This window comes from Mycobacterium sp., assembly GCF_039583805.1.
Lineage (GTDB): Bacteria > Actinomycetota > Actinomycetes > Mycobacteriales > Mycobacteriaceae > Mycobacterium.
This window is the reverse complement of record NZ_JAVKSH010000011.1, coordinates 1-43,227: the sequence shown is the minus strand read 5'-3', so window position 1 is coordinate 43,227 and position 43,227 is coordinate 1. Positions and strand designations below refer to the sequence as shown.

43 protein-coding genes and 1 pseudogene are annotated in these 43,227 nt (G+C 67.8%); 16 read left to right on the top strand and 28 right to left on the bottom strand.

Features of this window, described 5'->3' with window-relative positions:
* A pseudogene (locus ABDW21_RS02680) lies at window positions 1-359 on the top strand (PPE family protein); the annotation flags it as partial.
* 60 nt (window positions 360-419) lie between these two features.
* Here the strand turns inward: ABDW21_RS02680 and ABDW21_RS02675 are convergent.
* Window positions 420-1,448, bottom strand: a complete 1,029-nt coding sequence (locus ABDW21_RS02675; RefSeq protein ID WP_343710028.1) for a hypothetical protein — start codon at window positions 1,446-1,448, stop codon at window positions 420-422.
* Between the two features lie 91 nt (window positions 1,449-1,539).
* Between ABDW21_RS02675 and ABDW21_RS02670 the strand changes: the two genes are divergently transcribed.
* Window positions 1,540-2,550: an Rv2578c family radical SAM protein gene (locus ABDW21_RS02670; RefSeq protein ID WP_343710027.1), complete on the top strand. Its 1,011-nt coding sequence runs from the start codon at window positions 1,540-1,542 to the stop codon at window positions 2,548-2,550.
* 18 nt (window positions 2,551-2,568) lie between these two features.
* Here ABDW21_RS02670 and ABDW21_RS02665 read toward each other — a convergent pair whose 3' ends face one another.
* The 8 genes from ABDW21_RS02665 to ABDW21_RS02630 form a co-directional block, all read right to left on the bottom strand.
* On the bottom strand, window positions 2,569-3,444 hold the full coding sequence (locus ABDW21_RS02665) for a neutral zinc metallopeptidase (protein WP_343710026.1): 876 nt from the start codon (window positions 3,442-3,444) through the stop codon (window positions 2,569-2,571).
* Window positions 3,445-3,523: 79 nt separating this feature from the next.
* Window positions 3,524-4,579, bottom strand: coding sequence for a HoxN/HupN/NixA family nickel/cobalt transporter (locus tag ABDW21_RS02660; protein WP_343602402.1), 1,056 nt, complete (start codon window positions 4,577-4,579; stop codon window positions 3,524-3,526).
* A 44-nt stretch (window positions 4,580-4,623) separates the two neighbouring features.
* Window positions 4,624-5,595, bottom strand: coding sequence for an NHL repeat-containing protein (locus ABDW21_RS02655; protein WP_343602400.1), 972 nt, complete (start codon window positions 5,593-5,595; stop codon window positions 4,624-4,626).
* The gene (locus ABDW21_RS02650; RefSeq protein WP_343602398.1) at window positions 5,592-6,770 is read right to left on the bottom strand and encodes a DUF1501 domain-containing protein; all 1,179 of its coding nucleotides are present in this window, start codon (window positions 6,768-6,770) and stop codon (window positions 5,592-5,594) included. The genes ABDW21_RS02655 and ABDW21_RS02650 overlap by 4 nt, the downstream gene beginning before the upstream one ends.
* Before the next feature lie 20 nt (window positions 6,771-6,790).
* A complete protein-coding gene (locus tag ABDW21_RS02645) occupies window positions 6,791-8,317 on the bottom strand; it encodes a DUF1800 domain-containing protein (RefSeq protein ID WP_343710025.1) in 1,527 nt (508 codons plus the stop codon).
* A complete protein-coding gene (locus ABDW21_RS02640) occupies window positions 8,290-9,141 on the bottom strand; it encodes an ABC transporter ATP-binding protein (RefSeq protein WP_343602395.1) in 852 nt (283 codons plus the stop codon). The genes ABDW21_RS02645 and ABDW21_RS02640 overlap by 28 nt, the downstream gene beginning before the upstream one ends.
* Complete coding sequence (locus ABDW21_RS02635; RefSeq protein ID WP_343602393.1) at window positions 9,138-10,214, bottom strand: iron ABC transporter permease; 1,077 nt, start codon at window positions 10,212-10,214, stop codon at window positions 9,138-9,140. Before ABDW21_RS02635 ends, ABDW21_RS02640 begins: the two co-directional genes overlap by 4 nt.
* A 17-nt stretch (window positions 10,215-10,231) precedes the next feature.
* Window positions 10,232-11,059: an ABC transporter substrate-binding protein gene (locus ABDW21_RS02630; protein WP_343602391.1), complete on the bottom strand. Its 828-nt coding sequence runs from the start codon at window positions 11,057-11,059 to the stop codon at window positions 10,232-10,234.
* 429 nt (window positions 11,060-11,488) lie between these two features.
* Between ABDW21_RS02630 and ABDW21_RS02625 the strand changes: the two genes are divergently transcribed.
* The 4 genes from ABDW21_RS02625 to ABDW21_RS02610 are packed head-to-tail and all read left to right on the top strand — an operon-like array spanning window position 11,489 to window position 14,126.
* Complete coding sequence (locus tag ABDW21_RS02625) at window positions 11,489-11,797, top strand: PE family protein (RefSeq protein ID WP_343602390.1); 309 nt, start codon at window positions 11,489-11,491, stop codon at window positions 11,795-11,797.
* Between the two features lie 2 nt (window positions 11,798-11,799).
* Window positions 11,800-13,500 (top strand): PPE family protein, encoded by a 1,701-nt coding sequence (locus ABDW21_RS02620; RefSeq protein WP_343710024.1) that lies wholly within the window; start codon window positions 11,800-11,802, stop codon window positions 13,498-13,500.
* Between the two features lie 23 nt (window positions 13,501-13,523).
* Complete coding sequence (locus tag ABDW21_RS02615; RefSeq protein WP_343599963.1) at window positions 13,524-13,817, top strand: type VII secretion protein EsxS; 294 nt, start codon at window positions 13,524-13,526, stop codon at window positions 13,815-13,817.
* 18 nt (window positions 13,818-13,835) lie between these two features.
* Window positions 13,836-14,126, top strand: coding sequence for a WXG100 family type VII secretion target (locus ABDW21_RS02610; protein WP_343599961.1), 291 nt, complete (start codon window positions 13,836-13,838; stop codon window positions 14,124-14,126).
* 45 nt (window positions 14,127-14,171) lie between these two features.
* On the opposite strand, the gene ABDW21_RS02605 is transcribed toward ABDW21_RS02610, so the two are convergent.
* The 17 genes from ABDW21_RS02605 to ABDW21_RS02525 form a co-directional block, all read right to left on the bottom strand.
* Window positions 14,172-14,924 (bottom strand): DUF6390 family protein, encoded by a 753-nt coding sequence (locus ABDW21_RS02605; RefSeq protein ID WP_343599969.1) that lies wholly within the window; start codon window positions 14,922-14,924, stop codon window positions 14,172-14,174.
* Complete coding sequence (gene hypD / locus ABDW21_RS02600; protein ID WP_343599960.1) at window positions 14,921-16,054, bottom strand: hydrogenase formation protein HypD; 1,134 nt, start codon at window positions 16,052-16,054, stop codon at window positions 14,921-14,923. Before hypD ends, ABDW21_RS02605 begins: the two co-directional genes overlap by 4 nt.
* 16 nt (window positions 16,055-16,070) lie before the next feature.
* Window positions 16,071-16,343, bottom strand: coding sequence for a HypC/HybG/HupF family hydrogenase formation chaperone (locus ABDW21_RS02595; protein ID WP_343599959.1), 273 nt, complete (start codon window positions 16,341-16,343; stop codon window positions 16,071-16,073).
* A 67-nt stretch (window positions 16,344-16,410) separates the two neighbouring features.
* Window positions 16,411-17,526 (bottom strand): hydrogenase expression/formation protein HypE, encoded by a 1,116-nt coding sequence (gene hypE, locus ABDW21_RS02590; protein WP_343599957.1) that lies wholly within the window; start codon window positions 17,524-17,526, stop codon window positions 16,411-16,413.
* Window positions 17,523-18,185 carry an SIS domain-containing protein gene (locus ABDW21_RS02585; protein WP_343599955.1) on the bottom strand — a complete coding sequence of 221 codons (663 nt, stop codon included), beginning with the start codon at window positions 18,183-18,185 and terminating at the stop codon, window positions 17,523-17,525. The genes hypE and ABDW21_RS02585 overlap by 4 nt, the downstream gene beginning before the upstream one ends.
* Window positions 18,182-18,904, bottom strand: coding sequence for a HypC/HybG/HupF family hydrogenase formation chaperone (locus tag ABDW21_RS02580; RefSeq protein WP_343599953.1), 723 nt, complete (start codon window positions 18,902-18,904; stop codon window positions 18,182-18,184). The genes ABDW21_RS02585 and ABDW21_RS02580 overlap by 4 nt, the downstream gene beginning before the upstream one ends.
* 53 nt (window positions 18,905-18,957) lie before the next feature.
* On the bottom strand, window positions 18,958-21,336 hold the full coding sequence (gene hypF / locus ABDW21_RS02575) for a carbamoyltransferase HypF (RefSeq protein WP_343599951.1): 2,379 nt from the start codon (window positions 21,334-21,336) through the stop codon (window positions 18,958-18,960).
* A gap of 9 nt (window positions 21,337-21,345) precedes the next feature.
* Window positions 21,346-21,642, bottom strand: coding sequence for a HypC/HybG/HupF family hydrogenase formation chaperone (locus ABDW21_RS02570; RefSeq protein WP_343599950.1), 297 nt, complete (start codon window positions 21,640-21,642; stop codon window positions 21,346-21,348).
* Between the two features lie 3 nt (window positions 21,643-21,645).
* Window positions 21,646-22,149: a hydrogenase maturation protease gene (locus ABDW21_RS02565; protein ID WP_343599949.1), complete on the bottom strand. Its 504-nt coding sequence runs from the start codon at window positions 22,147-22,149 to the stop codon at window positions 21,646-21,648.
* Window positions 22,150-22,278: 129 nt separating this feature from the next.
* Window positions 22,279-23,631: a hypothetical protein gene (locus ABDW21_RS02560; RefSeq protein ID WP_343599948.1), complete on the bottom strand. Its 1,353-nt coding sequence runs from the start codon at window positions 23,629-23,631 to the stop codon at window positions 22,279-22,281.
* On the bottom strand, window positions 23,628-24,269 hold the full coding sequence (locus ABDW21_RS02555) for a DUF6084 family protein (protein ID WP_343599947.1): 642 nt from the start codon (window positions 24,267-24,269) through the stop codon (window positions 23,628-23,630). Before ABDW21_RS02555 ends, ABDW21_RS02560 begins: the two co-directional genes overlap by 4 nt.
* Window positions 24,266-24,892: a DUF5947 family protein gene (locus ABDW21_RS02550; RefSeq protein WP_343599946.1), complete on the bottom strand. Its 627-nt coding sequence runs from the start codon at window positions 24,890-24,892 to the stop codon at window positions 24,266-24,268. Before ABDW21_RS02550 ends, ABDW21_RS02555 begins: the two co-directional genes overlap by 4 nt.
* On the bottom strand, window positions 24,889-25,782 hold the full coding sequence (locus ABDW21_RS02545; RefSeq protein WP_343599944.1) for a NifU family protein: 894 nt from the start codon (window positions 25,780-25,782) through the stop codon (window positions 24,889-24,891). Before ABDW21_RS02545 ends, ABDW21_RS02550 begins: the two co-directional genes overlap by 4 nt.
* A gap of 3 nt (window positions 25,783-25,785) precedes the next feature.
* Window positions 25,786-27,585, bottom strand: a complete 1,800-nt coding sequence (locus ABDW21_RS02540) for a nickel-dependent hydrogenase large subunit (protein WP_343599942.1) — start codon at window positions 27,583-27,585, stop codon at window positions 25,786-25,788.
* Window positions 27,586-27,664: 79 nt separating this feature from the next.
* Window positions 27,665-28,720, bottom strand: a complete 1,056-nt coding sequence (locus tag ABDW21_RS02535) for a hydrogenase expression protein HypE (RefSeq protein WP_343599941.1) — start codon at window positions 28,718-28,720, stop codon at window positions 27,665-27,667.
* A 334-nt stretch (window positions 28,721-29,054) separates the two neighbouring features.
* Window positions 29,055-29,804 (bottom strand): hydrogenase nickel incorporation protein HypB, encoded by a 750-nt coding sequence (gene hypB / locus ABDW21_RS02530; protein WP_343599940.1) that lies wholly within the window; start codon window positions 29,802-29,804, stop codon window positions 29,055-29,057.
* 12 nt (window positions 29,805-29,816) lie between these two features.
* Window positions 29,817-30,152 carry a hydrogenase maturation nickel metallochaperone HypA gene (locus tag ABDW21_RS02525; RefSeq protein WP_343599938.1) on the bottom strand — a complete coding sequence of 112 codons (336 nt, stop codon included), beginning with the start codon at window positions 30,150-30,152 and terminating at the stop codon, window positions 29,817-29,819.
* A 300-nt stretch (window positions 30,153-30,452) separates the two neighbouring features.
* Here ABDW21_RS02525 and ABDW21_RS02520 point away from each other — a divergent pair, with 300 nt between their 5' ends.
* The 4 genes from ABDW21_RS02520 to aspS all read left to right on the top strand — a co-directional run bounded on the left by ABDW21_RS02520 (window position 30,453) and on the right by aspS (window position 34,309).
* Window positions 30,453-30,659 (top strand): zinc transporter Slc39a7, encoded by a 207-nt coding sequence (locus tag ABDW21_RS02520; RefSeq protein ID WP_343599936.1) that lies wholly within the window; start codon window positions 30,453-30,455, stop codon window positions 30,657-30,659.
* 59 nt (window positions 30,660-30,718) lie between these two features.
* Entirely contained in the window at window positions 30,719-31,789 is a 1,071-nt protein-coding gene (locus ABDW21_RS02515) for a hypothetical protein (protein ID WP_343710023.1), read from the top strand.
* A gap of 115 nt (window positions 31,790-31,904) precedes the next feature.
* Window positions 31,905-32,411, top strand: coding sequence for a Fur family transcriptional regulator (locus tag ABDW21_RS02510; protein WP_343599932.1), 507 nt, complete (start codon window positions 31,905-31,907; stop codon window positions 32,409-32,411).
* A gap of 116 nt (window positions 32,412-32,527) precedes the next feature.
* The gene (aspS, locus tag ABDW21_RS02505; RefSeq protein ID WP_343599930.1) at window positions 32,528-34,309 is read left to right on the top strand and encodes an aspartate--tRNA ligase; all 1,782 of its coding nucleotides are present in this window, start codon (window positions 32,528-32,530) and stop codon (window positions 34,307-34,309) included.
* Window positions 34,310-34,339: 30 nt separating this feature from the next.
* Here the strand turns inward: aspS and ABDW21_RS02500 are convergent, their stop codons facing one another.
* The gene (locus ABDW21_RS02500; RefSeq protein WP_343599928.1) at window positions 34,340-34,780 is read right to left on the bottom strand and encodes a transglycosylase family protein; all 441 of its coding nucleotides are present in this window, start codon (window positions 34,778-34,780) and stop codon (window positions 34,340-34,342) included.
* A gap of 264 nt (window positions 34,781-35,044) precedes the next feature.
* Between ABDW21_RS02500 and ABDW21_RS02495 the strand changes: the two genes are divergently transcribed.
* Window positions 35,045-36,394: a replication-associated recombination protein A gene (locus tag ABDW21_RS02495; RefSeq protein ID WP_343599927.1), complete on the top strand. Its 1,350-nt coding sequence runs from the start codon at window positions 35,045-35,047 to the stop codon at window positions 36,392-36,394.
* Between the two features lie 189 nt (window positions 36,395-36,583).
* On the opposite strand, the gene ABDW21_RS02490 is transcribed toward ABDW21_RS02495, so the two are convergent.
* Window positions 36,584-37,204: an antibiotic biosynthesis monooxygenase gene (locus tag ABDW21_RS02490; RefSeq protein WP_343599926.1), complete on the bottom strand. Its 621-nt coding sequence runs from the start codon at window positions 37,202-37,204 to the stop codon at window positions 36,584-36,586.
* A 227-nt stretch (window positions 37,205-37,431) separates the two neighbouring features.
* Here ABDW21_RS02490 and alaS point away from each other — a divergent pair, with 227 nt between their 5' ends.
* From alaS to ABDW21_RS02465, 5 genes are read left to right on the top strand one after another with little or no spacing between them, the layout of a single operon-like run.
* Complete coding sequence (gene alaS / locus ABDW21_RS02485; RefSeq protein WP_343599925.1) at window positions 37,432-40,149, top strand: alanine--tRNA ligase; 2,718 nt, start codon at window positions 37,432-37,434, stop codon at window positions 40,147-40,149.
* Window positions 40,150-40,164: 15 nt separating this feature from the next.
* Window positions 40,165-40,719: a Holliday junction resolvase RuvX gene (gene ruvX, locus ABDW21_RS02480; protein ID WP_343599967.1), complete on the top strand. Its 555-nt coding sequence runs from the start codon at window positions 40,165-40,167 to the stop codon at window positions 40,717-40,719.
* Window positions 40,712-41,956, top strand: a complete 1,245-nt coding sequence (locus ABDW21_RS02475) for an endolytic transglycosylase MltG (RefSeq protein ID WP_343599924.1) — start codon at window positions 40,712-40,714, stop codon at window positions 41,954-41,956. Before ruvX ends, ABDW21_RS02475 begins: the two co-directional genes overlap by 8 nt.
* Window positions 41,934-42,752 carry a shikimate dehydrogenase gene (locus ABDW21_RS02470; RefSeq protein WP_343599922.1) on the top strand — a complete coding sequence of 273 codons (819 nt, stop codon included), beginning with the start codon at window positions 41,934-41,936 and terminating at the stop codon, window positions 42,750-42,752. The genes ABDW21_RS02475 and ABDW21_RS02470 overlap by 23 nt, the downstream gene beginning before the upstream one ends.
* Before the next feature lie 10 nt (window positions 42,753-42,762).
* Complete coding sequence (locus tag ABDW21_RS02465; RefSeq protein WP_343599920.1) at window positions 42,763-43,179, top strand: A24 family peptidase; 417 nt, start codon at window positions 42,763-42,765, stop codon at window positions 43,177-43,179.
* Window positions 43,180-43,227 lie beyond the last annotated feature (48 nt).

Sequence of the window (43,227 nt, the reverse complement as noted above, 5' to 3'; positions counted from 1 at the left end):
CGGCCGCTCCGGCGACGCTGCTGGACAGCGTCGGCCAATTCGTCGACAGCAAGGTGCAGTTGGTGTCCAGCGGGCTGACCAACCAGCTTCAGACGTGGGGGCAGGCGGTGACGGCCCAACTGGACCACGCGACCTCGGTGGGGGGGCTGTCGGTGCCGCACTCCTGGTCGGGGGCGGCCGGGATGGCCCGGGCCGCGCCGGTGCTGCCGGCGACCCCGGTGAGCGCTCCCACCATGTCGTCGGGGCTGCCGGGTGGCCCGTTCGCGCATGCGTTGTTGGGGGCGTTAAGTGCGCGTGGCATCACCGGGCTCGCTTCCAAGGTGCCCAAGGTGATCCCCCGGTCGCCGGCCGGCGGCTGACCGCAACGCCGCGACAGTACGGGCCGCGACACGGGCTCAGACACGGACCCAGCCGGGTGGTTAGCTGACGCCGATTGCCAAGCAGGCGCCCAGGACCGTGGTCGACGCGTAGTTGGCGGCGTTGGCCAGATGGTTGTCGGTGGGCGTGTAGGTGGGCAGCGCCACCACGAAGGCGCGCCGATACTGCGCGGACAGGGTGGCCAGGTCTCCCCAGATGAGGTTGTTGCTCTGCTGGCCGAGCTGTTGCAGCTTGCTGGCGTAGGCGTTCATCACCGACGCCACCGCGTAGTTGGTGGCCTTCTGCTCCTTGTTCCAGTAGATGGCGGGCAGGTTGGGGTCGATCGCCTGCCACGCCGCGGTGTTCTTGCCGAACTGGTCCAGCGCTGTCCGCCACTCCGGGCAGGTACGGTTCGGCGCGGTGAGGAACGGCTGCGGATTGACGGGGTTGCCCACCGGCGCGATCTGACCCGGCGGCGCCGGCAGTGGCACCAGCGGACCGCGCGCCGCTGCCGAACCGTCGACGATGGCGGCGCAGATCTCGCCCAGCGCCGAGGCCGCGCTGTTGGCCGCACCGGCCAGGCTGTTGTCGGCGGGGGTGTACTTGGGGATGCGTTCGGCGTAGGCGCGCGAGTAGGCGATGAACTGCTCGTAGAGTTCGCGCATCACCCGGTGCGGCGTCAGCTTTTCCAACCCGACGGTTTGCGCTGCGGCGCCGCGCATCGACTGCCCGGCGGCAATGAACTGCGCGCGCTGTTTCTCCGTCCACGCCGCCGCCGGCACCGACCGGTCCCGGTCGTTCCACAGCCCCTCGCCGCTGTTGGACAACTCGTTGTTGATTCCCGTCCATGCTGCGCAGGTGGGGTCGTCGGTGATCACGGTGACGGGGCCGTTGTCGTCGGCGCTGGCAACGCCCCCGGTCGCATCCTGGCCCGAACCCGCCTTGCCGTTTTTGCCGTTGCCATCTCCCGAGCCGCCGCCGAACAGCACGATGGCGACCAGCGCGATCGCCAGGACCGCGACGACGGTCACCGCGCCCACTGCCCACTTCAGGTTCTTGTTGCCGTTGGGCTCTTCGGTGTCCGACGTCACGGTGGCCAGCTTAATTCACGCCCCGGCCGGCACCGGCGTTCGGCGGGCACCGGGGTTGACATCGAATAGAACAAGGGTTCGAATAGAGAGCATGCGATGGGACAAGCAGCGCGTCGACATCGACGACGACGCGCTGCCGGGCCTGCAGCGGATCGGTCTGGTCCGCACGGTGCGCCGGCCGCAGTTCGACGGCGTCACCTTCCACGAGGTGCTGTGCAAGTCGGCGCTGAACAAGATCCCGCACGCGGCGATGCTGCCGTTTCGCTACACCGTCAACGGCTACCGCGGGTGCTCGCATGCCTGTCGCTACTGCTTCGCCCGGCCCACGCACGAATACCTGGAGTTGAACTGCGGCAACGACTTCGACAACCAGATCGTCGTCAAGGTCAACGTCGTCGACGTGCTGCGCACAGAGCTGCGCCGCAGCTCGTGGTGCCGGGACACGGTCGCGTTGGGCACCAACACCGATCCCTACCAACGTGCCGAGGGCCGCTACGCGTTGATGCCGGGCATCATCGGGGCGCTCGCGGAATCGGGCACACCGCTGTCGATCCTGACCAAGGGCACCCTTTTGCGGCGAGACCTGCCGCTCATCGCCGACGCCGCCACGCAGGTGCCGGTCGACGTGGCGGTCTCGCTCGCGGTGGGCGACCCGGCGCTGCACCGCGACGTCGAACCGGGCACGCCCGGCCCCCAGGCGCGCCTGGAGTTGATCGCGGCGGTGCGCGACGCCGGGCTGGACTGCCACGTTATGGTGGCGCCGGTGTTGCCGTACCTCACCGATTCCGTCGAGCACCTCGACGACCTGCTGAGCCGGATCGCGTCGGCCGGCGCCACCGGTGTCACGGTGTTCGCGCTGCACCTGCGCGGATCGACGCGGGGCTGGTTCCTGGCGTGGTTGGCACGCACCCACCCGGAGCTGGTCACGCGGTATCGCACCCTGTACGGGAGCGGGGCGTATGCGCCGTCGCAGTACCGCGACGAGCTGCGGGCGCGGGTGGCGCCGCTGGTTGTCAGGTACGCGTTGGGTGGCGGGCACCACCGGTTCGGCGGTGGTGCGCCGGCCCAGGTCGCCGACATGGTGCAGCCGACGCTGTTCTGAGGTCTACCCGAGTGAGGTCTACCCGAGGTCGCCGGCGCGGAAGGTGTCGCACTGGTTGGGGTCACCGGTCTGATAGCCGACGGTGAACCAGTGCTGGCGCTGCTCGGAGGAGCCGTGACTCCACGACTCGGGGTTGGTGCGCCCGGTGGCAGCCTTCTGGATGCGGTCGTCGCCGACCGACGCCGCCGCTGAGAGCGCGTCTTGAATGTCTTTGTCGCTCAACGGTTGTAGGTAGGGCGTTCCGGTGCTCTGCTGCCTGGTGGTGGACGCGTAGTGCGCCCACACTCCGGCGTAGCAGTCGGCCTGCAGTTCGGTGCGCACACCGTTGCCGCCGGCGCCCTGAGCGCCTTGTTGGGCCCGGCCGAGCACGCCGACCAGGTTTTGCACGTGATGTCCGAATTCGTGGGCGACCACGTACTCCTGCGCCAACGGTCCAGCGCTGGAACCGAACCGGTCGACCAGGACCGCAAAGAAGTCGGTGTCGAAGTAGGCGGTCCGGTCGACCGGGCAGTAGAACGGTCCCACCTGTGTGGTCGCCGGGCCGCAGCCGGTGCTGACCCGTCCGCTGAACAGCCGCACCCGGGGACGGGTGTACCTGCGCACCAGCTGGCTCCACACCGCGTCGACGGAGTTACCGGTGGCCACCACGCGGCACTGCACGTACTTGTTGGCGTCTGCGCCGGTGCGGCACGTGTTGAGGTCGAAACCCGATGCCATGTCCTCGCGGGTGTTCACCGGCTGCTGGCTGAGCACATCGCCGGGGTCGACGCCCAGGAACATGGCCACCACCACGATCAACAGCCCGGCCAGGCCGCCGCCGACTGCGATTCCCCGGCCTCCGCCGGAAGAGGTCGTCGTGCTGGTGTCGATCCGCACACCGTCGTTGAAGGTCATCGCGCGCTCCCTCGCATCGAAGCCGAACCCTGTTGAGCGTCCCACACCGCGACGCGCGGGCCGTCGCGGTTGACGCGATTCAGGCCTCGTGCCGCGCGGTCCACTTCTGCTCGATGCGGCCGTAGCGCCACACCAGCAGCGCGATGATCCAGGTTCCAACGAACATGGCGACGATCACGAAGCTGATCGCGCTGAGGTTGAGACCGCCGATCCAGTCCCAGAACCCGCCGCTCCAGCCGAGTTGGTGGGCCAGAAGTCCGAACAGTTCGACGCTCCCGACGAGCAACGCGACCGCCACCGACAGGCCGGTGATGGCGATGTTGTAGTAGACCTTGCGTACCGGGTTGGAAAACGCCCAGCCGTAGGCGAAGTTCATAAACGAGCCGTCGATGGTGTCGAGCAGGCACATACCCGCGGTGAACAGCACCGGCAGACACAGGATGGCATACCAGGGCAGGCCGGCTGCCGCGCTGGCGCCCGCTAGCACAAGCAGCGCGACCTCGGTCGCGGTGTCGAAGCCCAGCCCGAACAGCAGGCCGACCGGGTACATGTGCCAAGAGCTGGCTATCGATGTGGTCAAGCGCCCGAGGATTCGATTGAGTAGTCCGCGATTGTTCAACTGGTCTTCGAGCTCGGCCTCGTCGTAGACGCCGTGGCGCATCCGCGCGAAGACGCCCACGATGCCGGCCAGGATGACGATGTTGATGATGGCGATCAGGTAGAGAAACACACCTGACACGCTTGTACCGATCAGGTCGGCGTAGTAGTGCAGCCGCGACGAGCCATCCTTGACTGGCCCTGCAATGGCTTTCAACCCGGCCGACAGCAGCACCGCCAGCGCGAAGACAACCGTGGAATGGCCCAGCGAAAAGAAGAAGCCCACCGCCAGCGGGCGCTGACCGTCGTTCATCAGCGTGCGGGTGGTGTTGTCGATAGCGGCGATGTGATCGGCGTCGAATGCGTGCCGCAGCCCCAGGGTGTAGGCGGTGAGGCCGACGCCGACGCTGAATGCCTCATCGCCGACGCGCAAGTGTGCGGGCTCGACAATGCACAGCAGGGTGATCCATCCGGCCAGGTGCAGCGCGACGATCACCGCGATCATCGACCCGAGGCGCATCCACTCGGCTGGCGACATGGCTTCCCGCAACCTGGACCACGACGATGGCCGCCGGCCGTGGGTCAACCCCGGCCCATGAATTCCAGCGGGTGCTCGTATACCTGGACACGATGACGCCCGGTGTCGGTGACCAGCAGCTGGCCTTCGGGTCCAATCGTCATCCCGCCGGGTCGGTGGAAGCGCCGTTCCTCGGCGTAGCGGTTTGCTTCGGCGCGGAGCGTTCGGACCGCTTCGTATGCGTCCAAGTATTGCTGCGCCCACCGCGAGAGGACGGCGTCGCCGGCGAGGATCCCGAGGTGGCGACCGTCCTCGTCGAACACCCTGACGCAGTCGTGGCCCCAGTCCGACACATACACCGTCCCGGCATCATCGACGGCCACGCCGGACGGGCGGCTCAGCAGACCTTGCCCGTAGCTGCCCTGCAGATCCCCGGCGGGACCGAAGCGCTGCACGCGGTCGTTGCGCCAATCAGAAACCCAGATGTCGCCCTCTGGACCAACCGCGACACCCCACGGCATGTTGAGCTGGCCCGGCTCGGTGCCGAAGCAACCAAAGCAGGACAGCGCAGTTCCATCGGGGGTGAACCGCTGCAACCGGGCGTTCAAGGAGTCGCTAACCCACAGACAGCCATCGTTGTCGACCCGCAGCCCCGCTGGCCGGTCGAGCCGGCCGGGGCTGGAGCCGTGCCCGCCCCAACGCATCAGGTAGCTGCCGTCGGGCTCAAAGACCGAGACCCGGTGCAGGTCTTCGTCGGCTACGTAGACGCGACCAGCCTGATCCGTGGCCAGGGCGGTGGGCGCCAGGAAGCATCCGGGCTCGGCACCAAAACCCCCGATCTCGGCGAAGGTCTGCTCGTCGAAAGAGGTCACCGTTATCCGGGACGCCTTGTCCTTCCAAGCGCTCGACCTGTTGAGGACATAGACGACGTCTGGGCCGCCCAGCGCCACATCGACCGGATAGTTGAAGCCCTGCCCATTGATTCGACCCACACCGAGGGCGGCGCAGCGCGCCCCGACAAGCCCCGCGGTGCTCACTCCGCCGCCTTGAGGGGAAGCTGATCGAATCGTGCGCTGGGGCCCAGCACGTCTTTGGCGTCGACGTCGAGGAATTGCTCGAGGATAGACGCATACACAGCGCGAAAATCGGTGCTGGGCCGCACATCTCCCTCGTCTTGCGCCTCCGCGGCCAGATTCGGGTAGTCGCCGTAAAGCCCGCCGGCAACCTGGTCGCCGATAAGGAAGGCAACCCCACCCGCACCGTGGTCGGTCCCCGTGCTGTTCTCGGCTATGCGCCTACCGAACTCGGAGAACACCAGGACCACCGTGCTGCTGCGCAGCCCGAGGGCGTCCAAGTCGATGAAGAAGCGGTCGAGAGCGTGTGAGACCCTCTGCCACAGCCGCGCATGGACCACCACCTCGTCGGTGTGGGTGTCGAAGCTGCCGACGCTGGTGTAGAAAATGCGGGTTCCCAGGTTTCCCGCCATCACGGTGGCCACTCCCTGCAGGTCTTTGGCGAGCTGGTTGGTTCCGAACGGGTTGGGGTCGCGGTAGTCGACTCCGGAGCGGTACGCCGCGGCAGCGGCCTTGAGCATCTTGATCCCCTGCTGGGCACATCGGCCGGTTCCGAGCAGGCGAGCCGATCCCCACGCCCCGCTCGGGTGGGGCGCTACGGCGTAAGCCTGCTCGGCAACCCTCAGCAGCCGGTCGCGGGTGTCTCCTGGCCCGATGTCCGGGAACAGGCCGTACTTATCCAGGCTGCTCACCGATGCTGCCGGGACACCCGACAAGGCAAGTGCCCTGGGCAGGCCACGCCCGAAGTTGACGGCCAGCACCGGGTTGGTGTGTCGCGGGTCGAACAGCGCGGCAACCCTGGCCAGCCAACCCTCCAGCTTGACCTCGTTGGGCTCGGCTGTGTGCCAGATGTCCATGGATCGAAAATGGGAACGGCTGTGGTTCGGGTAGCCGATCCCCATGATCGCCGCTACCTTTCCCTGTTCGTAGAGGCGCGCGACCGATGCCATGGCCGAACTGAAGCCGACCCGCTCGTCGATGGGCAAGATCGCGTCGTCCTTCAGCGCGACGTGGGGCCGAAAGTCGTAGTAGCGGCCGTCGGCGTAGGGAACGATGGTGTTCAGATAGTCGTTACCGCCCGAAAGTTGCACGACCACCAGCCGCGTCGGCTCCGAAGTTGCCGTAACCGTCTGAGTCACCTCGCCACCTTCCTTCGCTCTCAGCAGTACTGGTAGTCCGGGGTTGACACGATTGCCCTCAGCAACTCCAGCGTGCGCTCCCGGACCGATTGAGCGTTCTCGCCGGTGCGTGGTGTTTCGGCTAGGCGCTCAGCCAAGATCTGGCGTGTCGCCGGTGCCAGCTTCAGCGACCCCATCGCCTCCAGGCAGGCGTCCACCCACCCGAGAGGCGTGGGGTCGGCACTTTCGGCGACCCGCTCCAGGATGCGGGAAACCCCGGGGGCGTCGGGTCGGGCGATCTCGGCTGCCGCGCAGTTGATCCGCTCGATCAACCCGGCGCTGTCGATCCACTCCTCACCCTCGTGCCACCCCTCCACCGACGGGGGGTTGAGTAGGGACTGGCCCATGAAGTGCGTGTTGTAGGCGAGCTCGGCGACGTCGTCGCTCGGTAGGAACCAGCGGCCGGTGAGCCGAGCCGTGCCCACCATGAGCTCCACGGGGCTCTTGACCTTGCGGTAGCGCACCTGCTGCGAGCGGAAGTGATCTGAGGTGAAGATGGCCCGTAGCAGGCTGCGCACATCGCCGTCCGTCTCCATGAAAACGGCTGCGAGCCTGGCGATCTCGGCTCTACCCGACTCGTCGGGTTCGTCGGCGACAAAGAAGCGGTACAGGCGCTCGGCGATGAAGCGAGCCGTCGCCGGCTGCTTGACGATGATGGCGATCACGTCGTCGCCGTTGAAGGCGCCGACCTGGCCGAGAAATCTTTTTTCCCCTGCATCGTGGTCGGCATCGTTGTAGACGAACCAGGCCGGAAAGACACCGAGGAAGAACTGCGGCATAAGGGGACCGACGCTCCAGCCGGTGAAGGCGCGTGCTGCCGCTTTGACGTCGTCCTCGGTGTAGTTGCCCACCCCCATCGTGAACAGCTCAAGGAGTTCGCGCCCGTAGTTCTCGTTGGGAGCGTCCTTGCGGTTAGACGGGTTGTCCAGCCAAAACAGCATGGCGGGATCGCGCGAGAGGCAGCGGAGCAGCTCTTCGAAGCTGCCCATGCCGCGCTGGCGAAACATCTCGATCTGGTCGAGCAGCGCCGAGCACGGGACCGGGTATTTGGCTGCGGTGGCGAACAGTCCGTGCCAGAACAAGGCCATCTTCTCCCGCAGCGGGCAAGTCGTCGTCAACAGCCGCCACATCCACTGCGGCCACGCAGACTCCGGGCTGCGCGCACCCACCGAGGCGGTGAAATACCGATCCACCAGGTCCTGGTCGGCGTAGCAGCCGTAGGTCGCCGTTTCCGCTGGCGGGTTCAACAGGGCTTCGACGGTCGATGCATAGCCCGCTGCCGCACAGTCGTCGAGCTCATCGGCCGATGCGCCGAAACCTGCCCGCCGAAGCAAATGCGCTATTTCCTCGCGGTCACCGCTCGCGTTTGGTCCCCTCGATGCCGGATCCGCCGGTGTCGGGGGCCTCATCGGTCTTCGCCTGTATTCGATGGTCGCGGATCGTTCATGGGTCCGAGCTTCCTGGGCGAGAGATTCACCACCTACGACTGTAATTCGCGCCGAGAACAATGCGAGTAGTTTGCAGGAATCTCCCGAGCCGACACTTCGCCGCTCTCGACGCCGCAGGGCGAATCCGGAGAAAACGCGAGCAGGACCCGTCCGGTGGCCGGGTGGATCAGGCGGTGGGTGTTCACACCGAACACCGCACGCACCCGCTCGGGGGTCAACACCTGCTGCGGGGTGCCGCCGGTGACAATCCGGCCGGTGTCCAGCACATAGATCCGGTCGAAGTAGGCGGCGGCGAGGTTGAGGTCGTGCAGCACACACAGCGTGGAAATCTCCAGGTGCCGCAGCAATTCCAGCAGCTCAAGCGCTGCGGACACGTCGAGGTGATTGGTCGGCTCATCCAGCAGCAGCAACGGGGTCCGCTGGGCCAGCGCACGTGCCACCAAGGTGCGTTGCTTCTCGCCGCCCGATAGGGTGGAGTAAATCCGCGTGCGGTGGTCCAGCATGCCCACTCGCTCCAACGCGTCGGCGACCACCTCGCGGTCGGTGTGCGATTCGCGGTCCAGCACACCCTGATGCGGCGCGCGCCCAAGCGACACGACGTCTTCGACGGTGAACTCGAAATCCCGGGGCGGTTCTTGGGCCACCACCGCGGCGCGTCGAGCCACCTCACGTTGCCGAAGGGTTGCCAGGTTATCCCCGCCCAACAAGACGACGCCCGCCACCGGACGAACCGAGCGATAGATCGCTTTAAGCAGGGTCGTCTTCCCGCTGCCGTTGGGTCCAACCAGGGCGACTTTTTCCCCCGAAGCGACCACCAGATCGCACCCGGTGACGACCGGCGTGGAATCCACTGTCACGCTGATCCCGTCCAGTGTCAGCCTCATCGGCTCAGCTCCGGTGCGTGATCACGATGCAGCAGCCACAAGAAATACGGAGCGCCCAGCACCGAGGTGACAATCCCGATCGGCAACTCGGCGGGGCTGGCGACCGTCCGGCAGACGATGTCAACGGCCACCAGATAGATCGCTCCGACGACGACCGCCACCGCCAGCACCCGGCGGTGGTCGGGCCCCACCAGCTCGCGCACGAGGTGCGGGATGATCAGCCCGACGAACCCGATCCCGCCGGCGACCGCGACCACCAGCCCGGTGACCAGTGCGGTCGCGATCAACAGCTGAACCTGCAGCCGGCGCACATCGAACCCCACCGACAGCGCGGTCTCCGCGCCGGCCACCAGAGCGTTCAGCGGGCGCGCCTGCACCAGCAGATACACCGTGAACAGCAGCACTGCGGCGGCGGGCGCACCCAGCGTCGACCACTGCGCGCCGGCCAGTGAGCCCAACGTCCAAAACAACACCGACGACGCCGCGCGGGGGTCATCGCTGGCAAAGATCAAAAAACTGGTCGCCCCGGCGAACAGGTAGGAAAACGTCACCCCGGCCAGCAGCACCCGGGTGGGTGCGAACGTGCCCCGCGAGACGACCAGTACCAATGCCGTGGTGATCAACGCCCCCAGAAACGCCCCCGCCGACGTCGACAACCCGACCAGCGCCGCCGAGCCCAGGGTGATCGTGGCCGCGGCCACAAAACCCGCCCCCGAGGACACCCCAAGCAAATACGGATCGGCCAGCGGGTTGCGCACCACTGCCTGCAATGTGGTACCCACCGCCGCCAATCCCGCACCCACGACCGCGCCCAACAGCACCCGCGGTATCCGCAGTTGCCAGACTATCTGGTCTTGCACCGCATCGAAATGCGCCGGCACCACGACCCCGGCCAGATGATGTCCGACAACCCGAGCCATGCTGAGCACCCCCACACCTCCGGCGCCCACCGAGGCGTCCACCGCTATCGCGAGGACGAGCGCCACCATCAGCACCGGCATCAATGCCGGCAACGGCAGCCGCCCCCTCGGCCGGCAGTCACCGGCGGGCCGGCCCGATCGTGCCGCGCGCATCGGTGCCGGAGTAGGGCTCATCGTGCGGCGAACGCGTCGGGGTGCAGCCACTTGGCCCTCGCTGCGATGCCATCGATGATCCGCGCCGTGCCCGGACTGGCCGCCGCCGCCATGTCGAGGAAATAGATCCGGCCGTTTTTGGCAGCGTCCGTGGTCGGGAAAGCCCGCTTCAGTGCCGCGGCCTCTTTCGCCGGATCAATCGGTTCCCCGGGTTTCACCAGTTCAATAAAAGCCTGAGGATCGGCCGCCGTGATTGCCTCTTTGCTGACCGGCTTCATACCCGTGGAATGCGGGAAAATGCTCGCACCACCGGATTCGCTGAGTGCATCTTGCTCAATGCCCACAGCGGTATCGGCGAGCTGCCCACCAAATTTGTAGAACTCGAACACTGTTATTTTCAGCGTGCCGGCGACGCGGGCTTCAATGCCATGCAACCGGGCGCGCAGTGCGGCCACCAATTGCTTCGCTTTATCACGCACGCCGAAAATCTCGCCGTAGTTTTCGACGTCGGTGAATACGTCGGTCACCTTCCCGTGCTGCCCGTCACCACATCCGCTCACCGCTGTGTACGTGTTGATCCCGGCCCGGGCAAGCTGGTCTGGCGACGCGCCACCCAACTTGGGATCCAGCCACATAGTTTCGTCGCTGATCACCAGATCCGGTGCGACGCCGAGCAGCGCCGCGGTGCTGGTCATGCCATTCGCGCTCAGCACCGGCACCCGATCCATTTGCGCCCTGTTCTGCGGCAGGGCCTTGGCCAGGCCGTTGGTCCCGCTTTGGGCGACGATCCGGTTGCCCACACCCAGATTGATCAATACGTCGGCAATTGCCGGATTCAAGATCACCGCGCGGCGTGGTGGGGCGTCGAACGTGGTGGTCCGACCGCAATCGGAGACCGCTGTCGGGAACCCCGAATTATCCGATCCAGCGGCCTCGCTGCGGCTAACCAAGGGCGCGCCGACACCCGAACCCGTGCATCCGCTGACCAGCGTGGCCGTCGCGGCCAGCGCAAGTGCGTGTCGCCGACCACCCCGGGTGCACTGTCTGACGGACCGCATGGCCTAGACGCCGGGTCGCGGCTCGCCGATCCGCCGGGCCGGGGTCGGATTCAAAGCCGATGGCTGTGCACACACCACCGATTCAGTATTGCGCACGAAGCCGACCGCACCTGCAAAAAACATGCAACAGTTTTTGCGAATCGTCCGCATTACCGGTGGCGGCGGGCTACCTTGCGCCCAGGGTCGGATTGATGCTCCTCGTCAGGGGTGATTGAGATGACGTTGCGGGTGATTCCTGAGGGTCTGGCCGGCGCCGCCGCCGCGGCGGCGGCGCTCACCGACCGGCTTGCGGCCGCCCAGGCGGACGCGGCGCCGTTGATTACCACGGTGGTGCCACCGGCCGCCGATCCGGTGTCACTGCACACCGCGGCGGGGTTCAGCGCGGCCGGCGGCCAACACGCTGCGGTCGCCGCACAGGGAGCGCAAGAGTTAGGTCGCGCCGGTGTCGGAGTGGGTGAGGCAGGTACCAGTTATGTGGCGGGCGATGCCGCCGCGGCGTCGTCGTATCCGAGCGCCGGCGGCTAACGATGACCACGCCGATCTGGATGGCGGCGCCACCAGAGGTGCATTCCGCGCTGTTGTCCGGCGGTCCGGGACCCGGTCCGTTGCTGGCATCGGCAGCTGCATGGAATTCGCTCAGTACCGAATATGCGGCGGTGGCCGACGAGCTCGCCGCCCTCCTGGCGGCGGTGCAGGCCGGGGTCTGGGACGGCCCGACGGCCGAGGCGTATATCGCCGCGAACGCGCCCTACCTGGCTTGGCTGATGCAGGCCAGTACAGACAGCGCCGCGATGGCCGGCCAACAGCAAATCGCTGCGACGGCCTACACCACGGCGCTGGCTGCCATGCCGACCCTGGCCGAGCTGGCCGCCAACCACGCCGCCAACGCGACGCTGGTGGCGACGAACTTCTTCGGCATCAACACCATCCCGATCGCCCTCAACGAAGCCGACTATGCGCGGATGTGGATTCAGGCCGCCACCACGATGAGCACCTATCAAGCCGTCGCCGGCTCGGCGGTGGCCGCCACACCGCACACCACGCCCGCGCCACAAATCGTGAAGTCGAATGCGAACGCCAAACCGGCAGCGACCTCCTCCGGTTCGCCGACCGTCTTCGACACGATATTTAACGACTTGGCGCAACTATTTAATTCGCAATCCTACACCGACTTCTACAACAACGTATTGACGCCGCTGGGAAATCTCATAGACCAAGCACTTCCTGCTGTGTTGGTCAACGAGCTCGGTAACCCATTTTTTTTCTTTAGCCCCGAGAATCTGGCGTTTGCTCTTACGGTGCCCCTTGATCCGGGTACATTTACTGCCTTTATTTCTGGCCTCTTCGCAGCCATACCCGGGACATTAGTGATAGCGGTGGCTACGGGCAATCCGGCAATCATCGCTTTAGCCGTGGTACTTCAAATTGACACGGCTCTTACTTTTATCATAACTAATGTTATCCAGTTGCTTCACTGGCTGCTCGACACGGCTGCTCCGCTGCTCCTCAACGTTGCGCTCCCCTTGCTGGCGGCCCCGCTCGCCCCCTTGGCCGCCTCCGCGAGTGCGCTGGGCGGCCTTGCAGGCTTGGCAGGGCTCGCCGGCTTGGCTCCACCGCTCGCGCCGGCGATGCCGCCGCCGTTGACGGCGGTTGTGCCGGCTAGCCCGACGCCGCCCTCGGTCCCGACTCCCGTCTCGGCTGCTGCGCCCACGCCCGCCCCGTCCCCGGCTCCGGTGCCCGGCGCTTCACCCCCACCGCCCGCGACGTCACCACCGCCGTTGACGGGCGCCGGAATGGAGGGTTTTGCTTACCTGGTCGGCGGCATTCCATCCCCTGCTCGCTCGCGCACCCGCGCCGAGGCTCAGGGGCCGGCCCCGGATAAGGCCACAGCACCGGCGGCCGCTGCCGCGGCGGCGGCCGAGGAGAGGGCGCGAGCGCGGCGGCGTCGGCGAACAAAAGTGGAAATGCTGGGCCGAGGTTATGAATACATGGACTTAGACCAAGATCTGCGTGACGACATTTCACCGGGTGGCGAGCGGACCGCGTCAGCGGTGGCCTCGGATCGGAGTGCGGGTCCCCTGGGGTTCGCCGGAACCACCCGCAGGGACACCACCGGCGAGGCAGCGGGGTTGGCCAGGTTGGGTGACGACGAGTTCGGCGGCGGCGCGCGGATGCCGCTGCTGCCGGGGACTTGGGGTGATGAGGGGCCTACGGATGGTGGGAAATGATCGCTCATGGAAGGGAGCAAGTGGTGAGTTTGTTGGATGCGGATATTGCGCAGTTGGTGGCCTCGCAGTCGGCGTTTGGCGCCAAGGCGGGGTTGCTGCGCTCGACGATCAGCCAGGCGGAGCTGGAGGCGGTGTCGGCGCAGGCGTTTCACGTGGGTGAGTCCGCGGCGGCGTTTCAGGCCGCCCATGCCCGGTTTGTGGAGGTGGCCAGCCGGATCAACGCGCTGCTCGATATCGCCCAGGCCAATCTGGGGGATGCGGCGGGTGCCTATGTGGCCGCCGATGCGGCCGGCGCGGCGGGCTACACCGGGTTCTGAGACGAAAGGGGACCAGTGATGTCGCAGATTGTGTACAACTACCCGGCGATGTTGGCCCATGCCGCCGATATGGCCGGCTATGCGGCGACCATGCAGGGGCTCGGCGCGGATATCGCCAGTGAGCAGGCCGCTTTGTCGGGGGCCTGGCAGGGTGATACCGGGATGATCTATCAGGCCTGGCAGACCCAGTGGAATCAGGCGATGAGCGATCTGGTGCGGGCCTATCACGCGATGGCGGGCACCCATGAGACCAACACGGTGTCCATGCTGGCCCGCGACCAAGCCGAAGCCGCCAAATGGGGCGGCTAGGAAATGGGGCGGCTAGGTCAGCGAGCGGGCTCGGCGCCGCGAAACTCAGGCCCGCGCCAGCCGATGATTGGTGACCCCAAGCTGCCATGCGGTGGCATCGGCCAACGCCCGGACCTGCTCGGGCCGCAGCCGCCCGCACAGCCGGCCCCAGTGGATCGCCACGTCGTCGCCGACGGCCACGTCGGGCACCGCGCTGTACCCGTCGCCCCAGATCTCGAGCCGGCGCGCCGACGGCTCCGACAAGGCCAGCACTCGGCCGTCCCAGACCAGCCTCCGGCACCACACCTCGACGTCGTCGCCGTCGCGGGAAAGCACGGTGCCCCAGGTGATTCGGCAGTTGTCCAGCACACCGAGCGGGTGCTCGTCGAGGCATCCCCCTTTTAGCCCCAGCAGTCGCGACCAGGGATACACCGCGAACACGTGGAAGCAGTGGTTGGCCGCCGCCTCACCCACCAGATCCGGGCCCAGGTGCGACCAGTACCGGCCGGCCTGCGGGCCGATGATGGCCAGCAGTTCGTCGACGAAGGCGCGCGGATCAAGCTCGGCGCCGTGGCCGCCGCCGAGCCAGTACGACTCGACCAGCCGGTAATCCAGCGGGTCGGGAATACCGGTCATCGTCGACAGCACCTGCAGGTACGGCCAGGCGCCGGAGAACTTCATCGCCGCGGCGCGGATCTCCTCCACCGACCCGTCGCGCAACGCGGCTCCCAGCGGCGGGCCGCAATAGCCGAGCGCGTTGGGTGCATGGGCGTAGCGGGCGAACATCTCCGCCCCGCGGACAGCCACCGGCACGCTCAGGATCGAGACCCCGCCAACTTGACGGCGTCGCGGTGCATCCGGCCGAAGTTGTAGTAGGCCGCGCACGCGCCTTCCGGGGACACCATGCAGGTCCCGATCGGGGTTTCAGGGGTGCACGCGGTGCCGAAAACCTTGCATTCCCAAGGCTTGAGCACACCTTTGAGCACCTCGCCGCATTGGCACGCCTTGGGGTCGGCAACCCGAACGCCAGGCATCGCGTACCGCAGCTCGGCGTCGAATTCCGCGAAGTCGTCGTGCAACCGCAGCGCGCTCTGCGAGATGAAGCCCAGGCCGCGCCATTCGAAGTGCGGGCGCAGCGCGAACACCGTGCCCATCAGCGCCAGTGCGGCCGGGTTGCCGTTTTCGGGCACCACCCTCGTGTACTGGTTCTCCACCTCGCAGCGGTCCTCCCGGATCTGGCGCAGCAGCATCGCCACCGACGCCAGGATGTCCAGCGGCTCGAATCCGGAGACCACCAAGGGTTTTCTGTACACCTCGGGCACGAATCGATATGGCCGGTTGCCGACGACGGTCGACACGTGCCCGGGTCCGATGAAGCCGGAGAGCCGCAAATCCGGAGATTCCAGGATGGCCTTGATCGGCGGCACGATCGTGACGTGGTTGCAGAACACGCTGAAATTGCGCAGGCCCAGCTCGCGTGCCCGTACCAGCGTCACCGCGGTCGACGGCGCGGTGGTTTCGAATCCGATGGCGAAGAACACCACCTGCTTGCCCGGGTCGTCGACGGCGATCTTCAGAGCGTCCAGAGGTGAGTAGACGAACCGCACGTCGGCGCCGCGTGCCTTGGCATCGAGCAGGCTGCCGTTGGAGCCGGGCACCCGCATCATGTCGCCGAAGCAGGTGAAGATCACGTCGGGCTGCCCAGCCAGCCACATGGCATCGTCGACGCGACCCATCGGGATCACGCACACCGGGCACCCGGGGCCGTGCACCAGTTCGACGTTGTCCGGCAGCATGTGTTCGATGCCGTGCCGATAAATGGTGTGGGTGTGCCCGCCGCACACCTCCATGAATTTGAAGTGCTCGCCGCCATGCCCGGCGAGGTGCTCGATCGCTGCCAGTAGTGTGCGGGCCGCCGCCGGGTCACGGAACTCGTCAACGAATCTCATAGCTGTCTCTTCCTGGTCAGACGATCGCGGATGAGTCGAAGGCTGCCATCTCGGTGGTGTAGGCGTCACCGAGCTTCTTGACCGCCGCGAGCGTGAGCAACGCCTCGGTCTCGTCGATCTTGGCCATCGCGAAGCCGACGTGGATCAGCACCCACTCATCGGGTTGCGGCAAATCGCTTTCCAGCAGCCGCAGGCTGATGGTACGTTGCACTCCACTGACGTCGACCTTCGCCAAATAATTTGCGGGGTCGGTGATTTCCACGATCCGCCCCGGAATCCCGAGACACATGCCTGATCACTCCTTCTTTTAGGTCGAGCCTTCTTTTAGGTCGAGCCTTCTTGTAAGTCGAGCCCTCTCAGCAGATCCTTGGCAGCGGGTCACCGACGAGCATGTCGACGATGCGGGAACCGCCGAACAGGGTGCGCACCACGACAGTTTCCGCCGGTTCGGTGACGATTTCCCCGACCTCGGCCGCCTCGGCACCCAACGGGTGCGACCGCAACGCGGCGAGCCCGGCCGGGGCTTCCTCGGGTGCGACGACGGCGACGAACTTGCCCTCGTTGGCGACGTACAGCGGGTCGATGCCGAGCAATTCGCAGGCGCCGCTGACCATGGGGCGCACCGGGAGCCGCTGCTCGTCAAGGAGGACCCCCAGTCCGCACGCCTGGGCCAGTTCGTTGCAGACGGTGCCCACGCCGCCGCGGGTCGCGTCTCGCAGCCAGCGGGTGGACGGCGCGGCCGCCAACAGCAACTCCACCAGCGGGCTCACCGAGGCGGTGTCGGAGCGGATGTCGGCTTCGATGGCCAGGTCGCCGCGGGCCAGCATCACCGCCATCCCGTGATCGCCCATCGACCCCGACAACAGCACCTTGTCGCCGGGGCGTACCGACTGCGCCGACAGCTGCCGCCCGACGGGAATGACACCGGCTCCCGTGGTGGTGACGAACAGTCCGTCGGCCGCGCCTTTGGGCACCACCTTGGTGTCACCAGTGACGATCTGCACGCCGGTCGCCGCAGCTGCGGCGGCCATGTCGGCGACGATCTGTCTCAACTCGGGGACCGGGAAGCCTTCTTCGAGCACGAACGCCGCCGAAATCCATTGCGGCACAGCCCCGGTCACGGCCAAGTCGTTGGCTGTGCCATGCACGGCCAACTCTCCGATCGAGCCGCCGGGAAACCGCCTGGGCTGCACCACAAATGAATCGGTGGACAGCGCTAACCGCTCCCCGCTGGGCAAGGCGATGACCGCGCCGTCACCAAGCGACTCCAGCAGCGGGTTACGGAATGCGTCCATGAACACCGCGTCGATCAGCGCCGCCGAGGCTTTGCCGCCGGCTCCGTGCGCCAGCGTCACGTGCTCGTCGAGCAGGCGTGGACGGCGTTTGCGGAAAGACTCGATCCGCTCGATCACCTGGCTCTCCTCGAAACGCGGGCCCGATGCCAGGTATTCGCTTGCCGGGTTGCTCGTCACGCAACCACCCCCTGAGTGTCCGCGTGTTCGTGCACAACCCGCCACAGCTCATAACCCAGCAGTGCCTGGGCTTCCTGGATTCGGTGCACGCTTTGGGAACGCACGATGAAACAGGCTTGCACATCCGGGTTATTCGCGAACGCGCCGCCGTCGTAGCCGGCGAAACCGACGGTGTACATGCCGCGATTGTGCGCTTCCCGCAGCGCGGTGACCAGGTTGGTCGAATTGCCGCTGGTCGACATTGCGATCGCGATGTCTCCGGCGTTCGCCCGGGCGATCAACTGCCGGGCGAACACCAGGTCGTAGCCGACGTCGTTGCCCAGCGCGGTCAAGATCGCCTGATCGGCGGTCAGCGACCAGGCGGGCAGCGGCGTGCCGATCGGCGGCCGCGCAAATAATCTTGCCAACGTCGTCGAATCGGTGCAGCTCCCGCCGTTACCGAAGGTGAATAACCGTCCTCCCGCGGCGAACCGGCGCGCCATCTCGGAGGCGGCGCGGGCCAGCAATGCCGTATTGGCCTCCAGCGTGGACCGACGCAACGCCAAGCTTTCGGCTGCTTTGGCCTGCGCCGACGCGGCCAGATCGGACAGCAGCGACGTGGGGTCGTCCTCCTGGGCGTCGATGAACGGATACAAGAAGTTGGTCGGTTCTTCGCTCATGTGCCGTACTCCTCGCCGAGTTTGCCGATCGCCGTCCCGGCATGCACCAGCACCAACTCGCCGGCCGCGACCGGGTCGACCAGCGCGGTCGCGACGGTCTCCACCCCCGTGGCGGTGCGCACCGCGGCCACGCCGTCCGCCAGCGCCGCCACAACCTCGCCGAGGCGGCCTTCGTCGCTGCAGGTTACGCAGATGTCGTCACGGCATTCATCGGTCGGTTTCAGCAGTCCGGGATGCTCGAAACAGACATGGGTCAATTCCCACAGCAGGTGGTAGAACAGCACGAAACCCCCGGTGGCGGGCACCTGTGGATCAGGGTCGTCGAGCCACAGCACGTGGTCGGCCATGCCCGCTTGGGGCCGCGCACCGCTGCCAATCCAGACGGTGGTCACCCCCCAGGCCGGGCCCCTGCGCATCACCGACCGCACCTCGGCGTTGTCGACCCCACTGACCGCTACCACGATGTCGCCGGGACGCACCGACACCCGCACCACGTCGACGACATCGGGCCCGGTGATCGCGACGGCCGGCAACGCCCGCTTGCCCACGATCACGGGATGGATGAATTCGACGGCGATGTGCAGGGCATGCGGTTCCCAGCCCGGCGCGATGGACCACATGGTGGCGCCTGCCGCGAATCGTTTGGCCAAGGTGAATGCGGTGGCAGCGAGATCGGCGGTAAGGTCGGCGCCCAGTCCGCGGTCAATCGCAGTGGTCATTTAGGACACCGTCTCTTCATCGCCGAACACGGTGTGCGTCACCCAGTGAATCGCTAAACACATCGCGTCGCATCCTCTTCCACCAACTCGGATCGCGCGCCCAGCACCGAGACCGCCGCCTGGCCAAGCGCGAGACCCCCGTCGTTGGGCGGAACCGTGTGATGAGTCAACACCTCAAATCCCGCCTGCTGCAACCCTCGACGGCATGCGCGCAGCAGCAGGACGTTCTGGAACACCCCGCCGGTGAGACCCACCAGCGTTACCTCACCGGCGACCAGACCGACCACATCCGCGACCGCGACTGCGACCGCATCGTGGAATCCAGCTGCCAGCGACGCGGGTTCAGTCCCCGCGTGCAGCGCACAGACCATCGTCGCAATCATGGGAAGCGGGTCGATCACCCCGTCGTCGCGCACATCCAGCCGCAACCCCAACGGCTCGGCTGCCGCCTCGGCCAGCACCTCGAGTTCGATGGCGGCCTGGCCTTCGTAGTCGATCCGGTGCCGAACACCAAGCAGGGAGGCGACGGCGTCGAACAGCCGACCCATGCTCGAACACGGCACACACCCCACGCCGGTTTCCAACTGCGAGCGCGTGACCCGCAGCTCGGCTGGAGTGGCAGCGGTGACCGGTGCTAAATCCGGGGTCCAATCGATACCGGCCATCCGCAACTGGGACAACGCCATCCGCCACGGATTACGGACCGCGGCGTCGCCGCCCGGCAGCGGCACCGGCAGCAGGTGCGCAACCCGGGTGAAGCGGTGGCTGTCGCGGCCCAAGGCGAGGATCTCCCCACCCCAGATGGTGCCGTCGCAGCCGTAGCCGGTGCCGTCGAAGGCGACTCCGATGATGGGTTCGCCGAGCCGACGGTGCTCGGTCAGCAGTGAGACGACGTGCGCGTGGTGATGCTGGACGAGATCCACCGGCCGGTCGCCGGCATGGCGTTCGGCCCAATCGCGGGTCTGGTACCCCGGATGCAGATCGGCGGCCACACGCACCGGTTGGTGCCGGATTTCGCCGAGCTGGCCCACGGCACGTTCGAACGCGTGCAGTGTCTCCACGCTGCCCATGTCGCCGATGTGGCCGGACATGAAGGCGAGCGGACCGTCGGTGAGGCAGAAGGTGTTCTTCAGCTCACCGCCGACAGCCAGCACTGCGGGGCCGTCGCGCCCGATGTCGACCGGCAGCGGCGCGTAGCCGCGGGAGCGGCGGATCGGCAATTCCCGGCCGTCGACGACACGCACCACCGAGTCGTCGCACGGCACGTGAATCGGCCGGTTGTGGTCGAGCACCGCATCGCACAACGCGGCCTCGGGCCGCGAAAGCCGCAAAAGTCGCTGTGCCACATCGTCTTCGGTGAAACAGATGGGCTCGTCGGAGCGGTTCGCGCTGGTCAGCACCAGGGCATCGGGAATCGGTGTGTCGACGGCCGGGGTGGGCGCCAGCAGCAGGTGATGGATGGGTGAGTAGGGCAGCATCAGCCCGAGCAGCGGGTTACCGCGCGCGACCGCGTCGGCGACGGGGGCATCCGGGCGCCGCCGCACCAAGACGATCGGCCGGGCCGGGCCGGACATGATCGCGGCCTCGGCGTCGTCGATCCACGCGAAGCGGCGCGCAACGTCAAGATCACGGACCAACATGGCAAACGGCTTGGCGCCGCGCGCCTTTCGGGCCCGCAGCGCGCCGACCGCCGCTTCGTCGTCGACGGTACAGGCCAGGTGATAGCCGCCGATTCCCTTGATGGCGACCACGGCGCCGGCGGCCAGCGCCTGCTGCGTGGCTGCCAATGCGGCATCGGATCCGACTACTCTTTCTGACCGCGCGGCTCCCGAGCAGAACCAGAGCGACGGACCGCAGTGCGGGCAGGCGATCGGCTGCGCATGGAATCGGCGGTCGGCCGGGTCGTGGTATTCGGCGGCGCACCGCTCGCACATGGCGAAAGCCGCCATGGTGGTGGCCGGGCGGTCATAGGGCAGCGCCCGGATGATGGTGAACCGCGGTCCGCAATTGGTGCAGGTCACGAATGGGTGCCGGTAACGGCGGTGGTGGGGGTCGAACAGCTCGCGCACGCAGTCGTCGCACACCGCGATATCGGGCGGAATCGGCGTGGTGGACCCAGCGACCGTTCGGCTTTCCACGATCCGGAACGCGGCGCCGCTCGCGGCGTCGGCCTCGAGGTCGACAACGCAGACAGCGCTGATCCTGGCCAGCGGGGGCGCCTGCGTGCGGAGCCGGCAGCCGAATTCGGCAACGCGTGCGCGCTGACCCTGCACCTCGAGGAAGACCGCCCCGGAATCGTTGCCGACGAATCCCGACAGGCCCAGCTCGCTGGCGACGCGGTGGACGAACGGACGGAAGCCCACCCCCTGGACGACGCCGGTCACGGTGAACCGCCGCCGAACGTCGTCGGATCGCAGCAATGTGTCGGTCATGTCAACCTCTTATCGGCGGCGGCTCTTATCGGCGGCGGCACTGACCGGCGGCGGGTAGGGCGGCGGATCGTCACGTCCCCGGCCCATCAGTTCGAGACCGGCCATCGCCTCCTCGGCGCCGGCCCGGTCGGTCTTCTCGACGGCGAAACCCATGTGGATGATGACCCAGTCACCCGGGGCGAATGCCTCCTCCGGCAGCATGGCGACGTTGACCTTGCGTTGCGCGCCGGCGACGTCGACGAGCGCGAGCTGTCCGTCGTAACCTTCCAGCATCCGCACCACCTGGCCCGGTATACCCAGACACATCGCTCAGCCCTCCTCCTGCTCCGATGACGCCGGTGATCGAGACCGCAGGGCGGCGACGACCTCCTCGACCGCTCGCACGGCCTGCGGGACGGCGCCCGCGACGGGCTCGGTGAGGCCGATGCCTTCCCCGACGTTCCCGGCTTCGCAGCCGACGACGATCGTGTAGGGCGGACTGCCGCCCAGGGCGTGCAGGCTGGCGAACACCGCCGCGGGATCCATGCCGTGCGTGTCCAGTCCCGCGCTGGAATCCAGCGCCGAATGGTCGGCCTCGAAGACGTGCAGCGTCCCCGGCGAGCCTCGATCAGGCACGGCATCGACCAGCACCAAGGCGTCCCAGCCGTCGAGCAGGTCGTAGGCCAGATGCATCCCGCCGATCCCGTAGTCGTTGGCGCGCAACCCTTCTGACACGGCCATCCGGTCGCACACGTGCCGCATCACCTCGGGACCGAAGCCGTCGTCACCGAGGAAGATGTTGCCGATGCCGGCTACCAGAATGCGGGAGGCCATAGCGCCGCCGGATTCGCTACATGCGCCGCAGTTTGAGGTAGCGCCGGGCGTCCGGCAGCGAGACCAGCCCCATGATCACGGCCATCAGGACGACCAGCCCAAGGATGCCGATGAACACCCACCCTACAATCACCATGTTGGATTCCTTTCCTCGCAGCGTTGGGCTTCCAGCGGTTCGACTTCGTCGGGTGCGAAGTACAGGTAGCGGCCGTGCCAGTCGTGCAGGTCGGCGGCCGGGTCGTCGTCGATCACGACGCCCACGTGCTGGTTGCCGTCGACGTCCTCGTGCACCGAGGTGACCCGCGCGGTCTTGCCGGAGTAGAACAGGTCGTGCGCGTCGGCGCGGCGGGTCGGATTCAGCCTCACCCGGCTGCCGCGTGCCACTCGCACGCCGTTCACCAGCACCGCGTCGACGTCTGGACGTACTGCGTTGTCGGCCAATGGATCCCACCACTGCACCCCGTCGGGTATCTCCGGGATCAGCCCCAGCCCACCGGCGGGGGTGTCCAGGTGCGGGTCGCGCAGCACACCGTGCAGCTGCCGCATCGCCTCCGGTGACATCGCGTCGCAGCGGTCGATGATCTGTGCGGCCAGCGGATCGGTGGCGCGGGCCTGTGCCTTCTCCTGCTCGGTCATCGTCATGACCCGCAGGGTGAGAATCTCGTCAATCTCGGTGGAGTCGTAGAGCGCGCCTTCGCTCTGCTCGGCGACCTCGGGATGGTCGTAGAGGATGATTGGCGACACCAGCAGCAGATCGTGCTCACCGGGTGGGCCGGCCAGCACCGGGAAGCAGCGGTGCTGCCGGCAGCGAGCGGCCGGGGCGGCGGCGTGCTCGGGTGGCTCGAGCAGTGAGATGAACTGGCCGCCAACGGCTTGGGCGATGACATGGGTGCCGATCAGCGATCGCGCGATGGCGTCGTCCCGGCCGGCGGCCGGGGTGCCGATGTTACGCACGGTCACGGTGACACGGTTCAGGCCGCTGTCACGTTCGACAGCGACGGTCAGCGACGCGCGGATGTCGCGCCGTGTGCGCACCAACCTGCCGCCGCAGACGAGTTCGATCTCCGTGCCCGACGACGCCAGCACCGGCAGCGACCACTGCCCGGGCGGCTCAGCGAATTCGAAAGGCCCGAAGGACAACTCGGTCTCGACGGCCTCGTCCCAGCTCAGCCATGAGCCCGACGGCGTCGTCAGCTCATCGACCGGCTGGTAATGCCCGCCACCGGTGTCGCGTTCGGCGCCGCGGTGCTGTAGCTGCAGGAAACGCACCACCAGGGTGACGGCGTCCGCCGACGCCAGGAATTGCGCCGAGAGGCAGTCGTCTTCGCCGAACCCCGCGTCGGCGGCGCCGGGCGGACCCAGAACACCGAATTGCCAACGGGTTTGGTTCTTTCGCGACGACGCCCGGTACGGGTAGAGCAGGTAACCCTCGTAGAGCACCGCGTCGGCGACGGCGCGGGCCCGATCCCAGTTCGCGCTCACCGGACGTCCTGGCGGGCCGCGGCCAGCAGTGCGGTGACCGCGTCATCGATGCTCAACAGCCCGCGCGCCGACTTGTATTCGGCCAGCGCTCTCACCGTGTCGTGGCCGAGCCGCACCCACCCGGTGTCGGGGTAGTGCTGCGCGATCAGGTCTCGCCACACCGTGACCGGCATGTCGTAGCGGTCCTCGCAGGCCCACGGCACCTGCCGGACCGAAAACCCGCGCCCTTGCGCGGTGAAAACTGTTCCGCTGAAAAGGAATTGCAACGGCACAGCACCGTCGCGCAGTGCGTGCAGGTATTTGGCCGCCGCGACCTCGAAATCGTAGGTGCAGTCCAAGGCCAGCGGTACCTCGGTCTCGGCGGTGAAGCCCGGTACCATCGCCGCGCAGTGCTGCCACAGGAAGGTGTGCTGAGTGGTCGCCCAGCGGTCCCGCGACCCGAACAGGTCGGTCAGTCCGGCGGCCTCGTCGTCGGAGTAGCCGCGGCGCACCGGGTCGATGCGCACCTGGCAGCGCAGCGCGATCGCGTGCACCGGGTCGTCGCCGGGTGCGCGGACCCGGACGCGAGCGCCGAGCACCGGGGTGACCGCGTACGGTTCCGCCACCACGTCGACGACGTCGAACGACAGGTCCGTCATGGCAGCCGCTCCGTGCTGCGCGTGGCCAGCGTCGCGAAGAAATCGTCGATGAACGCCCGGGCCTCCTGCCCGCCGTCGAAGCCCCGCCACAACGTCCGCAGCGTGCCCACGAACTCGTAGCAGGTGTCGATCGGGACGAGGTAGCACACCGGCTGGTGATCGTCGGCGACTCGGATCAGCAATGCCTCGACGTCGTCGACGAGCAGGCTCACGCGCGGTTCTGCGGCGCTGATCGCGCTCCAGGCGTCGAGGTCGAGCTCACTTTCGGTGGCGCCGGCCGGTCCCGGGTAGAACGCGACGGTGCGGCCGAGTGTCGAGTTGCGGAAGAAAAACGCCAAGCCGACCGGGATCTGCAACGCCTCCCAGCTGGGGCGGTCCAGCGCGAAGTCCCGCAGCGCCAGAAACCGGTCCGGGACCGCGCGGTAGCGCAGCTCGGCTTGAGAGTCGGTGAACAGCAGATAGCAGCCCCGGCACACGCACATCAGCTGCCGTCCCGGGACGTTCACGACGTGCTGGTGTGCGTCGGCGATCCGCTCGGAGCACATGTCACACCGTTCACCCGCGGGCCGGAGTGCGCGCCGGCCGCTGGTGATGCGGGTCAGGACGTCGTAAGGACTACTCATGCCGACGCGCCCATCGGTTCGGCGGGCACCGCGAGGGACAGCACGCCGTCGCGGCTCAGCAACGGGACGGGATCCAGGTGGGTGTCCGCGCCGCCGAGGCCGGCCCCGGCGTGTACAACGTCGAAATCCGCCTGGCAGCGGGGACATCGCAGCACCGCGTCGTGCAGTCCGGCTCCGGCCAGGGATCCGTCGCAGGCCGGGCAGTGGTCGCGGTAGGCGTAGATCTGGTCGCCGACCCGGCAGGCCAGCAGCGAAACACCGGCGACGGTGAAACCGCCGACTTCGCCGGGTGCCAGCTCGGCGAGGTCCGGCACCGGATGCCAGGTGGCCGAGCTGCCGTTGGCGTGGACTCTGGTCAGCAGCTGTTCGGCCGGAATCACCGTCGCCGTCGAATCAGCGTGAGCGGCAACGACGTCGATCGACGAAACCTCCGGCGCGGCGGCCCGGATTGCGTCCTGGACCGCAAGTTCCAGCGTCACAGCCGAGGAGGGGCAACTCTTGCAGCTGCCGGAAAACTGAAGCTGCACGCTGTCGCCGACGATGTCGAGCAGGTGCACGTCGCCGCCGTGCGAACCCAGGTAGGGCCGCACCCGGTCCAGCGCGTCCGCCACCCGGCGGCGGAGGTCGTGCGGGTGCAGGCCGTGCACCAGCAGCAGGCTGGCCACCAGGTCGTCGGCGGCCAGCCGGTCGATCACCGACGGCTCGTCGGCCAACTCGACGATCCGGGACAGGCCGGCGCCGTAGAGGTCGACGACTTCGCGAACCAGCTGCTCGGCGCGCTCACGCGCGCCGACCCCGCCCGCTGCGGTCGCGTCCAGCAGGGTCTGGATTCGATCGCCCGCCGTGCGCCAGTGCGCGTCCCCCTGCAACTCCTCGGGGCGATCAGCCATGCATCACTCCCCCGTGGCCGTTTGGGTCGGCGAATGCAGCCGCTCTATTGTCTTGCCCTTGCCGAGGTACATGTGCACGCCGCAGGGCAGGCACGGGTCGAAGCTGCGCACCGTGCGCATGATGTCGATGCCCTTGAAGTTCTCCCGGTCGTTCTCCTCGAAGATCGGCTGGCCCTGCACCGCGTCCTCGTACGGCCCCGGCGTGCCGAAGCTGTCGCGCGGGTTGGCGTTCCACGGGGTCGGGGGATAGGGGTGGTAGTTCGCGATCTTGCCGTCGCGGATCACCATGTGGTGGCTCAAGACTCCGCGCACCGCCTCGGTGAAGCCGCACCCGATGCCCTCCTTGGGCACGTCGAACTTTTCCCAGGTCTTTGTACGCCCAGCGCGGATTTCCGCTAAGGCCTGCTCGGCGAAGTGCAGCGCGCAGGCCGCCGCGTAGGCCTGGAAGTACGTCCGTGCCCGGTCGCGTTCGATCGTGTTGGATCCGTGTTGGGGGATCTTCCATTCGAAGCTAACCGGGCCTTTGAGTGCGGTCTTGGGCAGGTTGATTTGCACGGAATGGCCGGTGGACTTGACGTAGCCGATGTCGACCAGGCCGGCCAGCGCGGTGGCCCAGAGCCGGGCCAGCGGGCCGCCGCCGGTGTCGAGCGCCAGGTGGTCGCGGCCGTCGAACCAGCGTGGCGACATCACCCAGCTGTAGTTGCCGCCGTCCATGTCGCGTTTTTGCGGGTGCGGGTTGGTGTGCTGGTTCCACGGATGACGCCGGTCCACTGGGTTGCCCAGCGGGTCGTTGCGGACGAACATCTCCTGATCGGTCCAGTCGTCGTAATAGGAGCTGCCCAACAGGATTCGGATGCCCAGGTTGATGTCGACCAGCGAGTGGGTGACCAGCTTGCCGTCGACCACCACGCCGGGCGTGACGAACATGGCGTTGCCCCAGCGCTCCATGTCTTTGTAGGCGAAGTTGCACACCTGGGGATCCTGGAAGGAGCCCCAGCAGCCCAACAGGGTGCGCCGCAGGCCGACGTTTTCGTAGCCGGGCAGGGCCTCGTAGAAGAAGTCGAAGAGGTCGTCGTGCATCGGCACGACCTTCTTCATGAACTCCACATAGCGCATCAACCGGCTCATGTAGTCGGTCATCAGCTGCACGGTCGCGACGGTGCCCACACCGCCGGGGTAGAGCGTCGACGGGTGGACGTGGCGGCCCTCCATGAGGCAGAACATCTCCCGGGTGTACCGGCTGACCTGCAGCGCCTCCCGGTAGAACTCCCCGCTGAACGGGTTGAGCGAGCGCATGATGTCGGCGATCGTTTTGTGGCCATGGGCGCCGGCGTTCGGGGCGGGGGTGTTCTCGGCCCTGGCCAGCACACCGGGGTTGGTCTCGGAGACCATTTTCTCGCAGAAGTCCACCCCGACCAGGTTCTCCTGGAAGATGTTGTGGTCGAACATGTATTCCGCGGCCTCGCCGAGGTTGACGATCCACTCGCCCAGGTGCGGCGGCTTGACGCCGTAGGCCATGTTCTGGCAGTAGCACGAACAGGTGGCGTGGTTGTCGCCGCAGATCCCGCAGATGCGACTGGTGATGAAGTGCGCGTCGCGGGGATCCTTGCCCTTCATGAAGATCGAGTAGCCGCGGAAGATCGACGAGGTGCTGTGGCACTCCACTACTTGTTTGTTGTCGAAGTCGATCTTGGTGTAGATGCCAAGGCTGCCCACGATCCGGGTGATCGGATCCCACGCCATTTCCACCAGCTGGCCGGGTTCCCGCTTTTCCTGCGACGGCTTGGGGATGATCGTTGTCATGGAAAGTTCACTCTCTCTGTTGCGACGGCTCTGTTGCGACGGCTCTGTTGCGACGGCTCTGTTGCGACGGCGGTGTGGGCTACCAGGTGCGGCGGGCACCCGTGGTGAGTTCCGTGCCTTTGTGCCGCCAGCGCGGCTCCTTGTCGACGGTGCGCGCGGTGACGCCGCGCAGGCTGCGGATCAGCGAGCCGTACAGGCCGGACGCCGTGCTGGAGATCTTCCCGCCCGGCGGCTCGTCCATGAACGGCATGAACTTGTCCGGGAACCCGGGCATGGTGCAGCCGATGCAGATGCCGCCGACGTTGGGGCACCCGCCGACACCGTTGAGCCAGCCGCGTTTGGGCACGTTGCACTTGACGACCGGACCCCAGCAGCCAAGTTTGACAATGCATTTCGGTGATCCGTACTCGGTGGCGAAGTCACCCTGCTCGTAGTAGCCGGCCCGGTCACACCCCTCGTGCACGGTGGCGCCGAACAGCCAGCTGGGCCGCAACGCGTCGTCGAGTGGGATCATCGGCGCCTGACCGGTGGCCATGTAGAGCAGGTAGGTCAGCGTTTCGGACAGGTTGTCCGGATGGATCGGGCAGCCCGGCACGCAGACTATCGGGATTCCGGCCTTGCTCTTCCAGTCCCAGCCGAGGTAGTCGGGCACGCCCATCGCTCCGGTCGGGTTGCCGGCCATGGCATGGATGCCGCCGTAGCACGCGCAGGTACCCACCGCCACCACCGCCGTCGCCTTGGGGACGAGGCGGTCCAGCCACTCGCTGGTGGTCATCGGCTGCCCGGTGGCCGGGTTGTTGCCGAACCCGCACCAATACCCCTCGCTCTTGATGGCCTCGTTGGGAATCGAGCCCTCGACGACGAGGACGAACGGTTCCAGCTCGCCGCGGTCGGCCTTGAAGAACCATTCGAGGAAGTCGTCGGCGCCGCCGGTGGGTCCGCATTCGAAATCGATCAGCGGCCAGTGCACGGCGACCTTGGGAAGCCCGGGGAGCGCGCCGAGGGCAATCTCCTCGACGCTGGGCTGGGTGGCGGCAGTCAACGCCACCGAATCGCCATCACAACTCAGGCCCGCGTTGATCCAGAGCACATGGATCAAGGCTTCTTCCGCTTTGACTGCTGCTTCCGTTGGCATTGCGCAGCTTTCCGGGGCCGGGTTGGAAACCCCTGAAACCCCTGCGCCGCAAGGACCCACTGCTCGATCCACCACGCGGCGCTAATTCTTCGGTCTACTCCGACACTCGTGCGTTGTCAACGGTCTGCCAGCAAATATCAAGAGTTTTGACGGTCTCCTCGAATTTGGCTGCTTCTGGCCTCGGGCACGGCGTTTTCAACGGTCATCGACAGCGCTTGTACCTGGTGACGCAGCTAAGCGAACGGCGTCGTCTCGTCCTGCAAATCAACCGCACTTATCATCCTGCGAATCAATTGCATCTCTTGATGTATCGATAGCCAACGGTGCGGCGCATTCAGGACGTCGAGCCGGCCGCGAACCGGCGCAGCCAGCCGAACCAGGCATCCATGCCGGCTCCGGTCCGTGCGCTGATCGGCAGGATCGTCGCGGTCGTGTTGACCTTCCGGACGTGGGCGATGTAGTTGTCGACGTCGGCGTCCAGGTGTGGTACCAGGTCGATCTTGTTGATCAGCACCAGATCGACGGAGCGGAACATCACCGGGTATTTCAGTGGCTTGTCTTCACCCTCGGTGATCGAGTAGACCATAGCCTTGGCGTGCTCGCCGACGTCGAACTCCGCCGGGCAGACCAGGTTGCCGACGTTTTCGATGATCACCAGGTTCAGCCGGGACAGGTCGAGGCCGCCCAGCGCGCGGTTGATCATCGGAGCGTCGAGGTGGCATTCGCCGCCGAACCCCGCGCCGGTGTTGAGCAGCGACACCTGGGCGCCGCGGTCGCTGAGCTTGGCCGCGTCCAGGTCGGTGGCGATATCGCCTTCGATTACCCCGATCGCGAACTCGCCGGCGAGCTCGTCGAGTGTGGCCTGCAGCACCGTCGTTTTTCCGGACCCCGGTGAGCTCATCAGGTTCAGTGCACGAATCCCGTTGCTCTCGAACGCCTTCCGGTTGATGCCGGCACGGATGTCATTCTCGGCGAAGATGGCCTCCAGCACATCGATGCGCTGTGAGCCGGTGTCGTAGCCACTGTGGTCGCCATGGTCGTGGCTGTGAACCGTGCCGTCGTCGTGTCGATGAAACCTACCCATGGCCAACACCTTTCATGAAACGTCGAGCGAGGTCACCAGGAATTCGTTGCCGCGCAGGACCTCAACATCAGCGCTCTCACAGTGCGGACATAGCAGTGACCACTGCGAGGTGATCGTCGACTGCCGGCCGCACGAACGGCACGTCACTTCGGCGGTGACGAACTCGAGTTCCAGCTCGGCATCGGGCATGTTCTCGTAATCGCGGAGCAGCGTCCAGCAGAATGACAGCGATTCCGGAACCACCTGCCGCAGCGCACCGATCCTGACCCGCACGACGTCGACGTGGTGTCCGTTGGCGTGGGGTCGCACCACGTCGGCGATCGCCTGACATAGTGCCAGCTCATGCACGACTGGTCACCGCCGTTCGCGCCAAGCCCGGAGGGCTGGGGAGGACCATGAACCTGGGGAGGCTCATGAACCTGGGGAGGCTCATGAACACTGTTCTACACCAACACTGTTCTACACCCGAGAATCCGCCAGCGTGGCGGAGCGACCGCGAACCCGCGGAGGCCGCGTTTTCGGTGCCGCGTGCACCGGGATCATCGCGGATAGCACAATAGCGTCTAGCACAATAGCGTCTAGCACAATGCGGCTAGCAGAATAGCGGATAGCACACCAGAAGCCACCCGGACCCACACGACAGCGGAGATGGCAGTGACCGATCAACACGCCCACGGCGAACCGCACACCCACGAACACGGCCATGAGGGGCTCGCTCATGCACATTCGCATACCAGCCACGAGCACCAGCATGTGGAGCACGAACACGTGCATACCCACGCCGACGGGACCGAACACACGCATCCGCATGTGCACCAGGCCGACCTGCAGGAAGAGCACGGCCACCCGCATTGACAGCCGCCGCAACCGATCGCAGGCGGACTGAACCACCGGTTGTATCGACGGGCGGCACCGTGGACTATCAGATCACTCAAGACGACCGCGCCCGGTTCAAACGCTGCCGGCGGCAGTGGGATTTCGCGTCGCCGCGCCGCCGTGGCCTTGAGCCCGTCGGAGTCGTCGATCCCACTTTGCCTGCCGCGCTCAAGGACGCGCTCGCGATCTACTACTACCCGGGCACGTGGGACTGGCCCCGGGAATTAAGGCAATCGCTGGTGCACAAGGCCGTCGAACGTTCTCTCGACAATGCCGACGCGGGGGACATGCTCCAGACCGCGATGGCCGTGCTCGATACCTACGACGCGTGGGCGACCACGCTCGACGACTTCGCCCCCGTGCAGATCCAGCACGACGTCCATGGACTGGTGCCCGATCCGCGCGATCCTGAAAGCGGGTTGACGACCCCGGCGGGATTGCCGGTGATCTACAGTTGCCGGATCGACCTGCTGGCGGTCGACGCGGCAGACGAGTACTGGGTAGTCCGCCACCAGATCGTCGACGAATGGCAGCATGTGCAGGCCATGATGCGCGACGAAGGGGCGGTCGCCGGTTGTTGGGCCTGGGAGCGCGAGTACGTCGGCATGGAGATCTCGGGCACGATCCACAACGAGGTCCTCATCACCGGCCCGCTCGAGCCACCTTCGCCCGATCGCGCCGCGACCGGCGCGTCGAAGCGAGTCCCCCAGAGCGAGGCCAGCGGCGGCGGGCGAGCGATCCCGCAGCACCGACGGATGTCCGCGCGCACATCCCGAACCGCTGGGACGAGCCGCGTCGAGCAACGCACAGCGGGCCTGCTGCGGCGAACCCGCATCCGCCGAAGCCGCGCCGAGATCGGCGCGGTGGGCACGCTTATCGGTGCGGAGGCGATCGACATGAGCAGTGAGCCGGCGATCTATCCCACGTTCGCCCCCCACTGTCAGGCGTGTGAATTCAGCGTCCCGTGCCAAGCCCTGGTCGAGGGAACCGACCCGGAACCGGGGCTGGGGGCGGATTTTCGCCGGCGCCCCACCGGAGAAACCCCGGAGCCGAGATTGGGTCAGTCGACCTGGGGCTTCGGCCGGGGGGCCGCTCCGCCCCGGTGGTGACCATGCACATGGCCTACGGTGCCGCGTCGACTTCGGCGCTCGATGGTCGTGATCGCAGCGAACGCTACGGCGGCGAGGACTGGCAATCCCGGGTATCGGGCGCGACACTGAATTGGTGGCGACGAAACCATCAGCTCTGGACCCGGCCGTCACCGAGCGGATCGGAGAATTGCTGCGCGCCCACGGGCTGCGGCGGATGGCGTCGCGGATCGCAGTATTGGCGGTCCTCGAGCCGGTCGACGGGCACCTGTGCGTCGCGGAGATCCACCGACGGCTGGGCGAGGCCGTGCCGGCCGAGAACCAGCCTCCGGACCTGGCGACGATCTACCGGGCGGTGACCACCTTGGTCGAGCAGGGTGTACTGCATGCGTTAACTCTGGAGAGCGGCGTCACCACCTACGGGTTGGCTGCAGACCCCCACCATCACGCGGTATGCACCCGATGCGGCTCGATCATCGAAGTGCCCGCGCGGCAACTGACCTCGGCGTTGAAACATGCGATGGCGGGCAGTTCCTTCGCACTGTCCGAGCGGGCCGGCCTCACCCTGCACGGGCTGTGCCCGCGATGCCAGGACAACGACAGCCGGACGGGCGACGCGAGCCCGCCAATACCGACCCGGTAGGGCGTTCTCGACGACCTCGGGTCACCCCGTCGGATGGCACCGCGGACACGATCCATGACGATCCACCGAAACTACCGCCTCTACACTGAGCAGTCGTTCACCTGCGTCCCCAAGGAGTGTTTGTGCTGCGCAGTCACGCCGCCGGTTCGTTGCGCGCCGCCGACGCCGGCCGGAAGGTGACGCTGGCCGGCTGGGTGGCGCGCCGCCGCGACCACGGCGGGGTGATCTTCATCGACCTGCGCGACGCGTCGGGCATCTCGCAGGTGGTGTTCCGCGCCGCCGACGTGCTCGAGCCGGCGCACCGGCTGCGAGCCGAGTTCTGCGTGGCCGTCGACGGGGTGGTCGAGATTCGCCCGGAGGGCAACGAGAACCCCGAGATCGCCACCGGCGCCATCGAGGTCAACGCGACGTCGCTGATCGTGCTCGGCGAGTGCGCGCCGCTGCCGTTTCAGCTCGACGAGCCCGCCGGCGAGGAGATTCGGCTGCAGTACCGCTACCTGGACCTGCGCCGCGACGGGCCGGGTCGGGCGATTCGGTTGCGCTCCAAGGTGAATGCCGCCGCGCGGGCGGTGCTGGCCGCTCACGACTTCGTCGAGATCGAGACGCCGACGTTGACCCGCTCCACCCCGGAGGGAGCCCGGGATTTCCTGGTGCCGGCGCGGCTGCAACCCGGCTCGTTCTACGCCTTGCCGCAGAGCCCGCAGCTGTTCAAGCAGCTGCTGATGGTCGCGGGCATGGAGCGCTACTACCAGATCGCGCGGTGCTACCGCGACGAGGATTTCCGCGCCGACCGCCAGCCCGAGTTCACCCAGCTCGATGTGGAGATGAGTTTCGTCGACACCGACGACGTCATCGCGATCTCCGAGGAGATCCTCGCCGCGCTGTGGGCGCTGATCGGCTATCGGCTCGCCACCCCGATCCCTCGGATCGGCTACGCCGACGCGATGCGCCGGTTCGGGTCGGACAAGCCCGACATGCGGTTCGGCCTGGAACTGGTGGAGTGCACAAAGTTCTTTGCCGGCACGCCGTTTCGGGTGTTCCAGGCGCCGTATGTGGGCGCGGTGGTGATGCCCGGCGGGGGGTCGCAGCCGCGGCGCACGCTGGACGGCTGGCAGGACTGGGCCAAGCAGCGCGGACACAAGGGCCTGGCCTACGTGCTGGTCGACGAGGACGGCGGTCTGTCCGGTCCGGTGGCCAAAAACCTTTCCGACGCCGAACGCGCCGGCCTGGCAGCGCATGTCGGCGCAGCGCCCGGTGACTGCGTGTTCTTCTCCGCCGGACCGGCGAAGGCGTCACGGGCTTTGCTGGGCGCGGCGCGCGTCGAGATCGCCCAGCGGCTGGGGTTGGTCGACCCGCAGGCGTGGGCGTTCGTCTGGGTGGTCGACCCGCCGTTGTTCGAGCCCGCCGACGACGCCACCGCCGCCGGCGACGTCGCGGTGGGCTCGGGTGCGTGGACCGCGGTGCATCACGCGTTCACCGCGCCCCAGCCCGACTACGAGGCGTCGGTGCAGGCCGACCCCGGCAACGTGCTGGCCGACGCCTACGACATCGTCTGCAACGGCCACGAAATCGGCGGGGGGTCGCTTCGTATCCACCGCCGCGACATCCAGGAGCAGGTGTTCGCGGTGATGGGACTCGACAAGGCCCAGGCCGCCGAGAAGTTCGGTTTCCTGCTGGAGGCGTTCACGTTCGGCGCGCCGCCGCACGGCGGCATCGCCTTCGGCTGGGACCGGATCACGGCGCTGCTGGCTGGAGCCGACTCCATCCGTGAGGTGATCGCGTTCCCCAAGTCCGGCGGCGGTGTCGACCCGCTCACCGATGCTCCGGCGCCCATTACCGCGCAGCAGCGCAAGGAGTCGGGCATCGACGCCGACCCGGCGCACCGCGATCGGTGCTGAAACGCACGGCCGGGCGGGTGCGCGGACGTGTCAGTGGATCGCCCTGGACCACAGCTTCTGCAGGGCGATCTGGATCGGGTGGCCCGACCGCACGATGTTGATCACCGCGCGGGGGAACAGCTGCCGGTCCGGAGCGCACGTGGGCCATGCCGCGGGTCCCTGAGTCCTCAACACCCGGTTGGCCACCGCGATCTGCTGGTCCCGGGTCGCCTGGGCCGGTGAGCCGACGCCCCCGTTTTCGTCCCAGGTCGACTGCTTGAACTGCAGGCCCCCGTAGAACCCGTTGCCGGTGTCGGCCGACCAGTTGCCGCCGGACTCGCATTCGGCAACGGCGTTCCAGTCGACGCTGTCGGTGTATGTCACTCCGGTAGCCGGGTCGATGAACAGTGAAATGCCGACGGCGACGAGCGAGGCTTTCGCAAGCGCCTTGCAGACCGTCAGCGTGATGAGATTTCCGCGTAAATTCTGCATGCATCCGAATTATCAAACGAGCGTGAAACTTGTCAACACTTGAGGCGGGATTATTTTAGTGGGATGCCTGATGGGAGGGCGTTTTGAGAAACGAAAGTAAATTCAAGTGCCAGGTGAGGCGAGTTTATAAAAGAGTGTATTTTGATGTACAAGTTAAGCTCTGTTAATTAGAGTTGTTTAGAGTAACTGGTGTTATTGAAGTGACGGGTGATAACGGTTGTTGATGAAGTGGCGTCGACCGGGACACCGCCGCGGCGCCGTGGTATGCCTGAGACCGTGTCCGACGGTCTGTTCGACGTCCCTGATGCGCCCGGCGCAGCCGGCGATGGCGGATCGGCCATGGCGCCTTTGGCAGTGCGGATGCGTCCGGTGACCCTCGACGAGGTGGTCGGACAGGACCATCTGCTACAACCCGGGTCGCCGCTGCGCCGGCTGGTCGAGGGCTCCGGCGCGGCGTCGGTCATCCTCTACGGCCCTCCGGGCAGCGGCAAGACCACGCTGGCGGCGTTGATCTCGCAGGCGACCGGCCGGCGGTTCGAGGCGCTGTCGGCATTGTCGGCCGGGGTCAAAGACGTCCGCGCGGTGATCGATACGGCACGGCGTGGGGCGCTCCACGGCGAGCAGACGGTGCTGTTCATCGACGAGGTGCACCGGTTCTCCAAGACCCAGCAGGACGCGCTGCTCTCGGCGGTAGAGAACCGGGTGGTGCTGCTGGTGGCGGCGACCACCGAGAACCCGTCGTTCTCGGTGGTCGCGCCGCTGCTGTCGCGGTCGCTGATCCTGGCGCTGCGGCCGCTGAGCGGCGACGACATCCGCACCGTCGTGCAGCGCGCCGTCGAGGCCCCGCGCGGTCTGGCCGGCCGGGTGCCGGTGCAACCCGCCGCCGTCGAACTGCTGGTGCGGCTGGCCGCCGGCGACGCCCGGCGCGCGCTGACCGCGCTGGAGGTCGCGGCGGAATCAGCCGCGCCGGCGGCCGACGGGGTGACCGTCGAGGCCATCGAGCGGTCGCTGGACGAGGCCGCTGTGCGCTACGACCGCGACGGTGATCAGCACTACGACGTGATCAGCGCGTTCATCAAGTCGGTGCGCGGCTGCGACGTCGACGCCGCGCTGCACTACCTGGCCCGCATGCTTCTCGCCGGGGAGGACCCGCGGTTCATCGCGCGCCGGCTGATGATCCTGGCCAGCGAGGACATCGGCATGGCCGACCCGAGCGCGCTGCAGACCGCGGTCGCCGCCGCGCAGACGGTGGCGCTGATCGGCATGCCCGAGGCGCAGCTGACGCTGGCGCACGCCACCGTGCACCTGGCCACCGCGCCCAAGTCGAACGCGGTGACCGTCGCGCTGGGCGCGGCGATGGCCGACATCAAGGCCGGCAAGGCCGGGGTGGTGCCGGCCCATCTGCGCGACGGTCACTATTCGGGCGCCGCCGCGCTGGGCAACGCGGCCGGCTACCAGTACTCCCACGACGCCCCGGATGGCGTTGTGGCACAACAGTATCCGCCCGACGAGTTGGCCGGGGTGGACTACTATCACCCGACCGGCCGCGGCGCGGAGCGGGAGATCGCCGGTCGGCTGCAGCGGCTGCGCACGATCATCCGCCGCCGCGGCTGAGCGGCACGCGCTGTATCAGGTGCCACTTCGGCCTCGTCTGCACCGCCGAGTAGGCATGGCGTGCCCAGGCAGAGCGGTACCGCATGTGATATCGCCTTGCGGGTGATGGCCGCCGCGGGCCGAGAGGCCGCAGCGTCTCACGGGTCACGTGAGACGCTGATGCCGTCGGCGCCGCGCCGCCCGGACCTCTCAGACCAATTCCGGCACCCGCAGGTGAGCGATCGCCAGCTCGAACTCACCGACGTCGTACTGGTCGGCACCCAGGTCGCGCAGCCGCGCGGTACGCAGCGACCGGGCCGCGTCGCCGTTGCGCTCCATCGCCGCGGAGCTGTCAAACGTCGACGACGACACCGCCCGCCACGACGTGCGGTCGAGCATCAGGCTCGCACTGCAGAACCCGTCGAGCTCCTCGATCGCGGGCAGCACCGACCCGCGGTAGAAGTCGATGGCGCGGTCGAACTGGTCGGGCCGCACCTTGAGCCAGGTGGACCGCACGCAGGCGCCGGGACCGGAGCGGCGCTCGCGATGCAGCACCGCGATCTCCCATTCGTCGACGGTCGGGCTGGCGCCGAACACTTGCGCCGCCCGGTCGCGCACCGGCCGGACCCGCTCGGCGCCGGCATGCATCGCCTGCTCGGTATCCCACGAGCTGGTCGCGATGCAGCGGCCGGACTGGCGGTCCACCAACAGCGACAAGCCCAGGCACCCATCGATGTCCCGCAGCGTGGGCATGACCACGTCACGGATGTGCGCAATGCCGGCGTCGATGCACGACGGTTGGGCCTCGATCGTCGTAGAACGTGCGAACACGGTCCGCTCCCTCCTCGTCGGGGCAGCGCCCCGCCGGCGCCACCGACCTCACTGACCACCTTGCTCCAACCGGTCAAGCGTGGCAATGGCTTTGCGACGAATTGGCAGGCCGACGACCCTTCCCCTTAGGCTGGACGCCGTGCATACCGACGTGCTCGACCTCGACCGGGACGATCCGCGGCGGTCGGTGCGGTTGAGCTTCGTGCGCGGGTAAGGACGGCGACAGGGTGCGGACACACGAGATCAGGAAGCGGTTCCTCGACCACTTCGTCAAAGCGGGGCACACCGAGGTGCCCAGCGCCTCGGTGATTCTCGACGACCCCAACCTGCTGTTCGTCAACGCCGGCATGGTCCAGTTCGTGCCGTACTTTCTCGGGCAGCGCACGCCGCCGTACCCGACGGCCGTCAGCATCCAGAAGTGCATCCGCACGCCCGATATCGACGAGGTCGGGATCACCACCCGGCACAACACCTTCTTCCAGATGGCCGGCAACTTCTCGTTCGGCGACTACTTCAAACGCGGTGCCATCGAGCTGGCCTGGAGCCTGCTGACCAACAGCCTCGATGACGGCGGATACGGCCTCGACCCGCAAAGAATATGGGCCACAGTCTATTTCGACGACGACGAAGCTCTGCAGCTGTGGCAGCAGGTCGCCGGCCTGCCCGTCGAGCGCATCCAGCGCCGCGGTATGGAGGACAACTTCTGGTCGATGGGCATTCCCGGGCCGTGCGGTCCGTCGTCGGAGATCTACTACGACCGGGGCCCGGAATTCGGTGTCGACGGTGGGCCGATCGCCAACGAAGAACGCTACGTCGAGCTGTGGAACCTGGTGTTCATGCAGAGCGAACGCGGCGACGGCGCAGGCAAGTCCGGCTTTGAGATACTCGGCCCGTTGCCGCGCAAGAACATCGACACCGGCATGGGCGTCGAACGGGTGGCGTTCGTGCTGCAGGGGGTGCACAACGTTTACGAAACCGACCTGTTGCGCCCGGTCATCGAGAAAGTGGCCCAACGTGCTCCGCGTGGCTACGACGTCGGCCACCATGCCGACGACGTGCGCTATCGGATCATCGCCGACCACAGCCGCACTGCGGCCATCCTGATCGGCGACGGCGTCAGCCCGGGCAACGACGGCCGCGGCTATGTGCTGCGCCGGCTGCTGCGCCGGGTCATCCGTTCGGCCAAGCTGCTCGACATCGACGGCCCCGTCGTCGGCGACCTGATGGCCTGCGTCCGCGACGCGATGGGCCCGTCATATCCCGAGCTGGCCACCGACTTCGATCGGATCCACCGCATCGCGGTCGCCGAGGAGACCGCGTTCAACCGCACGCTGGCCTCGGGGTCGCGGCTGTTCGACGAGGTGGCCGGGGCGACCAAGGCATCCGGTGCCACCGTGCTGTCCGGATCGGATGCCTTCACGCTGCACGACACCTACGGGTTCCCGATCGAGCTCACCCTCGAGATGGCGGCCGAGGCCGGCCTGCAGGTCGACGAAATCGGCTTCCGCGAGCTGATGGCGCAGCAGCGCCGCCGCGCCAAGGCCGACGCCGCCGCGCGCAAGCACGCGCACGCCGACCTGTCGGCCTACCGGGAGCTGGTCGACGCGGGCCCCACCGAGTTCACCGGTTTCGACGAGTTGACCTCGCAGGCGCGCATCCTGGGGATCTTCGTCGACGGCAAGCGGGTGCCGGTGGTCTCCCACGGCTTGCCCACGGAGTCAGCCGGCACGCATCGGGTCGAGCTGGTGCTCGACCGCACCCCGCTGTACGCCGAATCGGGCGGGCAGGTCGCCGACGTGGGGTCGATCAGCGGCACCGGCGCCGGCGAGAGCGCCCGGGCGGCCGTCACCGACGTGCAGAAGATCGCCAAAACCCTGTGGGTGCACAGCGTCAACGTGGAGTCCGGCGAATTCGTCGAGGGCGACAGCGTCGTCGCCGAGGTGGACCCGCACTGGCGCAAGGGCGCCACCCAAGGGCATTCGGGAACCCACATGGTGCATGCTGCGCTGCGACAAGTATTGGGGCCCAACGCTGTTCAGGCCGGCTCGCTGAATCGGCCGGGATATCTGCGGTTCGACTTCAACTGGCAGGGGCCGTTATCGGACACCCAGAGCTCACAAATCCAAGAGGTGACCAACGAGGCTGTGCAGGCCGACTTCGCGGTGCACACCTTCACCGAGCGCCTCGACAAGGCCAAGGCGATGGGCGCGCTGGCGCTGTTCGGGGAGAGCTACCCCGACACGGTGCGGGTCGTTGAGATCGGCGGGCCGTTCTCGCTGGAGCTGTGCGGCGGCACGCACGTGCGCAACTCGGCGCAGATCGGCCCGGTGACCGTGCTGGGGGAGTCGTCGGTGGGGTCCGGGGTGCGACGGGTGGAGGCCTACGTCGGGCTGGAGTCGTTCAAACACCTGGCCAAGGAACGCGCGCTGATGGCCGGGCTGGCGTCGTCGCTGAAGGTGCCCTCTGAGGAGGTGCCCGCCCGGGTGGCCACCCTGGTGGAGCGTCTCAAGGCCGCCGAGCGGGAGCTCGAACGCGCCCGGCTGGCCACGGCCCGGGCGGCTGCGGTGAACGCCGCCGCCGGCGCGCAGCGCATCGGTAGCGTGCGGGTGGTGGCGCAGCGCATGCCGGCCGGCATGAAGGCCGCCGACCTACGTGCCCTGGTCGGCGACATCCGCGGCAAGCTCGGCAGCGATCCCGCGGTGGTCGCGTTGATCGCCGAGGGCGGCCCGGATGGGCAGGCCGGCTCCGTGCCGTACGCGGTCGCCGCCAATGCCGCCGCCCAGGGCCTGGGGCTGCGCGCCGACGAGCTGGTCAAGCTGCTCGCCGGCGCGGTCACCGGCCGCGGGGGCGGCAAGGCCGACCTCGCGCAGGGCTCGGGCGCGAACCCGGCGGGCATCGACGCCGCGCTCGACGCGCTGCGGGCCGAGATAGCGCGGGTCGGCTGAGTGGACGCCGCAGGGTTGGATCGCGTCGGCAACCGCGCGCCGGACCGGCCCGGCGGGGATGACCCGGGGCGCGGCCGGCGGCTCGGTATCGACGTCGGCAGTGTTCGCATCGGGGTGGCGTGCAGCGACCCCGACGGCATCCTGGCCACTCCGGTGGAGACCGTGCTACGAGATCGGTCCGGCAAGCAGCTGCGCCGATCGCAAGGGCGGCGTAGCCGGGCGCAGCGGGTCGGCGCCGGCGAACTGCGGCGGCTGGCCGAGCTGGTGGCCGAGGCCGAGGCGGTCGAGGTGGTCGTCGGGCTGCCGCGCACCCTGTCCGACCGCACCGGCCCGTCAGCCCGCGACGCGATCGAGTTGGCCGACACGCTGGCCCGCCGGATCGCGCCGATCCCGGTGCGGTTGGCCGACGAGCGGTTGACCACCGTGGCGGCGCAGCGGTCGCTGCGCGCGGCCGGTGTCCGGGCGAAGGGCCAGCGCGCGATCATCGACCAGGCGGCGGCCGTGGCGATTCTGCAAGGGTGGCTCGACCAGTGCCGCGCCGCGCGGCCCGAGGAGGTCACCGGTGGCTGACGCTCGGCGGCGTGTCCGGGCTCAACCGACGGCGGTGGGGCCGCCCCGTCACACGCTCAGCCGCGCCGACCGGCGTCGCGCCGAACGGCGCCGCCGTCGCCGCCGCGTGGCCGGTGGACTGCTCGCGGCTGTGCTGGTGGTGGTGGTGGCGACGGGCGTGTTCCTCGGGGCCAGGCTGTGGCACAGCGCTTTCCGTCCCGACACCGACTACGCCGGGAGTGGTAGGCGTGACGTGGTGATCCAGATCCACGCCGGTGACTCGACCACCGCGATCGGGGAGACGCTGCGCCAATCCCAGGTGGTCCGCACCGTCCGGGCTTTCGTCGGCGCCGCGTACGGTAACCCCAAGATCGCCTCGATCCAGCCCGGCTACTACCGGATGCGCACCGAAATCCCGGCATCGGCCGCGGTGCAGCGGCTCGTCGATCCCGACAACCGGGTGGGCAAGCTGGTCATCCCGGAGGGACGTCAGCTCGACGACACCACCGACGTGCAGACCGATGCCACGACACCGGGTATTTTCAGCCTGATCTCCCACGCGACCTGCGTGGACCTCGACGGCGATCGGCGCTGCGTGCCGGCGGCCGGCCTGCGCTCGGCGGCCGGCACCGCGACGCCGGCGGCGCTGACCGTGCCGCGCTGGGCCGTCGATCCGGTGCTGCGGATGGGCGCGAACCATCGTCGCATCGAGGGCCTGATCGCGCCGGGCACCTTCGACGTCGACCCGTCGGCGTCGCCGCAGGCGATTCTGTCGGCGCTGATCTCCGCCAGCGCCGTCGAGTATGTCAAGTCCGGGCTGCTGGACACCGCCGCGGACATGCACCGGACGCCCTACGACATCTTGGTGGTGGCGTCGCTGGTGCAGCGGGAAGCCAAGCCGCCGGACTTCCCGAAAGTCGCCCGGGTCATCTACAACAGGCTGGCCGATCACCGCACGCTCGAGTTCGACTCGACGGTGAACTATCCGCTGGACCGCCAGGAGGTCGCCACCAGCGATGCCGACCGCGAACAGTCCACGCCGTGGAACACCTACCTGATGGCGGGCCTGCCCGCGACGCCGATCTGCGCACCGGGCAGCGAGGCGCTGTCCGCCGCCGAGCATCCGGCCCCCGGCGACTGGCTGTACTTCGTCACCATCGACTCGCAGGGCACGACGCTGTTCACCCGGGACTATCAGCAGCACCTGGCGAACATCGAGCTGGCCAAGCACAACGGTGTCCTCGACTCCGCGCGGTAGGTCGGCGCCCCGCAAAGCCGGGGTGCTCGGCTCGCCGATCGCCCATTCCCGTTCGCCGCAACTGCACCTGGCCGCCTACCGCGCGCTGGGCCTGAACGACTGGACCTACGACCGCATCGAGTGCGGCGCCGGCGAATTACCCTCGGTGGTAAGCGCTTTCGGCCCGGAATGGGTCGGCGTGTCGGTGACCATGCCGGGCAAGTTCGCGGCGCTGGCCTTCGCCGACGAGCGCACACCGCGCGCCGAGCTGGTCGGCGCGGCCAATACGCTGGTGCGCACACCGCGCGGCTGGCGCGCCGACAACACCGACGTCGACGGTGTGATGGGCGCGCTGGGCGCGGCGTCGGGGCACGCCGTGGTGGCGGGGTCGGGCGGCACCGCACAGGCGGCCGTGGTGGCGCTGGCCGAACGGGGTGTCGACACCATCACCGTGGTTGCGCGCAACCGCGACAAGGCTGCCCGGCTGGTGGAGCTGGGCGCCCGGCTCGGTGTCACCACCAGGTTCAGCGAGCTGGACAGTGCCCGGCTGCCCGACGAGGTGACCGTAGTGGTCAACACGCTGCCGGCCGGGGTGGCGGCGCGGCACGCGTCGGCCCTCGCCGGTGTTCCGGTGCTGCTGGACGCGATCTACGACCCCTGGCCGACACCACTGGCCGCGGCGGTGACCGCTGCCGGCGGTCGGGTGATCGGCGGGCTGCAGATGCTGCTGCATCAGGCGTACGCGCAGGTGGAACTATTCACAGGGCTGCCGGCGCCGCGAGCGGCGATGGCTTGCGCTGTGCAAGCGCTGCACTAACCTGCCCGGCATGTGGGCCGGGGTGGCGGTGCTGTGGCTGGTGGCGTTGAGCGGCTACGACGTCCGGCAACGCCGGCTCCCCAACTGGCTCACCCTGCCCGGCGCCGTGGCGGTGGTGTTCGTCGCCGCTGTCAGCGGCCGTGGGCCGGCCGCGGTCCTGGGCGCGGCGGCGCTGGGCGGGCTCTACCTGGTGGTGCATCTGGTCGCACCGGCGGGGATGGGCGCCGGCGACGTCAAGCTGGCGCTGGGCCTGGGCGCGTTGACCGGCCGCTTCGGCGTCGACGTGTGGTTTTTGGCTGCGTTCGCCGCGCCGCTGCTGACCGGGCTCCTCGGTGGCGCGGCGAGGTTGCGCGGTGTGCGCCTGGTACCGCATGGACCGTCGATGTGTCTGGCCAGCGCCGCAGCGGTGGGCCTGGCGATCTGCTGACCTGCGGTGTGGGTGTGACGCCGCGGCCTCTCGGGCTGAGCTCGGCGA

Bases quoted from the DNA above. Each gene is read 5' to 3' on its own strand.
- ABDW21_RS02635 (WP_343602393.1), bottom strand. From the start codon at position 10,214: ATGCGCGCGGCACGATCGGGCCGGCCCGCCGGTGACTGCCGGCCGAGG.
- ABDW21_RS02620 (WP_343710024.1), top strand. From the start codon at position 11,800: ATGACCACGCCGATCTGGATGGCGGCGCCACCAGAGGTGCATTCCGCG.
- ABDW21_RS02660 (WP_343602402.1), bottom strand. From the start codon at position 4,579: ATGTCGCCAGCCGAGTGGATGCGCCTCGGGTCGATGATCGCGGTGATC.
- ABDW21_RS02540 (WP_343599942.1), bottom strand. From the start codon at position 27,585: ATGACAACGATCATCCCCAAGCCGTCGCAGGAAAAGCGGGAACCCGGC.
- ABDW21_RS02580 (WP_343599953.1), bottom strand. From the start codon at position 18,904: ATGACCACTGCGATTGACCGCGGACTGGGCGCCGACCTTACCGCCGAT.
- ABDW21_RS02585 (WP_343599955.1), bottom strand. From the start codon at position 18,185: ATGAGCGAAGAACCGACCAACTTCTTGTATCCGTTCATCGACGCCCAG.
- ABDW21_RS02520 (WP_343599936.1), top strand. From the start codon at position 30,453: ATGGCAGTGACCGATCAACACGCCCACGGCGAACCGCACACCCACGAA.
- ABDW21_RS02570 (WP_343599950.1), bottom strand. From the start codon at position 21,642: ATGTGTCTGGGTATACCGGGCCAGGTGGTGCGGATGCTGGAAGGTTAC.
- ABDW21_RS02625 (WP_343602390.1), top strand. From the start codon at position 11,489: ATGACGTTGCGGGTGATTCCTGAGGGTCTGGCCGGCGCCGCCGCCGCG.
- hypD (WP_343599960.1), bottom strand. From the start codon at position 16,054: ATGAGATTCGTTGACGAGTTCCGTGACCCGGCGGCGGCCCGCACACTA.
- hypB (WP_343599940.1), bottom strand. From the start codon at position 29,804: ATGGGTAGGTTTCATCGACACGACGACGGCACGGTTCACAGCCACGAC.
- ABDW21_RS02610 (WP_343599961.1), top strand. From the start codon at position 13,836: ATGTCGCAGATTGTGTACAACTACCCGGCGATGTTGGCCCATGCCGCC.
- ABDW21_RS02595 (WP_343599959.1), bottom strand. From the start codon at position 16,343: ATGTGTCTCGGGATTCCGGGGCGGATCGTGGAAATCACCGACCCCGCA.
- ABDW21_RS02545 (WP_343599944.1), bottom strand. From the start codon at position 25,782: ATGGCTGATCGCCCCGAGGAGTTGCAGGGGGACGCGCACTGGCGCACG.
- ABDW21_RS02565 (WP_343599949.1), bottom strand. From the start codon at position 22,149: ATGGCCTCCCGCATTCTGGTAGCCGGCATCGGCAACATCTTCCTCGGT.
- ABDW21_RS02640 (WP_343602395.1), bottom strand. From the start codon at position 9,141: ATGAGGCTGACACTGGACGGGATCAGCGTGACAGTGGATTCCACGCCG.
- ABDW21_RS02495 (WP_343599927.1), top strand. From the start codon at position 35,045: ATGCCTGAGACCGTGTCCGACGGTCTGTTCGACGTCCCTGATGCGCCC.
- hypF (WP_343599951.1), bottom strand. From the start codon at position 21,336: ATGACCGACACATTGCTGCGATCCGACGACGTTCGGCGGCGGTTCACC.
- ABDW21_RS02550 (WP_343599946.1), bottom strand. From the start codon at position 24,892: ATGAGTAGTCCTTACGACGTCCTGACCCGCATCACCAGCGGCCGGCGC.
- ABDW21_RS02555 (WP_343599947.1), bottom strand. From the start codon at position 24,269: ATGACGGACCTGTCGTTCGACGTCGTCGACGTGGTGGCGGAACCGTAC.
- ABDW21_RS02665 (WP_343710026.1), bottom strand. From the start codon at position 3,444: ATGACCTTCAACGACGGTGTGCGGATCGACACCAGCACGACGACCTCT.
- ABDW21_RS02535 (WP_343599941.1), bottom strand. From the start codon at position 28,720: ATGCCAACGGAAGCAGCAGTCAAAGCGGAAGAAGCCTTGATCCATGTG.
- ABDW21_RS02670 (WP_343710027.1), top strand. From the start codon at position 1,540: ATGCGATGGGACAAGCAGCGCGTCGACATCGACGACGACGCGCTGCCG.
- ABDW21_RS02465 (WP_343599920.1), top strand. From the start codon at position 42,763: ATGTGGGCCGGGGTGGCGGTGCTGTGGCTGGTGGCGTTGAGCGGCTAC.
- ABDW21_RS02500 (WP_343599928.1), bottom strand. From the start codon at position 34,780: ATGCAGAATTTACGCGGAAATCTCATCACGCTGACGGTCTGCAAGGCG.